The 57,671-nt window shown below is 39.0% G+C and carries 56 protein-coding genes, 1 other RNA gene and 3 other annotated features (2 of these 60 cut by a window edge); of the genes, 7 read left to right on the top strand and 50 right to left on the bottom strand.

The window, feature by feature from the left end:
* The 13 genes from AN161_RS20570 to hisS all read right to left on the bottom strand — a co-directional run.
* Positions 1–814 carry the 5' portion of a MupG family TIM beta-alpha barrel fold protein gene (locus AN161_RS20570; RefSeq protein WP_053596196.1) on the bottom strand. Its footprint begins 269 nt before the window's first position, so the window shows 814 of its 1,083 coding nt (coding positions 1–814); it begins with the start codon at positions 812–814; its stop codon lies beyond the left edge, outside the window.
* Positions 815–839: 25 nt separating this feature from the next.
* Complete coding sequence (locus tag AN161_RS20565) at positions 840–2,168, bottom strand: PTS sugar transporter subunit IIC (RefSeq protein WP_053596195.1); 1,329 nt, start codon at positions 2,166–2,168, stop codon at positions 840–842.
* Positions 2,169–2,218: 50 nt separating this feature from the next.
* Positions 2,219–2,539, bottom strand: a complete 321-nt coding sequence (locus AN161_RS20560) for a PTS lactose/cellobiose transporter subunit IIA (RefSeq protein ID WP_053596194.1) — start codon at positions 2,537–2,539, stop codon at positions 2,219–2,221.
* Between the two features lie 13 nt (positions 2,540–2,552).
* Positions 2,553–2,864, bottom strand: a complete 312-nt coding sequence (locus tag AN161_RS20555) for a PTS sugar transporter subunit IIB (protein WP_049667707.1) — start codon at positions 2,862–2,864, stop codon at positions 2,553–2,555.
* Positions 2,865–3,136: 272 nt separating this feature from the next.
* Positions 3,137–4,312: a GNAT family N-acetyltransferase gene (locus tag AN161_RS20550; RefSeq protein ID WP_053596193.1), complete on the bottom strand. Its 1,176-nt coding sequence runs from the start codon at positions 4,310–4,312 to the stop codon at positions 3,137–3,139.
* Positions 4,313–4,353: 41 nt separating this feature from the next.
* Positions 4,354–6,072, bottom strand: a complete 1,719-nt coding sequence (gene ptsP / locus AN161_RS20545; protein ID WP_053596192.1) for a phosphoenolpyruvate--protein phosphotransferase — start codon at positions 6,070–6,072, stop codon at positions 4,354–4,356.
* Positions 6,066–6,335 carry an HPr family phosphocarrier protein gene (locus tag AN161_RS20540; protein ID WP_053596191.1) on the bottom strand — a complete coding sequence of 90 codons (270 nt, stop codon included), beginning with the start codon at positions 6,333–6,335 and terminating at the stop codon, positions 6,066–6,068. The genes ptsP and AN161_RS20540 overlap by 7 nt, the downstream gene beginning before the upstream one ends.
* A 17-nt stretch (positions 6,336–6,352) precedes the next feature.
* Entirely contained in the window at positions 6,353–7,072 is a 720-nt protein-coding gene (locus AN161_RS20535) for an SIS domain-containing protein (RefSeq protein WP_053596190.1), read from the bottom strand.
* 4 nt (positions 7,073–7,076) lie between these two features.
* Positions 7,077–7,799 carry a GntR family transcriptional regulator gene (locus AN161_RS20530; RefSeq protein ID WP_053596259.1) on the bottom strand — a complete coding sequence of 241 codons (723 nt, stop codon included), beginning with the start codon at positions 7,797–7,799 and terminating at the stop codon, positions 7,077–7,079.
* Between the two features lie 25 nt (positions 7,800–7,824).
* Positions 7,825–8,988 carry an N-acetylglucosamine-6-phosphate deacetylase gene (nagA, locus tag AN161_RS20525; RefSeq protein ID WP_053596189.1) on the bottom strand — a complete coding sequence of 388 codons (1,164 nt, stop codon included), beginning with the start codon at positions 8,986–8,988 and terminating at the stop codon, positions 7,825–7,827.
* A 501-nt stretch (positions 8,989–9,489) separates the two neighbouring features.
* A non-coding RNA gene (gene ssrS, locus AN161_RS27775) (6S RNA) lies at positions 9,490–9,687 on the bottom strand.
* 139 nt (positions 9,688–9,826) lie between these two features.
* The gene (gene aspS / locus AN161_RS20515; RefSeq protein ID WP_053596187.1) at positions 9,827–11,596 is read right to left on the bottom strand and encodes an aspartate--tRNA ligase; all 1,770 of its coding nucleotides are present in this window, start codon (positions 11,594–11,596) and stop codon (positions 9,827–9,829) included.
* 462 nt (positions 11,597–12,058) lie between these two features.
* Entirely contained in the window at positions 12,059–13,324 is a 1,266-nt protein-coding gene (gene hisS / locus AN161_RS20510) for a histidine--tRNA ligase (RefSeq protein WP_053596186.1), read from the bottom strand.
* Between the two features lie 116 nt (positions 13,325–13,440).
* Positions 13,441–13,682, bottom strand: a binding site (T-box leader).
* A gap of 164 nt (positions 13,683–13,846) precedes the next feature.
* Here hisS and AN161_RS20505 point away from each other — a divergent pair.
* Positions 13,847–15,421 carry an N-acetylmuramoyl-L-alanine amidase gene (locus tag AN161_RS20505; protein ID WP_053596185.1) on the top strand — a complete coding sequence of 525 codons (1,575 nt, stop codon included), beginning with the start codon at positions 13,847–13,849 and terminating at the stop codon, positions 15,419–15,421.
* 359 nt (positions 15,422–15,780) lie between these two features.
* Here the strand turns inward: AN161_RS20505 and AN161_RS20500 are convergent, their stop codons facing one another.
* The 6 genes from AN161_RS20500 to AN161_RS20475 all read right to left on the bottom strand — a co-directional run bounded on the left by AN161_RS20500 (position 15,781) and on the right by AN161_RS20475 (position 23,042).
* Positions 15,781–15,996, bottom strand: a complete 216-nt coding sequence (locus AN161_RS20500; protein WP_053596184.1) for a DUF2642 domain-containing protein — start codon at positions 15,994–15,996, stop codon at positions 15,781–15,783.
* 72 nt (positions 15,997–16,068) lie between these two features.
* Positions 16,069–16,509 carry a D-aminoacyl-tRNA deacylase gene (gene dtd, locus AN161_RS20495; RefSeq protein ID WP_053596183.1) on the bottom strand — a complete coding sequence of 147 codons (441 nt, stop codon included), beginning with the start codon at positions 16,507–16,509 and terminating at the stop codon, positions 16,069–16,071.
* Between the two features lie 101 nt (positions 16,510–16,610).
* Positions 16,611–18,806 carry a bifunctional (p)ppGpp synthetase/guanosine-3',5'-bis(diphosphate) 3'-pyrophosphohydrolase gene (locus tag AN161_RS20490; RefSeq protein WP_053596182.1) on the bottom strand — a complete coding sequence of 732 codons (2,196 nt, stop codon included), beginning with the start codon at positions 18,804–18,806 and terminating at the stop codon, positions 16,611–16,613.
* Positions 18,807–19,048: 242 nt separating this feature from the next.
* Positions 19,049–19,963 (bottom strand): pseudouridine-5'-phosphate glycosidase, encoded by a 915-nt coding sequence (locus AN161_RS20485; protein WP_053596181.1) that lies wholly within the window; start codon positions 19,961–19,963, stop codon positions 19,049–19,051.
* Positions 19,964–19,967: 4 nt separating this feature from the next.
* Positions 19,968–21,059, bottom strand: a complete 1,092-nt coding sequence (locus AN161_RS20480; RefSeq protein ID WP_053596180.1) for a carbohydrate kinase — start codon at positions 21,057–21,059, stop codon at positions 19,968–19,970.
* 726 nt (positions 21,060–21,785) lie between these two features.
* Positions 21,786–23,042: an MFS transporter gene (locus tag AN161_RS20475; RefSeq protein ID WP_053596179.1), complete on the bottom strand. Its 1,257-nt coding sequence runs from the start codon at positions 23,040–23,042 to the stop codon at positions 21,786–21,788.
* 234 nt (positions 23,043–23,276) lie between these two features.
* Between AN161_RS20475 and AN161_RS20470 the strand changes: the two genes are divergently transcribed.
* On the top strand, positions 23,277–23,723 hold the full coding sequence (locus AN161_RS20470) for a MarR family winged helix-turn-helix transcriptional regulator (RefSeq protein WP_053596178.1): 447 nt from the start codon (positions 23,277–23,279) through the stop codon (positions 23,721–23,723).
* A 761-nt stretch (positions 23,724–24,484) separates the two neighbouring features.
* Here the strand turns inward: AN161_RS20470 and AN161_RS30710 are convergent.
* The 10 genes from AN161_RS30710 to AN161_RS20415 all read right to left on the bottom strand — a co-directional run bounded on the left by AN161_RS30710 (position 24,485) and on the right by AN161_RS20415 (position 34,877).
* Entirely contained in the window at positions 24,485–24,973 is a 489-nt protein-coding gene (locus AN161_RS30710) for a PhzF family phenazine biosynthesis isomerase (RefSeq protein ID WP_241774610.1), read from the bottom strand.
* Between the two features lie 132 nt (positions 24,974–25,105).
* Complete coding sequence (locus tag AN161_RS20455; RefSeq protein ID WP_053596176.1) at positions 25,106–25,936, bottom strand: hypothetical protein; 831 nt, start codon at positions 25,934–25,936, stop codon at positions 25,106–25,108.
* A 14-nt stretch (positions 25,937–25,950) separates the two neighbouring features.
* On the bottom strand, positions 25,951–26,463 hold the full coding sequence (locus AN161_RS20450) for an adenine phosphoribosyltransferase (RefSeq protein WP_053596175.1): 513 nt from the start codon (positions 26,461–26,463) through the stop codon (positions 25,951–25,953).
* Positions 26,464–26,496: 33 nt separating this feature from the next.
* On the bottom strand, positions 26,497–28,815 hold the full coding sequence (gene recJ, locus AN161_RS20445; RefSeq protein WP_053596174.1) for a single-stranded-DNA-specific exonuclease RecJ: 2,319 nt from the start codon (positions 28,813–28,815) through the stop codon (positions 26,497–26,499).
* Between the two features lie 259 nt (positions 28,816–29,074).
* The gene (gene trpA, locus AN161_RS20440) at positions 29,075–29,866 is read right to left on the bottom strand and encodes a tryptophan synthase subunit alpha (protein WP_053596173.1); all 792 of its coding nucleotides are present in this window, start codon (positions 29,864–29,866) and stop codon (positions 29,075–29,077) included.
* Complete coding sequence (trpB, locus tag AN161_RS20435; protein WP_053596172.1) at positions 29,866–31,074, bottom strand: tryptophan synthase subunit beta; 1,209 nt, start codon at positions 31,072–31,074, stop codon at positions 29,866–29,868. Before trpB ends, trpA begins: the two co-directional genes overlap by 1 nt.
* Positions 31,074–31,688 (bottom strand): phosphoribosylanthranilate isomerase, encoded by a 615-nt coding sequence (locus AN161_RS20430; RefSeq protein WP_053596171.1) that lies wholly within the window; start codon positions 31,686–31,688, stop codon positions 31,074–31,076. Before AN161_RS20430 ends, trpB begins: the two co-directional genes overlap by 1 nt.
* Positions 31,685–32,476 carry an indole-3-glycerol phosphate synthase TrpC gene (gene trpC / locus AN161_RS20425; protein ID WP_053596170.1) on the bottom strand — a complete coding sequence of 264 codons (792 nt, stop codon included), beginning with the start codon at positions 32,474–32,476 and terminating at the stop codon, positions 31,685–31,687. The genes AN161_RS20430 and trpC overlap by 4 nt, the downstream gene beginning before the upstream one ends.
* A complete protein-coding gene (trpD, locus tag AN161_RS20420; RefSeq protein ID WP_053596169.1) occupies positions 32,473–33,504 on the bottom strand; it encodes an anthranilate phosphoribosyltransferase in 1,032 nt (343 codons plus the stop codon). The genes trpC and trpD overlap by 4 nt, the downstream gene beginning before the upstream one ends.
* Positions 33,504–34,877 carry a chorismate-binding protein gene (locus AN161_RS20415; RefSeq protein WP_053596168.1) on the bottom strand — a complete coding sequence of 458 codons (1,374 nt, stop codon included), beginning with the start codon at positions 34,875–34,877 and terminating at the stop codon, positions 33,504–33,506. Before AN161_RS20415 ends, trpD begins: the two co-directional genes overlap by 1 nt.
* A 158-nt stretch (positions 34,878–35,035) precedes the next feature.
* Between AN161_RS20415 and AN161_RS29905 the strand changes: the two genes are divergently transcribed.
* Complete coding sequence (locus AN161_RS29905) at positions 35,036–35,206, top strand: hypothetical protein (RefSeq protein ID WP_158003077.1); 171 nt, start codon at positions 35,036–35,038, stop codon at positions 35,204–35,206.
* Positions 35,168–35,451, bottom strand: a binding site (T-box leader). Its footprint overlaps the gene before it by 39 nt.
* 321 nt (positions 35,452–35,772) lie before the next feature.
* A complete protein-coding gene (locus AN161_RS20410; RefSeq protein ID WP_053596167.1) occupies positions 35,773–37,461 on the top strand; it encodes a HAMP domain-containing methyl-accepting chemotaxis protein in 1,689 nt (562 codons plus the stop codon).
* A 119-nt stretch (positions 37,462–37,580) separates the two neighbouring features.
* Here the strand turns inward: AN161_RS20410 and secDF are convergent, their stop codons facing one another.
* Together secDF and AN161_RS20400 are read right to left on the bottom strand one after the other, a co-directional pair.
* Entirely contained in the window at positions 37,581–39,848 is a 2,268-nt protein-coding gene (secDF, locus tag AN161_RS20405; RefSeq protein ID WP_053596166.1) for a protein translocase subunit SecDF, read from the bottom strand.
* A 335-nt stretch (positions 39,849–40,183) separates the two neighbouring features.
* Positions 40,184–40,492 carry a post-transcriptional regulator gene (locus tag AN161_RS20400; RefSeq protein ID WP_053596165.1) on the bottom strand — a complete coding sequence of 103 codons (309 nt, stop codon included), beginning with the start codon at positions 40,490–40,492 and terminating at the stop codon, positions 40,184–40,186.
* A gap of 93 nt (positions 40,493–40,585) precedes the next feature.
* On the opposite strand from AN161_RS20400, the gene AN161_RS20395 reads away from it, so the two are divergent.
* Positions 40,586–42,103, top strand: a complete 1,518-nt coding sequence (locus AN161_RS20395; protein ID WP_053596164.1) for an oligosaccharide flippase family protein — start codon at positions 40,586–40,588, stop codon at positions 42,101–42,103.
* Here AN161_RS20395 and AN161_RS20390 read toward each other — a convergent pair.
* From AN161_RS20390 to AN161_RS20355, 8 genes are all read right to left on the bottom strand, one after another.
* The gene (locus AN161_RS20390) at positions 42,100–42,735 is read right to left on the bottom strand and encodes a DUF421 domain-containing protein (RefSeq protein WP_053596163.1); all 636 of its coding nucleotides are present in this window, start codon (positions 42,733–42,735) and stop codon (positions 42,100–42,102) included. The genes AN161_RS20395 and AN161_RS20390 overlap by 4 nt on opposite strands.
* 290 nt (positions 42,736–43,025) lie before the next feature.
* The gene (gene yajC, locus AN161_RS20385; RefSeq protein WP_053596162.1) at positions 43,026–43,286 is read right to left on the bottom strand and encodes a preprotein translocase subunit YajC; all 261 of its coding nucleotides are present in this window, start codon (positions 43,284–43,286) and stop codon (positions 43,026–43,028) included.
* A 351-nt stretch (positions 43,287–43,637) separates the two neighbouring features.
* Positions 43,638–44,783, bottom strand: a complete 1,146-nt coding sequence (gene tgt, locus AN161_RS20380) for a tRNA guanosine(34) transglycosylase Tgt (protein ID WP_053484805.1) — start codon at positions 44,781–44,783, stop codon at positions 43,638–43,640.
* 54 nt (positions 44,784–44,837) lie between these two features.
* Entirely contained in the window at positions 44,838–45,881 is a 1,044-nt protein-coding gene (gene queA / locus AN161_RS20375; RefSeq protein WP_053596161.1) for a tRNA preQ1(34) S-adenosylmethionine ribosyltransferase-isomerase QueA, read from the bottom strand.
* Positions 45,882–45,898: 17 nt separating this feature from the next.
* A complete protein-coding gene (ruvB, locus tag AN161_RS20370; RefSeq protein ID WP_053596160.1) occupies positions 45,899–46,903 on the bottom strand; it encodes a Holliday junction branch migration DNA helicase RuvB in 1,005 nt (334 codons plus the stop codon).
* Between the two features lie 18 nt (positions 46,904–46,921).
* Positions 46,922–47,542 carry a Holliday junction branch migration protein RuvA gene (gene ruvA / locus AN161_RS20365; protein ID WP_053596159.1) on the bottom strand — a complete coding sequence of 207 codons (621 nt, stop codon included), beginning with the start codon at positions 47,540–47,542 and terminating at the stop codon, positions 46,922–46,924.
* Positions 47,543–47,837: 295 nt separating this feature from the next.
* Complete coding sequence (locus AN161_RS20360) at positions 47,838–48,635, bottom strand: phosphotransferase (RefSeq protein ID WP_053596158.1); 798 nt, start codon at positions 48,633–48,635, stop codon at positions 47,838–47,840.
* Between the two features lie 70 nt (positions 48,636–48,705).
* On the bottom strand, positions 48,706–49,692 hold the full coding sequence (locus AN161_RS20355; protein WP_053596157.1) for a LysM domain-containing protein: 987 nt from the start codon (positions 49,690–49,692) through the stop codon (positions 48,706–48,708).
* A gap of 142 nt (positions 49,693–49,834) precedes the next feature.
* On the opposite strand from AN161_RS20355, the gene AN161_RS20350 reads away from it, so the two are divergent.
* A complete protein-coding gene (locus tag AN161_RS20350) occupies positions 49,835–50,368 on the top strand; it encodes a transcription repressor NadR (RefSeq protein ID WP_053596156.1) in 534 nt (177 codons plus the stop codon).
* A 262-nt stretch (positions 50,369–50,630) separates the two neighbouring features.
* Positions 50,631–50,774 (top strand): hypothetical protein, encoded by a 144-nt coding sequence (locus AN161_RS29900; protein WP_158003076.1) that lies wholly within the window; start codon positions 50,631–50,633, stop codon positions 50,772–50,774.
* A gap of 244 nt (positions 50,775–51,018) precedes the next feature.
* Here the strand turns inward: AN161_RS29900 and AN161_RS20345 are convergent, their stop codons facing one another.
* The 11 genes from AN161_RS20345 to AN161_RS20295 all read right to left on the bottom strand — a co-directional run.
* The gene (locus AN161_RS20345) at positions 51,019–51,408 is read right to left on the bottom strand and encodes a thiol-disulfide oxidoreductase DCC family protein (RefSeq protein ID WP_053596155.1); all 390 of its coding nucleotides are present in this window, start codon (positions 51,406–51,408) and stop codon (positions 51,019–51,021) included.
* A 24-nt stretch (positions 51,409–51,432) separates the two neighbouring features.
* Positions 51,433–52,308, bottom strand: coding sequence for a prephenate dehydratase (gene pheA / locus AN161_RS20340; protein ID WP_053596154.1), 876 nt, complete (start codon positions 52,306–52,308; stop codon positions 51,433–51,435).
* Between the two features lie 603 nt (positions 52,309–52,911).
* A complete protein-coding gene (locus AN161_RS20335) occupies positions 52,912–53,367 on the bottom strand; it encodes an ACT domain-containing protein (protein WP_053484814.1) in 456 nt (151 codons plus the stop codon).
* 23 nt (positions 53,368–53,390) lie between these two features.
* Positions 53,391–54,680 (bottom strand): GTPase ObgE, encoded by a 1,290-nt coding sequence (obgE, locus tag AN161_RS20330; protein ID WP_053596153.1) that lies wholly within the window; start codon positions 54,678–54,680, stop codon positions 53,391–53,393.
* A 5-nt stretch (positions 54,681–54,685) separates the two neighbouring features.
* On the bottom strand, positions 54,686–55,213 hold the full coding sequence (locus AN161_RS20325; RefSeq protein WP_053596152.1) for a Spo0B domain-containing protein: 528 nt from the start codon (positions 55,211–55,213) through the stop codon (positions 54,686–54,688).
* A 67-nt stretch (positions 55,214–55,280) separates the two neighbouring features.
* Complete coding sequence (locus AN161_RS20320) at positions 55,281–55,547, bottom strand: hypothetical protein (RefSeq protein WP_053596151.1); 267 nt, start codon at positions 55,545–55,547, stop codon at positions 55,281–55,283.
* A gap of 40 nt (positions 55,548–55,587) precedes the next feature.
* Positions 55,588–55,887, bottom strand: a complete 300-nt coding sequence (gene rpmA / locus AN161_RS20315; RefSeq protein ID WP_024363181.1) for a 50S ribosomal protein L27 — start codon at positions 55,885–55,887, stop codon at positions 55,588–55,590.
* The gene (locus AN161_RS20310) at positions 55,884–56,240 is read right to left on the bottom strand and encodes a ribosomal-processing cysteine protease Prp (RefSeq protein ID WP_053596150.1); all 357 of its coding nucleotides are present in this window, start codon (positions 56,238–56,240) and stop codon (positions 55,884–55,886) included. Before AN161_RS20310 ends, rpmA begins: the two co-directional genes overlap by 4 nt.
* 16 nt (positions 56,241–56,256) lie before the next feature.
* A complete protein-coding gene (gene rplU / locus AN161_RS20305) occupies positions 56,257–56,565 on the bottom strand; it encodes a 50S ribosomal protein L21 (RefSeq protein WP_053596149.1) in 309 nt (102 codons plus the stop codon).
* A 14-nt stretch (positions 56,566–56,579) separates the two neighbouring features.
* Positions 56,580–56,655, bottom strand: a sequence feature (ribosomal protein L21 leader region).
* 45 nt (positions 56,656–56,700) lie between these two features.
* A complete protein-coding gene (locus AN161_RS20300; protein WP_053596148.1) occupies positions 56,701–57,312 on the bottom strand; it encodes a stage IV sporulation protein FB in 612 nt (203 codons plus the stop codon).
* Positions 57,302–57,671, bottom strand: partial view of a M23 family metallopeptidase gene (locus AN161_RS20295; protein WP_053596147.1) — the 3' portion only. Its footprint extends 185 nt past the window's final position; only the last 370 of its 555 coding nucleotides appear in the window; the start codon falls outside the window, past its right edge; the stop codon is at positions 57,302–57,304. Before AN161_RS20295 ends, AN161_RS20300 begins: the two co-directional genes overlap by 11 nt.

The raw sequence follows: 57,671 nt of genomic DNA, 5'->3' as shown, positions 1-57,671 counted from the left end.
CACGATTAAAATGTGGCTCTTTAAAAAGTACCGCTTCTTCTAAAATAGACGTCTCAGCAAACTGCTCAATCTTCAGCTCTAGCTTATAGCGATTTAATTGGCCTAATGCACGTATTTCTTCCTCCGAAGCATACATATTGCCAATAATACAATCATCTATTAAACCAGTGTGCCATAAATCCTTAGCCTGCACAGTAATTGGCAGATGTCGATGCTCTTCTAATGTTGGCAAGCCATACTCGGTTTTCTCCCAGGGTCCAAACATGGCATGCTGCGATGAAATCATAGCTGCTGTTCGAATATGATTAGCTTTAAATTGTTGAGACGTTTGTAAAAAATGTTGACGTGAAAGACCTGTAAAACGTCTTGGATAAAAATTATGGCAGCCAATAATATTATCTCTATTCGGTTGGTAGGATAATATATTTTCTACATATTTCGTGCCGTTACTAATATTTAACTCTATTTTTAAATTACTAGCATCAAGAGACATAAACGCTTCTTCCTGGCCAGAGAAGCCCATATCTAAGCGTAATGCCGCTAAATGATAATGCTCCTTAAAGTAACTAATATCTTTATAGGTTAAGCCTAAATCTTCAAAAACAGCTGGTGCAATATCAGCTGAAATGTCAAAGCCTAGCTGCTGCGCAAATTCATTTATTTGCAGTAATTTATGTCGTTCCTGATCGTTATTTAATGACATAAGACATGTAAATATTCGATCAAAACCATTGTCATGAGCGAGCTGAACATATCGCTTCATATCTTCTAGTGTACTATGCTGAGGATATAGTGAAATCCCTAATCTTTTCAATTTAAATACCTCCGTTAGTTCACATTTACACTTCTACTTTTTGATTTTCTGACTCTGTAACACGCTTTTCGTTTTGAGTTTCTGATTCAGCAGATGACTGTTCATTCTGCTTCGCCATACGATTTGCCATTGATAAGAATGGTAAGTAGATACATACAGCTATAATAAGTAAGACAATACTAAGCACTGCCCCTCGCCAAGATGCAGTTGCTAAAAATCCATTTATAATCGGTGGCGTTGTCCATGGTGGTGCAACTGTAGCTGCCGGCACAAAGCCCCACTTCGTTGCAAAGAAAGCTATTGTTACGTTAATCATTGGTGTCAAAATAAACGGTACAAATAATACTGGGTTTAACACAATTGGAAGACCGAAAAGTAATGGTTCATTAATATTGAAAAGCCCTGGTGCTGCCGACAATTTTCCGACGGTATTATATTGCTTATTCTTTCTAGAGATAATGAATATAGCAATAATAAGTGCTATTGTCGTACCGGAACCACCCATATTGATGAAGGCATCAAAGAATGGTTTATTTACGATGTATGGTGCTACTTCACCAGATGAAATCGCTCTTACATTCGCTTCTATAGCTGGTAAATTTATTGTTTGCATAAATGGTTCGATAATGTTAGCACCATGAACACCTAATGTCCATAAAAACGTAGGAATGAATGCTAAAAGTAAAGCTGCAATCCATGAATTCGTTAAGCCCATAAACGGCTCTTGAATTGCAGAGTAGAAAGAACCGACAATATCAGGAAGATCGAAGCCTGCCGAAATGATTGTACGAACTAGAGCAAACAAACCAATTGTAATCATAGCAGGTAGTAACGCTGCAAATGATTTTGAAACAGCCGGTGGTACACCATTCGGCATTTTAATTAGTAGCTTAGGATTGCCAGCCAATCTACAAAATACTTCAGTTGAGAGCAAAGCAATAATCATGGCTATAAATAAACCACCAGTACCTGTTGTTAACCCTGTTAATCCGCCATCACCAAAGGTACCAAATGTCATATAACTTGAAAGGCCGATTACCCCGGCAGAAAGTCCATCTTTGTCGTAGCTTTTGGCAAGATTGTAAGAAATTGAAAAGGCCAATAACAGTGAGAGAATTCCGAATGTTGCTCCCCAGATACTGCCGCCCCACTGTGTCCAAGTTTCATGCTTCCAGATAGCATCGAGCGCATTTTGATAAAATTTGATCGGCAAATTATTAACAAGAATCGCGAGTGTTCCAAGAATTGTCAATGGCATGATCGTAATAAATCCATCTCGAATGGCAACTAAATGACGCTGATTCCCTACTCTTGCAGCAACTGGCACGAATTTCTCTTCTAAAAAACGGAACATTTCACACACTCCCTTTATTTTATTGTGACATCAGGCTTGATGCTATTCCCCTATTCCCCTTTGATTCGCTCATACAACTCAATCATTTCAGTTGCTAAATCACGAAACGTAATGGCATTCATTAAATGATCCTGCGCGTGAATTAACAGCATTGATACTTCTACTTTTTCTCCCCTTGCCTCTTGTGATAATAGAGCCGTCTGAGAATGATGCGCTTCAATCAATGCATCATTAGCTAATTGTATTTTTTCCTTTGCTTTCTGAATCTGTCCTTTTTTTGCTAGCTGAATAGCTTCCATACACTCACTTTTCGTATTACCACTATGCACAATCAGTCCCATAATGGATTCCATTAAAACTGTTTCTTCCATTGTCGTCGCCCCCTTAACCAATCAACTGTAACGCCTGCTTTAAAACATTTTCACCATTCATCATGCCGTAATCCGCCATATTGATGACATCAATTGGAAAATTCATTGCCTTGTATTTTTTTTCAAATGTCCCTTTTAAGTAACGGACTTGTGGACCTAGTAACAACACATCCGCCGTTTTAGCAGCTAATACTTTGTCAACCTCACCTTCAGCAATCGCATAAATATCCGCCTCAATGTTTTGTTCTTGTGCGGCTTTTTGCATCTTTGACACTAGTAAACTAGTACTCATACCCGCTACACACACTAGCATAATGTTTTTCATAAAAACACTCCTTTTCATAATTAAGTTCGTCTTTCTAACTTACTTTAATTTGGTGATTTTTTAACAATGAAATCGCTTTCTTATTTTGAGAATAGCACCTATTGGTATATACCACAATATGCTTTTTACACCATTTACTACCTAATGAAAGGACTTCAAAAATTGGGCTATATCTTTGTTATAGACAAATAAAAGGATTTGCTCAACTGGTATAGTCCAGAAAAAAATTCAAAAATTTTTTTTAGTTCATAACCCTACTAGAACGTTAGTTATTAAAAGTACTCATAGAAGGTTGGCTTATCGGCGGGTAATGCCATTTGCCATCGATTAATAATCTCATCAGCCAATTGTTTATTTGCATACAAGACTGCATCCTTTACCGAAAGATAGCCAACCATCATCGCTGAAAAAAGATTAATTGGTAATGTTAACATATGCATTTCTGGGATAGAATTTGTCTCAATTATCGAGACATCTCCATTTTTATTTATTTTATATACGTGATCATTCCAACTACAAAACGTATCTTCAATTTGAATATATAACGGCTCATGAATATCGCCCCACGGATAATGTTGCATAAACCGCAAAGCATCTACTACTCTTACCATCACATCCTGAACGACCTCTCTTGTAAACTGTGGTTCTTTAAAATAGAAGCCAAATTGATGGTCGTTAGAGGTAACTCCTTTAATGCTGCTTACACTCGCAGCATGTGACGTTATAAAACGCCAAATGGCTTGTTCTGCTAGTAAATCTTCAGCTATAAAATCATGAATCTCAAATGTTCCATCCTGAATGATATAGCGAATATAACCTGCAATTTTATCGTCCTTAAAATATGCCGCAAAATGACTATCGGGCATCCTTCTCTCTATTCTTTTCCACCAAGCATCATCTCGAAGCATACTTCCATTATTAATGAACGCTTGTGCATTATGAAAACCCTTAATCGCCTGAAAAAGATCACGATCTGGCCATTCAAAGCTCATACGTTTTACTACATCTAGTTGTTTTCCGAAAGAAGGAAACATCAATTGCGGAATGGTGTAATATAGCTTCTCAAAAAATAATTCCCAGCCAAAGTAACGATAAAAGGATACCGAAAATGGTGCTAACACAGAAATGCTTTGCCCATTCTCTTGCATGTTCTTTAGTGCCTCTGTCATAAGCTTTTTGATAATACCTTGTTGTCGATATTCAGGATAGGTTGCAACAAAACCAATTCCGCCCATCTTATAATTTTCACCATGTATCATCATATTAAGTGGCAATATTAATAACTGACCAACTACTTTATGTTCATCGTAAGCACCTAATGTTGTGCTATGCTCAACCCAATAGTGAAAATCATCGCGCCGTGCACCCGTATACTTATTTGGAAAACAATAATCTCTTAATTGATGTACCTGTAAATAATCTTTTGGTGGAATTATTTTTATTACCATATGTTAGATCACCCCTTTTCAATACTGAATTTTCGTGCAATTTAAGATAAGCTTAATAGATTATTTTTCACATATTCCTCAACCTCTGAGGCCGTGGATAACAGTAAAATACGTTCATTGTGTGGCATTAGCTGCTGTTTCGAAAGCTTGGCGATATGCGCACGAGTCTTTAGAATAGAGGAAGCACTCATGGAAAACTCGTTTAGTCCAAACCCAAGTAAAATCGGTAATGCTATTTCATCTGCTGCCATTTCACCACACATGCCTACCCATTTTCCATGGTGCTTTGCTGCATCAATGACATTTTTTATAAGTCTTAAAACAGCAGGATGGTACGGTTGGTATAAATAAGAAACATTTTCGTTCATCCGATCTGCTGCTAATGTGTACTGGATTAAATCATTTGTTCCAATTGAGAAAAAATCCACTTCCTTTGCAAATATATCTGCAATGATGGCAGCCGACGGAATTTCAATCATCATCCCTACATCAAGCGTTTCAGACACAGGATAACCGTCACTTTCCAAATTTTGTTTTTCCTCAAGCAAAATTGCCTTCGCCATTTTAAATTCATCCAATGTAGCAATCATTGGAAACATAATTTTTAAATGGCCGTAAGCGCTTGCTCTTAGTAATGCGCGAAGCTGTACACGAAATATTTCTTGTTGCGTTAAACTGATTCGAATCGCTCGATAGCCAAGAAAAGGGTTCATCTCAGTAGCAAGCTTCAAATAAGGGAGTTGCTTATCGCCACCAATATCTAATGTTCGAACAATCGTTGGCTTGCCTTGCATTTTCTCAAGTACGCTTTTATATGCTTGATACTGCTCCTCCTCTGTAGGTAGCTCCTGTCGTCCCATATATAAAAATTCCGTACGAAACAGGCCAATACCATCTCCACCAGCATTTGTGACCATATCCACATCTTCTGGCTTTCCTATATTCCCAGCAATTTCTATAGAAAATCCATCCGCACTTAAGCTTGGTAACGAACGATACTGAAGAAGTTCTTCATGCTCTTCATTGTGTAAATGTTGCTGCTGCCTATAAAAGCTAGATACTTCCGATGTAGCGTTGACAATAATCTTGCCATTCGTTCCATCTAAAATAATCGGTGCTCCATGTTGAATATCTTGCGTGGCATGTTTCGTCCCTACTACCGCTGGAATCTCTAATGTTCGTGCGAGAATAGCAGAATGAGATGTTTTGCCACCAATATCCGTTATAAAGCCCTTTACATACTTTGTATCTAGCATCGCAGTCATAGACGGTGTTAAATCTTTAGCGATGATAATAACATCAGAGGTTAAACGATTCATATCCACCATTTCAACCCCTAACAAGTGGGCTAATACTCGTGTAGAGACATCTCGAATATCGGCAACTCGCTCCTGCATATAGACATTGTCTAGCCCTTCAAACATAGCTATAAACATAGTTGATACTTCATCTAATGCAAATTCAGCATTCATCCCTGTTTGAATTTTCGCCTCAATAGCTGCCAGCATTTCAGGATCTTCTAGCACTAATAGATGTGCCGCAAAAATGGCAGCCTTTTCAGCACCAAATTTCTCCTGAGCTATTTCATAGATTTCTTGAAGTTCCACTTTCGTTTTCACTATAGCTGCCTTGAATCTTTCTAGTTCAGCATGTACATCAGTGACCTTCACCGCCTCAAAAGATAAATCTGGTTCCTTTAAACAATAAGCATTCGCAAAGGCAATGCCCTCAGACACAGCAATTCCTTGTATTTCTAACATTCCTCACCAATTCCTTTAGAAACAATTAGTTCTGTTACTGTTTGAAAAAGCTGCTCAGCATCGGGTCCCTCTGCTGAAATTTCTACAATACTTTCAGGTGCTATTCCTTGTGCCATAACGCCCATAATTGATTTTAAATTGACCGATTTCTCTTTATAGGTTAACTGAACTTCACACTCAAATGGTGTTACAGCAGTTACAAGTAACGCTGCTGGCCTAGCATGTAATCCTTCTGGCGTTGTTATTTTAAACAATTTCTTCATCGATATCCCTCCGCTTGTCATTTAAAGTTAATACGATGCTGATAATAGGCAATCATGGTCTCATTATGAGACAAATCCGAATCAACATTATTACTTTTAAAAACTGGTAATGCTTCGACAGATATTGCCATGTTCTCAATGATTTCACTGAATAATGCATTTAAAATAATAGAACCAATAACTGTAGAGGATGGTGCATACTGTATTTCATTGTGACGAAGCAAACCATCGCCTATTGGTATATGCGTATCGATAACTAGATCCACTACATCCTCTAAGCGCTGCTCACTTCGATGACGTGTCGGTTGTTCACGGTAAGCAAGAGATTGCAGAGACATAACAAGTACCCCTGATTCTTTCGCTAAAAATGCTACATCTATAGGCGCTTGATTTCTCCCAGATGTCGATATAACAATGCAAACATCATTTTCATGAAAATCAAAATGATCTTTATATTGTTCAATTATAGTCGGGTCTTTCTCGTTTGTAGATGATGTCATAGCTCCTGCATGTAATGTTAAGGGTTCAATAATTATAGGACGTACAGGTACAAGCCCTCCCGCACGATAAAATGCGTCCTGTGCTAAAAGGTGAGAATGGCCACAACCAAATAATTGGACAATCCCTCCGCGTTGAAGCCGTTGCACAATTAATTGAGCGGCTTCTGTTATTTGAGCATATTCTTGCTCCTTCACGACCTGCATTAGTTTTTGTATTTCTAGAAAATATGCATCCATAGGATCACCTTTTAATTTCACTAATGAATTTGTATCGATCAGCTCGATAAGTACTTCGCACAAGCTCAAACGGAATTCCATCTGATAAATAACTTGTACGTTTAATAATTAACACAGGTGCAGTATGATTAATTTGCAGAAATTTACTATCCTCTTTCGAAACAATTGCTGCCTCCATTTGCTGAATAGCGTTTCCAATTTTTTGATGGAATTTTGCTTCAATTAAGGCATACAATGATCCCATTATTTTCTTTTCATCTAATTCAGGATATACTTTTACCGGAATATACGTTCTTTCGATTGCCATTGGCTTGGAATCTGCACTACGAATTCGTACAACGAAGAATACCTCTTCGCCTGGCTCTAACATTAAATCTCTTGCAATATCAGCGGGTGGTACGATTTTTTCAAAGCGTAAAACTTTACTGCTTGGTTCCATTCCTCTAGCCCGCATATCCTCTGTGAAACTTGTTAATCCTTTTAGCGGTTGCTCTAATTTTGGATTAGCGACATATGTACCTCTCCCTTTTTCACGATACAGCAATCCGCTATTGACTAAATTTGTAATCGATTGACGAACAGTCATTCTACTAACATCAAACTGCATAGAAAGCTCTCGTTCAGAAGGTATATTTTCACCGATTTTGTATTCCTCTAAATAAATACGTTGTTTAATGATCTCTTCTATTTGTATATAGATAGGTATATGAGAATTTTTATCTAACAAGTCTTGCACCATCCTTATCGCATCTTTACTTACATTTCTCAAATACAACTTTACCTCGACAAATAGTTTTTTGTACATTTAAATTTTCATCTAGTAATACAAAATCTGCATCATAGCCTTCTGCAATACGACCTTTAGTTGCAAGCTGTAATTGCTTAGCAGCATTCGTAGAGGACATTGCGACAATTTCTTGCAATGAGCAATTGGTGATTGCTTTCATATTTTTTACTGCTTGTTCCATCGTTAACACACTACCAGCTAAAGCCCCATTAGATAAATGAGCTCCGTCCTTAGAAACATGAACGGTTTGACCACCTAAATCATAATCACCATAATGTAAGCCTTTTGCCCGCATCGCATCGGTAATTAAAATAATGCCCTTTGCGCCTTTCATACGATACGCTAGTTTTACAGCTTGAGGATGGCTATGCACGAAATCTACGATAATTTCGACCTTCACCTGATCCTCTAAAAGCACTGCTCCAACGACACCTGGATTGCGATGATGGAAAGGGCGCATTTGGTTATATAAATGTGTCGCCTGCCTTATTCCCAATGCTACTGCCCTATCCACCTCCTCAATTGTTGCGTCTGAATGGCCAATGGAAGCAATAATATTTAAATCCTTTAATGCTTCAATAAACGTAAAACCTCCCTCTACCTCAGGAGCAATTGTTACTTGTTTAATGCGTTGCTTACTTATTTTCTGCCAGGATGCGAATTGCTCAATAGACGGTAAAATAATGTACTCTATTGGCTGAGCGCCTGCCCGTTTTTTCGATACAAATGGCCCCTCTACATGTATACCTAATAAGCTTGCCTCATCATCATTATTTTCAAATTGGGCAACATTAGCTAAAGCGCTTTCAATTGCTTCTATAGATTGCGTCATAGTAGTAGCAAGGAAGCCTGTAACGCCTTCCTGAACTAAAGAGCGTGCCATTTGATGTAAAGCTAATTGCGTAGCATCCATCACATCATGCCCAGCAGAGCCATGTATGTGCATATCAACATAGCCGGGTAACAGTAACCAATTTTTATCTTTTCCATCTATATAGTGCTCGGCCTTATCAGATAAGTTATGACTTATTTTAACAATCCTACCATTATCAACGAATAAGTCGCCCTTAAACGGTGTTTCATCATGATTGACTATCGTAACATTAGATATTAAAAGCGTATTCTTCAATAGATCACCCCCTAAGCTTTTTTGAGGAGCTTTGCTGAAGTTAACAAGCTACCAATCTTTTTGGTATAGTTGTCTATACCAATTATATACGCTTTTACAAAAATAAAAAGTATTTTTTCGTATTTTCTAAATTTTTAGCTAAATTATCATAACGTGGAGTTGATCTCCGTTCTGGCTGAAGCGCTTTTCTGGGGGCGTCCAATGAGCCGCTTCACTCGCGATGCTCGCTCCAGGGTCTCGGGTCAACAGATGTTTTTTGCGCGAAGGCGAAGCGGCAGCGGCACCGTTGTTGGTCACGAAGGCGTTATCACAGGACGTGATGGTTGTAGCCTTCGTTCTTCTATTGCTGATCCCCAAGGAGTCTCCCAGCCTTCACTCCAATCAACAAATTTGTTCTATTTTAAGTACTGCACAAGCAGTTGTCTCTTTGTAGATAACCATTTACATGCAGTAAAAAAGGAGCTATTTCAATGCTCCTTTTGTGCTTATTAATTATGTATGACGAATCCCAATTGTGCCGTTATGCCAAGAACATTCGTTTTGAACCCGCAATTCGCAGGGGGGTGCCCGCTTTGCAGCTTTAAACGTCCCGCTCCGATGGGGCTTGTTTGCGACTACAAAATGAAGGCTCCCAATTCTATAGTGTTCGGTCAAAACTGTTAAGTAGAGTTAGCAGTAAGACAAACACATCAGGATTCGTATTACAGTTATAATAACACTATATTTCTGATAATTCAAACAATTTTCTTTTGAAACATCTAAATTCTTGCGAAAACGCAAAAAATACCTAGATTCTCAACAGTTTTTGCTAGAGAATCCAGGTATTTAGACGTATTAATTATTTTCTGAATGGTTTGATTCCTAGACTTAACTCGCTCAATTGTTCAGGAGACACTCCACTCGGTGCCTCTGTCATTAGGCAGCTAGCACTAGCTGTTTTCGGAAAGGCGATTGTGTCACGTAAATTATTGCGGCCCGCAAGTAGCATTACGAAACGGTCAAGACCAAATGCTAGACCTCCATGTGGTGGCACACCGTATTCAAATGCTTCTAATAAGAAACCAAATTGTGCCTTAGCTTCCTCTTCTGTGAAGCCAAGTAATTTAAACATTTTTTCTTGTAGATCGCGTTCATAAATACGTAATGAACCCCCACCAAGCTCATAACCGTTTAATACGATATCATATGCTTGTGCTCGGACTGCCGAAGGATCAGTATCCATTAACGGGATATCTTCATCGAATGGACGTGTGAATGGATGATGTGCTGCATAGTAACGACCATCTTCCTCAGAGTACTCAAATAATGGCCAATCCGTAATCCATAGGAATGCAAATTGTGATTCATCGATTAAGCCTAAATCTTGACCTAATTTCGTACGAAGTGCACCTAGAGATGCTGCTACAACAGACGCTTTATCAGCTACGAATACTAAAATATCGCCCACTTCAGCTTTCATATGTTCGATTAATGCAGCTGCTAATGCTTCGTCAAAGAATTTTGCAATTGGTCCGTTTAAGCCTTCTTCAGTTACTTTTAACCAAGCAAGACCTTTTGCTCCGTAAATACCAACAAATTTTGTTAGTTCGTCCATGTCTTTACGAGAGTATTTATCTGCCGCACCTTTAATGTTGATACTTTTTACTTGCTTACCTTGTGCTACTGTATCAGCAAATACTTTGAAATCGCAGCCATCAAAAATATCGTTTAATGCGACTAGTTCTAAACCGAAGCGTACGTCTGGTTTATCTGAGCCGTAACGATCCATCGCTTCCTGATATTTCATCCGTTGGAATGGAGCAGGGATATCAATACCTTTTACTTCTTTCATAACAGATTGAATTAAGCGTTCGTTCATTTCTAAAACTTCTTCTTGTGTTAAGAAGCTTGTTTCAATATCAACTTGTGTAAACTCTGGCTGACGGTCAGCTCGTAAGTCTTCATCACGGAAGCAACGTGCAATTTGGAAGTACTTCTCAAAACCAGCCACCATTAATAATTGTTTAAATAGCTGAGGTGATTGTGGTAATGCATAGAATTCACCTTCATGAACACGTGATGGTACTAAATAGTCACGAGCACCTTCAGGAGTTGATTTCGTTAAAATTGGCGTCTCTACTTCTAAAAAGCCTTCGTTTTGTAAGAAGTTTCGAATTGTACGAGTAACGTCTGAACGCATTTTAAATGTATCAAACATAGCAGGACGTCGCAGGTCGAGATAACGATATTTTAAACGTAAATCTTCAGATACGTCAGTGCGATCTTCGATTTGGAATGGTGTTGTTTTTGCCGTATTAATAACGATTAATTTTGTCGCTTCCACCTCAATTTTTCCGTTAGGTACATTGGGGTTAATTTGATCTTCTGCACGAAGAATAACTGTTCCTTCCACTTCGATTACGTACTCACTACGCACTTTATCAGCTAAAGCATGTGCCTCAGCAACATCTGGACTGAACACAACTTGTGTGATTCCAGTACGGTCACGTAAATCAATGAAAATTAAACCACCAAGGTCGCGGCGACGTTGTACCCAACCTTTTAATACGACTTTTTCGCCTTGTAATGCTTCTGAAAGCTCGTTACTAGCATGTGTTCTTGTTGCCATTTATTTAATTCCTCCAAAATTTATTTGCCTATCACCATAATTTAGGGTTGATTTACGTTCCGACTGGGAGCGTCCGATGAGCCGCTTGGGCCAAAAGGATGTTGGTCACGAAGGCGTTATCACAGGACGTGATGTCTTAACCTTCGTTCCCTTGCTGGTTCGCCCCAGGGTCTCATCTGTGACGCTAATTCCCAAGGAGTCGCCCAGTCTTCACTCCAATCAACTTATCCACATGACATACGTTTTTACAAAATGTCATCCCTAACTTTTGGTGATGGACCATTTATTTCACTTATGTAGCATACATTTCCTACTAAGTAGCGAATTGATGCCAAGGAAAATTAGATATCCGTTCATTGTTAAGGTGAATTATCTGTCCAAAATGACATAGATATTTGGATCATTTAGACAGAAAATCCTGTATTGGCATAAACGATTTATGTTTTAACAGCTTGTGTTCGTTTATTGTTTTAATAGATAGTTCACTAATTCTGAGAACATGACTTTTTGTTGTTCACCTGATTCCATATGTTTAACAGTAGCTGCTTGCTCTTCAAGCTCTGTTTCACCTAAAACGATCGTATATTTTGCACCTAAACGGTCTGCGGATTTCATCTGAGCTTTCATTTTACGATCTAAATAATCCATCTCCGTAGAAATGCCCTTTGCACGGAAGGTACTTGTTAATTCTACCGTCTTTTGCTTTGCTTCATCGCCCATAGCAATCATATAGACATCGAGTCCTGATGCGGTATCTAATTCAACACCCTCAGCTTCAAGTGCAAGCAACAAACGTTCAATACTTAATGCAAAACCGATACCAGGTACTTCTGGTCCACCAATTTCTTGAACAAGACCATTATAGCGACCTCCACCACAGAGTGTAGTAATTGCGCCAAAGCCAGAAGCCGTTGACATAATTTCAAAAGTCGTATGGTTGTAATAATCAAGACCTCTCACAAGATTTGGGTCGACCTCATACGTAATACCAAGTGTATCTAAATACGTTTTAACTTGAGCGAAATAGGCTGCTGACTCCTCTGTTAGGAAATCAGTTAACGCAGGAGCAGATTTCATTAATGGGTGCTCACGGTCTGCTTTACAGTCCAAAATACGCAGTGGATTTTTTTGCAAACGGTTTTGACAATCTGAACAAAACTCATGGATATGTGGTTCAAAGTGTTGTAGCAGGGCTGTACGGTGTGTTTCACGTGTTTCTTTGTCGCCAAGTGAATTGATGACTAATTTTAAATCTTTTAAACCTGATGATTCATAAACATCCATTGCTAGTGCTATTACTTCAGCATCAATAGCTGGGTCAGCTGAGCCAATTGCTTCTACACCGAATTGAACAAATTGACGATAGCGGCCTGCTTGTTGACGTTCATAACGGAACATTGGTCCTAAATATGAGAGCTTTACTGGTTGATCAGGTGCACCAAACATTTTATGTTCAACATAAGCACGAACTACACCAGCTGTATTCTCCGGACGCAATGTTAACGAACGGCCACCGCGATCTTCAAATGTATACATTTCCTTTTGAACAACATCTGTTGTTTCACCGACACCACGCGCAAATAAATCTGTTTGCTCAAAAATTGGTGTACGAATTTCATTGTAGCGATAGACATGACAGATATCACGGATAATCGCTTCAACCTTTTGCCATTTTTCAGATTGACCAGGCAAAATATCTTGTGTCCCTCGCGGCACTTTAAAATTCATATAAATACCTCCCTTATAGATTGCTTATGAGCAAGCTTACCTCTGGACTTCTCTCATGCTGAGCAACGTTCCCCTCAAATTTGTCCAATAAAAAAGCCCTCGCCACCTTGCATATTGCAAGGGACGAGAGCTGTATAAGCTTCCGCGGTTCCACCCTAGTTGACGCATCAAATACATGCGTCCTCCTCCTAATCGGATAACGGCCGATTCCGTTTTTTCCTACTAAGCATTACTTTTCAGAAAAAAGCCTCTCAAGTGTTGTTCACGTAATACATTTTTGTAGGAAAGATTGCAGCCTAGGTCTTTCCCTCTCTTTTCCAATAGAGGTACACGCTACTTGCTTGGTCATAAGCGGTTAATCATTTTTTGATTACCCTTTATGTTAGTCACAACGAAAGGCAATGTCAACTGTTTTTGTTTTTTTTACAATACAGTCGTTAAAATAACAAATTCCATTACCTTTTTCCCACGAATTCTATTACTAAAGCATGGTAAAATAGCACAAGGAATAGGAGGAATCTGATGAGGGCAAAATTTTTACATATTATAGTCATCTTCGCACTAGTGTTAACAATTGCGATTCCGAGTAAGAGCAATATTCAAAGTGCACTAGCCGACACCAGTGATCTAAAAGTAACTGGAACGATTCTTCATTTACGTGAGGGACCTGGACTGTCTTATCCAATCATAACAACATTAGAAGAGGGTGATCCGTTAACCTCTATTAATCGTGAGGGTGACTGGATTCAAGTAAAAACAGGTAATTATGAAGGTTGGGTAGCATCCTGGCTTACAGCTCCAACTAACGCTAAACAAACGATTGATCAAACGTTGATTTCACAGGTCGATCGTCTAAATATCCGTACTGAGCCTGATATTTCTTCAGCAGTTCTTGGACAATTATCAACAGGCAACCAAGCAAATCTTATTGAAAAAAATGGCGAATGGGCGAAAATAGATTGGAATGGACTAGTTGGTTGGGTATCCACGGACTATGTTACAATCAATGACCTACCTGAAAAAAAGGCTGAAGCTGATGAACCTAAAGTCGAAGTATCTACAAAGAATGTCAACAAAGATACAACATTTACAGTTTTAGTGGATACACTTAATGTTCGTAAAGATCCAGACTTAAATGCTAAAAAAATAGGTACTGTTTCAAAAGGACAAGCCTATAAAGTACTGGCTCAGGAGCATAACTGGGTACAAATTCAATATAACGATAAAAAAGCAGGTTGGGTGTATAGCTTTTATGGTACTTTTTCAAATAAAAAAACGACATCAAAATCTTCTTCTTCGTCAGAGCTTGAATCTGTCACAATCATTTACAATGGGACAAACCTTCGGACAGATGCAACAACAGCTGCTGATGTTGTTGAACGTGTAGATGCTGGTGAAACCTACCCTATTGTAGGTGCTAAAGATGACTTTTATGAAATACAAGTAGATGATAAAACTGCATTTGTGGCGAACTGGGTTGTTACTACTACTTCGTCAAGCAAAGCTGCTACTGCAACAAAAGAGGAAAAACCCAAACCGCGCAAGAAAGGCACTTTAAATGGACTAACTATAGTCGTAGATGCTGGGCACGGTGGTAATGATCACGGCACTACCGGACAACGTGGAACAAATGAGAAGGAAATTACTTTGAAAACAGCATCTCTCCTTGCTTCAAAGCTGAGTGCAGCTGGTGCAAATGTTATCATGACAAGAGAATCAGATGAGTATGTAGCACTCCGTAAACGTGTATCAATTGCGCACCAGTATGAAGCAGATGCTTTTATCAGTATTCATTATGATGCAACGGATGATAGCTCCATAAATGGCTTCACATCATATTATATGAACAATAATCAACAGGGCCTTGCAGAGGCAATAAATGCCGGACTTTCAAGTAAAATCGATTTAAAGGATCGTGGTACTCAACAAGGTAATTATTTAGTTCTACGAGAAAATCGTCAAAAAGCTGTCCTCATTGAGCTAGGCTTCTTAAGTAATGCCAGTGAGGAACGTTTTATTACAACCGCTAAATTCCGAGAACAAGCTTCTCTCGGCATCTATCAAGGCATTCTAAATTACTTTAACGAAAACCAATAATTTTTCACTAAAAAAGCTGCTAAGGAAAGTAGAATTGTGCTTCCCTTGCAGCTTTTTTACTATTATCAGCCAAATTTGCGGTTTTAATATGATTTCTTTCATATTATGCCCTCCTTTCTACTGCTCTTTTCTTAACTAACGCAATTTCTTTTATTTTATTATAGATTATGCTTCTACAAATATTCCCAAGAAACCTTTTATACTATGATTATTCTTAGTGTAATCATTGCGTTGGTCTCATTAATTTGGTGTAGGTAAATTTCTATCGATAAATAGGCGAATGCTTCTTACTGCTGAAATAAGTTAAAACAAAAAAGACCTCCAACTCATAGTATATGAGTATGAAGGTCCTTATGCGCTTATTTTTTGTTTGTTGCCAATGTAACCCATAAAACTTCCTCCATGCGAATGAAGAACGGCGTACGGCTAACCTCTACAACGATATCGTCAGGTAATACAGAGATTAATTTTCCTTGTTGGATATTTTTCTCGGTTTGCACTACGATTGGCTGACCAACCATCATGTTAAGAGTTTCGTATAAATATGGATTTGATATGCTTCCCATCTGCGTCATCTTCAATACACTTCCTTCCTACAAAACTAACCATACTTTTTAATGTATGAAGGAATTATAGGAAATGTACCACTATTTTGACTCAAGAAGTATTGTAATCGGACCATCATTTGTAAGTGCAACATCCATCATTGCACCAAATATCCCTGTCTCCACATGTAAACCGTGTTCACGTAAGGCATTATTAAAAGCCTCCCATAACGGTTTCGCAACTTCTGGTCTTGCCGCACTTGTAAAACTTGGGCGATTTCCTTTTTTTGCATCCCCATACAATGTAAATTGTGAGACGGATAGAATAGCTCCTCCACGCTCTAAAATGGAATGATTCATTTTTCCATCAGCATCTTCCCAAAGGCGGAGATTAGCTACTTTTTTTGCTAAATATTCAACATCCTCTTGTGTGTCCTCATGTGTAATGCCTACCAGAAGAACATAACCGCTATCAATAGCTCCCGTTACTTTTCCGTCAACAATAACAGAGGCTGCTTTACTACGTTGTAAAACTACTTTCATTCTTTAAAACCTCAATTCTGCCATTGTATGCACCAGAAGATTCAATTTTGGTACACAGTAAAGTTACTTTACCCAACTATCAATTCAGTAAAAAATATCAATTAATTAATAACACGTTGTACTGAATATATATCAGGTGTTTGTTTAATACGTTCTACCACTTTATGCAAATGCGAAATATTTGAAATCGAAATCGTTAAATGAATCGTTGCCATTTTTTCGCGATCTGCACGACCACTCACTGCTAAAATATTCGTTTTCGTTTCGCTAACAATTTGCATGATTTCATTTAAAATGCCTGGTCTGTCGAAGGCTGAAACTTCAATATCGACAGGGTATTCTTTTTTCTCAGGAGTAAGTCCGTGTTCCCATTCAACTTCTATTAAGCGCTCTTGCTCATCCTCAACTTGAATATTTGGACAATCTGCACGGTGCACTGAAACACCTCTACCTTTCGTAATGAAGCCTACAATTTCATCTCCTGGCACTGGTGTACAGCAACGTGAAAGTCGAATAAGCATATTGTCGATATCTTTTACGATAACACCCGATTCCGTACGTTTTTGCGGAATAGGATTTTTCATTTTTTGCTCAATTTTTTCGAGCGCTTCTTCCTGTTCACGCTCTTTGCGACGTTTTTCTGCTAGACGATTAACAACTTGCTGTGCTGTTATACCATTCACACCGACAGCGGCATATAAATCTTCTTCGTTTGTATAGTTAAATTTGTCGAAAATACGTTTCAAATTTTCCGCTGACATCGTTTCTTTCATGTCAAAATCTTGTGCACGGATTTCCTTTTCTATCATCTCTTTACCTTTGATGATATTTTCCTCACGAAGATGACGTTTGAAGAACTGCTTTATTTTATTTTTCGCCTGAGAGGATTGGGCTATTTTTAGCCAATCGCGGCTCGGACCAAAAGATTGCTTAGAAGTTAAAATTTCAATAATATCTCCCGTTTTTAACGGTGTATCAAGCGGTACCATTTTACCATTGATTTTCGCGCCAATTGTACGATTTCCAACTTCTGAATGCACACGGTATGCAAAGTCGATAGGTACAGAGCCTGCTGGCAATTCAATGACATCTCCTTCAGGCGTGAATACATAGACCATATCAGAGAATAAATCAAATTTTAACGATTCCATAAATTCCTCAGCATTTGAAGACTCATTTTGGAATTCTAAAATTTCTCGGAACCACGTTAATTTTTGGTCGACATTTTGTTTTTCATTATCAACTTTTTTACCTTCCTTATACGCCCAATGCGCTGCAATCCCGTACTCGGCAATTTTATGCATTTCCTTCGTACGAATTTGAACTTCTAATGGGTCACCATAAGGGCCAATTACTGTTGTATGCAGTGATTGATATAGGTTCTGTTTTGGCATCGCAATATAATCTTTAAAACGTCCAGGCATTGGCTTCCATAAAGTATGAACGATTCCAAGCACGGCATAGCAATCTTTAATACTATCGACAAGTACACGAATGGCTAATAAATCATAAATTTCGTTGAATTGTTTTTTTTGTAATACCATTTTACGATAAATACTGTAAATATGTTTAGGACGACCATAAATATCTGCTTCAATTTCAACCTCTGTAAGCTGTGACTTCATCTCAGCCATAACATTGTCTAAATATGCTTCACGCTCGTCACGTTTTTTCTTCATAAGACTGACAATGCGATAATATTGCTGTGGATTTAAATAACGAAGTGCTGTATCCTCAAGCTCCCATTTTACAGTCGAAATCCCTAGACGATGCGCAAGTGGTGCAAAAATTTCAAGCGTCTCTTTAGAAATACGGCGTTGTTTTTCTGCAGGCAAATGCTTTAACGTGCGCATATTATGTAGACGGTCAGCCAGTTTAATCAAAATGACACGAATATCCTGCGCCATTGCTACAAACATTTTTCGATGATTTTCTGCTTGTTGCGCTTCTTTAGATAAATATTTAATTTTCCCAAGCTTTGTTACACCGTCTACAAGCATTGCAACCTCTTCACCGAATTCACGAACCAAATCGTCACGCGTAAAATCTGTATCCTCTACAACGTCATGTAAAAAACCAGCCGCAACTGTTTCAGGATCCATTTGTAATTCAGCTAAAATACCAGCTACTTGCACCGGGTGAATAATATACGGTTCACCTGAGCTTCGGAATTGCTCAATATGGGCATCCCTTGCTAATTCATATGCTTTTTTCACGAATGCGACATTTTCATCATTCATGTAGGATTTGACTAACTCAAAAACGTCCTCGGGAGTCAAAATTTGCTCTTTCGCCATAACATGTCCACCTTGCTCGTCAAATTTTTCAAATTAGATATAAATTTAATTGTATAAAATATTATGGGCTATTGTAAAGTAACTGTGTCATTTTGTTTAGTTATTCTCGTGAACAATGTGAAAAATGGAAAAAATACTCTCTGAAATGAATAAAAAGACTCTTTGCGAATGTAATATTTCGCAAAGAGTCTCTCTTCTTGTAAATTGTGGATTCCTCAAAATATGTGCTTTTATATAATTGTTTAGCCTAATTTATTATAAGCTACAGCAATTTTAGCACCAACTACTGCATTATTTTTTACTAATGCAATATTGGCATCAAGGCTTTTACCTTCTGTTAATTCTTTAACTTTGCCAAGTAAGAATGGCGTCACGTTTTTACCGTGAATACCGTTTTCTCCTGCTTCTACTAGAGCTTTTTCAATGATTTCTGTAATGAATGAGTGCTCAAGTGCTTCAGACTCTGGAATTGGATTAGCAATTACAGCTCCACCTTTTAAGCCTAATTGCCATTTTGCACTTAGCATTTCTGCCACTTCCGCTGGAGTATCGAGCTTGAAGTTTACATCAAAACCGCTTTGACGTGTATAGAATGCTGGAACTTCATCTGTACCAAATCCAACAACTGGTACACCCTTTGTTTCAAGAAATTCTAAAGTTAAACCAATATCTAAAATAGACTTAGCACCCGCACAAATGACAGCTACATTTGTTTGTGCCAATTCTTCTAAGTCTGCTGAAATGTCCATTGTTGTTTCAGCACCACGGTGTACACCACCGATACCGCCTGTTACGAAAATTTCAATGCCAGCTAATTCTGCACAAATCATTGTTGCAGCTACTGTTGTCGCACCTAATTTTTTTGTTGCTAAAAGATAGCCTAGATCACGGCGAGATGTTTTAGCTACACCTTGTGCATTACCGAACATTTCAAGTTCTTCATCTGATAAACCAATTTTAATTTTACCATCGATTAATGCAATAGTTGCTGGTACTGCACCATTGTCACGAATAATTTGTTCCACTTCGCGTGCTGTTTTTACATTTTGTGGATATGGCATTCCGTGAGAAATAATTGTTGATTCTAATGCTACGATTGGTAAACCTTTTGCTTGTCCTGCTTTTACTTCTTCTGATAATACGATGAATTCTTTCATGTTGTTATTCCTCCATTTCACTTTTTAACAAATCAACTGATAGTTCAGGTCTTACTGTATATGGAGATGCTAGCGTATTTTTGGCATTCGTTAAGCCTGCATCAATACATGTTGCAATGGATTGCCCAGTAAGCCAGCTATGGATTACAGCACTGACAAAGGCGTCTCCTGCACCTGTCACATCTTCAATTTTTTCTATAGTCTTAGCAGAGAAATGACTTGGCTTCGTTGTAGTTGAAGCTGCATACACACCCTTGCTACCAGCTGTAATAATTACATGCTCAGCACCTAATTTAAGAAGTTGCTGTAAAGCTTTTTCATAATGTGCAGAGCCTTCGATTGTATGACCGACAATTGTCTCTGCTTCATCTGTGTTACAAATAAACCACGTTACACCTTGCAACGTATCTGGCAGTCGATTCATTTTTGGTGAAGATACCGGCACGATGACAAATGGAGTTTCTCGAGCAATCGCCACCTGCTGAATGTAAGCTACTGTTTCCTTTGGACAGTTTAAGTCCATAATAAAGCAGCCTGCATTCATTAGCATTGCCTCATGTTTTTTTAGCAAACTTGGCAACAAAAGGTCATATACTTCCATATTTGCTACTGCTAGTGCTAGTTCTCCCTGCTCATCCATAATCGCAGTATAGGAACCTGTCGAAGCATCAGGAAGCTGCTCCACATAACGTAAATTCATAAATGGCTCTGAAGCTTCTTGGATAACTTGCCAATCGGCATCTTTGCCGGCAGTCGTCAGTAATGTAACCTGATGATTTAATCTACCTAAGTTTTCAGCAATGTTGCGGCCAACACCACCTACACTAAATGAAGAACTAGCAGGATTGGATGTACCGAACTGGACGTTTCCCTTTACATGAAGTTTTCGGTCAAGATTTGCTCCACCGATACAAACAATTTCATTTTCCTCGGGCAAAATATACGCACGACCGACAATTTTCCCCTGCTTCGTTAAGCTCGACACTAAATTAGCAAGGACTGGACGTGACAGATTCATCTTATCTGCCATCTCTTGCTGAGACATAAACGGATTCTGGCGAATTAATGCAAGGATCGCCTGTTCTCTTTCATTCATAGCATCACCTTTTATTATATTTGTTTACATTATAAACTTTTGTTTGGTGTAAGTCAAAAATTTTTTATTATATTTTTGCAGGTGTGTTGATTAACCATTTTTTATCCATCCTAATTAATTAGAGGGCTCTGATTTCCGCTACGGGCTACTCGCTTTCCTGCGGGCGAGCGTCGAGCCGCTTCCTCCGCTACGCTCCGTGCAGGGTCTCGTCTGTCTCGCTTTCCCGCGGGAGTCGAGTAGCCCTTCGCTACAATCAGTTAAAATGGGCATACATTAGCAAAGTATCAATAAAAAAATCCTTTTATCACTCAATAATAAACCTATATTTCCCTAATCAACACGCTTGATATTTTTGAACAAAAAAGTTGAAGCCGATATGTTATTGGCTTCAACTTCATGTTTGTGGTAAACCATTGCTTCAATGAAGTATGGTTTTTCGGCATAAAGAGGGGGTTGATTTCCGTTCCGACTGAGCGCTTTGCCGCTGACGCTTCGCTTTCGCGCAGATAAAACATTGTTGCTGTTGCTTCACTTTCGCACAGAGCAGAGGTTCATGGGAGCGTCAAGAATCGCGCCCGCAGGAAAGCAAGTAGCCCAGAACGGAAATCAATCTATTTAAAGCGCCACAACATTTTTACAGATTCCCTTGACCATTTTGTTTACAACACTGTGAAGTTGAGCTCAATATATATTATCGGTTCAACTTTTTAAATTGATTTTTGATTATCAAATATTGGCTTGATGAGGTGTTTGTTTTTTCACGATGATGACAAATAAACTTGCCAATGCACAGAACATCCCTGCAAGGAAAAAGGCCCAAGTATATGAATTGAAAAACTTATAGATAAGGCCTCCACCATAAGCAGCAACTGCAGCTCCTGCTTGATGAGATGCGAAAATCCATCCATAAATAATACTACTTTTATTTGTACCAAAAATTTGTCTAGAAATACTAATCGTTGGGGGTACTGTGGCAATCCAATCTAATCCATAAAATATTGTAAAGATTGTCAATAAAGTGAATGATCCTTGCATTAATGCATATGGGAGTATAAGAAGAGACGTTCCTCTTAAAAGATAATACCAAAACAATAACCATCGATTATCAAAACGATCAGACAACCAACCTGATAAAGTGGTACCAACGAGATTAAACACTCCCATAAAAGAAAGAAAGGATGCAGCGGTTACTAAAGGAACTCCAAAGCTAATACAGTAAGAAACAAAATGAGTACCAACTAACCCACTAGTTGAAAGTCCACAAATAAAAAAACTTCCCGCTAATAACCAAAATTCTTTCACCTTTATAGCCTCAAATAAACCGCTAAAAGCAATTCTAATCGGATTTTTCTTCTGATTCTCTTGATGCAATTCTAGCTCTTCTTCCATTCCATACGGAAGAATTCCAATATCCTGTGGCTTATTTTTGATAAACAAAAAAATAGCAATGAACATAACAATGCTTAAGATGAGAATCAATCCAATCGCCCATCGCCAAGAAGAATGTTCAATAATAATTGCCAATACAGGGAGGAGAATTAACTGCCCTGTCGCTGTACTCGCCGTTAAAATCCCTACTGCCAGTCCTCTGCTTTTCACAAACCAATGATTGGCTACATAGGGACTTAACACAGTTAAAAAGAGACTCGCTCCTAAACCAATAATACCGCCCCAAATAATGATTAACTGCCATGATTGAGTCATGAAAAGCGTTAGCGTCATACCTATTAATAATGTAGCCATCGCACCTAACATCATTTTCTTTAAACCGACTATTTCTAGTAATGCCGCCATAAATGGACCTGAAAAACCATATAAAAATAAACTAACTGCAAAAGCTAATGCAATTAAAGAGCGATCCCAATTAAATTCTTTTTCAAAAGAGTCTATAAAAACCCCTGATGATGACATTGTAATACCTGCAACAATAATTGAGAAAAAGGTTACGACTAAAATAAACCAGCTATAATGAATACGCTTCATCTTGACACCTTCATTTCTTGAAAGATTTTTTGAAATACTCTTTAATGAAAAAGATTACTGTTTAATATATGTATATGCATATATTACTGGGGTAAATTCCTTTAAAAAACATGTATATACATATATAATCTTAGTAATCGCTTTTATTACTGTCAAGGAACATTTTCCAGCTTAACAAAATAAATCAATAAGGCTACTATAATATTGAACCAATTCGAAAAGGAGTACGGAGCAATGAAGAATATAGATTACACACAAATATGTGTATGTGCAAACCTTCGAAAAAAAACAAGAGTCGTGACACAATTGTATGATAAATTACTTCAGCCCACTGGCTTAAAAATTACACAATACTCCATGCTAGCAAATATTGCCCATCAACAATCAGTTTCCATAAGTCGACTAGGTGCAATATTGCTGCTCGATCAAACAACTATTACACGCAATATTAACTTGTTAAAGCAAAATGGCTATGTAGATTTAATGAGAGATCCGCAAGATGCTCGAACAAAGATCATTACACTAACTGATAAAGGGGTTGAAAAATTAAACGAGGCTGCTCCAATTTGGCAAGATATCCAAGAAAGAATTATCAATGATATTGGCATAGAGAAATACGAGGAGTTTTATGAAACATTGAAAACTATTCAAAAAATAATTAAATCTTATGATGAAGAATAAATAAACGGACCTAAACAAAAGAATCCATTTTGAAAATGATTGATCAAAATGGATTCTGCATTGTTGATTATGTCAATTATATTAAGGTGTCATTTAAGTATAGCTCTTCGGCAAAATGTGGGGTTGATTTCCGTTCCGGCTGGGCGCTTTCCTGGGGGCGTCCGATGAGCCGCTTCACTCGCGTTGCTCGCTCCAGGGTCTCATCTGTGACGCTAATCCCCAAGGAGTCGCCCAGCCTCCACTCCAATCAACTTATCCACATAGCATACATCTTCTGCCATGTTATTTGAATTTATAGTGAAAATATGTAAAAAACCGCGGCAGTAATTGCAAATATACCATCGCAGCGATGTTATAAATCTATTCTGTTCGATTATATGATGAGAAGTCATTCCTAGCATAGTTCCCCTTTTGACAAAATATTTGCTTGCCCTCCTACCATCACTCTTGGATTATCTTTATTTATTAATTTTGTAATGATGTTTGAAGGTCTACCCATACAATGCCCTTGAAGGAATAAGTACTCTTGATCAAATTCATTTAGTATGTGGTTATGAAAAAGATAATAGGTTAACGCCCCATTTGAAGTACCTGTTGCAGCTTACTCATCAATACCGTAGAGTGGCAAAAGTTTCTACTCTCTGCTATTCCTTCTTTTGTGTCGAGCGTAAATGCACGAACGCCTCCCACTTTATTGATTTTTGTATATTCAGCAAGTGCTTTAAGATCAGGATTTAAAGCATACAAAGCATCCTTTGTTTTTATTGGAAGAGTATATCCCAAAGACCTGTACTTGCAGCTTGCGGCACTATATTGAAATTTATATCTCCTATTTGGTTTTTATCAATTTTAAAAAGGGCAGCCAACTTATTATAATCATCAAATACTCTTCCTAACTGAGGTTCAGCTTGCTCCATCATGATAAATGATTGATTCACTTCAACAGCAAGTGTGCCGGCAAATGTTTTTATAAAATATGTATTATTATCTTCAATAGTACAACTGTCTAATAATGCCGTGAAGGATGCAATAGTAGCATGTCCACAAAGTTCAACCTGTGCAGTTGGTGTAAAAAACTTTATTTCAAAATTTTTATTGTCTATTTTTTTAATAAATGCTGTTTCTGAAAAACGAACTTCTGCAGCAAATTTCTGCATAAACTCTTCGTCTAAATTCTCATGGATTACTACGCCTGCTGGATTACCGCCAAATTTTGTTTCTGTAAAAGCATCGATTACATAATATGACAAAGCTAACTCGCCCTCATTTAAAGTGTCTTTATTGCTTATTTTTAATTTCTCATCTCATTTATAAATCATAAAAAAAGCGCCACAAAAATGTGACGCTTTTCTTGAGAACTTTATGCCCATGAAATCAATGTGTCATATTAAATAAAGTATGGCTCTTCGGCAAAACGAGAGATTGATTTCCGTTACGACTGGGCGCTTTGCCGCTGACGCTTCGCTTTCGCGCAGATAAAACATTTGTTGCTGTCGCTTCGCTTTCGCACAGATAAAACATTTGTTGCTGTCGCTTCGCTTTCGCACAGATAAAACATTTGTTGCTGTCGCTTCGCTTTCGCACAGATAAAACATTTGTTGCTGTCGCTTCGCTTTCGCACAGATAAAACATTTGTTGCTGTCGCTTCGCTTTCGCACAGATAAAACATTTGTTGCTGTCGCTTCGCTTTCGCACAGATAAAACATTTGTTGCTGTCGCTTCGCTTTCGCACAGATAAAACATTTGTTGCTGTCGCTTCGCTTTCGCACAGATAAAACATTTGTTGCTGTCGCTTCGCTTTCGCACAGATAAAACATTTGTTGCTGTCGCTTCGCTTTCGCACAGATAAAACATTTGTTGCTGTCGCTTCGCTTTCGCACAGATAAAACATTTGTTGCTGTCGCTTCGCTTTCGCACAGATAAAACATTTGTTGCTGTCGCTTCGCTTTCGCACAGATAAAACATTTGTTGCTGTCGCTTCGCTTTCGCACAGATAAAACATTTGTTGCTGTCGCTTCGCTTTCGCACAGATAAAACATTTGTTGCTGTCGCTTCGCTTTCGCACAGATAAAACATTTGTTGCTGTCGCTTCGCTTTCGCACAGATAAAACATTTGTTGCTGTCGCTTCGCTTTCGCACAGAGCAAAGCTTCCTTGGGGCGTCCGATGAGCCCCAAGGAGTCGCCCAGTCTCCACTCCAATCAACCAATCCATTTAGCAAGAATCCATTAATATTGAATAAGTGTTTTTATGTTTAAATCACCAATTTTTGCACGACCGTTTAGTTCTGTTAACTCGATAAGGAAGGCACAGCCAACAACCTGACCACCTAATTGTTCAACTAAACGTACTGTCGCTTCAATTGTACCACCAGTCGCAAGTAAGTCATCACAGATTAATACTTTTTGACCTGGTTTAATCGCATCCTTGTGCATTGTTAGCGTATCTTTACCATACTCAAGACCGTAGTCAGCACTTATCACTTCACGTGGTAATTTCCCTGGCTTACGAACAGGCGCAAAACCAATTTCAAGCGCATAAGCAACCGGGCATCCGATAATGAAGCCACGAGCCTCAGGACCTACCACAATTTCAGCACCTAGTTCTTTTGCGTAATTTACGATTTGATCTGTTGCATATTTGTATGCCGGACCGTTATCCATAATTGTTGTAATATCTTTGAAACTGATGCCCTCTTTCGGCCAGTTTTCAACCGTTGTTACGTATTGCTTTAAATCCATGTTGTTGTTCCTCCTACGAAACTTTTTCGTATATTAATGTAATCGTTCATCAAACCATTGTTTTAATTCTATATAAGGGGCATATACAAGCTTTTGCTCCATTTCAATCTGTTCTGAACGTTGTTTGTAAGACGGTGCCTCTGTAAGTGCTTGTTTTGGTGCATTCACGTTGACAGTCGTCAGTCCACTCTCCATTTTAACAAAATCAAGCTCAAAAAACACCTGTGTCATAAATTTTAATGCATCTAATGGCCAACCTGTATGCTTCGCTAATTCAGCCAAATGCATATTTAATGGAAAAGCAGGTCGATTTTTCAAAAATTTATAATACCAAGAGAATTGCTCACGCGTAGGCAATCCATTGAAATACTGTGAATCAGGCATGTAAAAGTGTGCATAAATACGGGAAGGTGCTGTTTTTTGTAATACATTTTCTAACAGTTGAACATTTTGTGGCAAATCTAATAATACGATATAATTGCTTTGATCTACATTCAAAAGCGTAGGATCGACTGCTAGAATCGGCACACCAATAAGAGACTGATAATAGGTCATCGTCTCTGAACGGAAGGCGATAAATGTCGCCTCCTCTTTCGGGACCGTATTTAACCAGCGTGAAGTTTGACGAATACCACGAATATCAAATAATTGCCATTCAGTCGTTTGAACATCCTCTATCATAAATTGGGCTTTTTTACGTCCCTGCCACTCGTTAATTTGTAAATCTCCTGTAAATGATACTTTTATTCCATATGTTAACTCGTCGTGTAGATGTCCTTTATTAAAACCGACACTATCCAATTTTTCATAGCCATCCGTCAATTCAATCTTTATATGATTTTCGGCTGCTCCAATTTTTCGCATGGAGGCTATTTCTACATCTTCAAGCACATAAACAGGCTTTGGAAAATCCGTACCATATGGACCAAGCGTGGAAATCTCTTCAATGGCATCAGCTGAAATTTCATCCATTTTTAGTGGTATATCAATATTGAGTACAGGTGTCAATTGCTCTTCGGATAAACAAGCTCTTGCTTGAGCATCTAAGCGGGATCTTAATTCATCAACATGTTCAATGGATAATGTCATACCGGCCGCCATAGGATGCCCACCAAAATGAGGCAATATATCTCGATTTTTCGCTAATTCGTTATATAAATGGAACCCTTCAATACTACGGGCTGAGCCTTTAGCTGTTCCTTTTTCATAGTCTAGTGAAAGTACAATTGTTGGGCGATAATAAAGTTCAACAAGACGAGACGCGACAATCCCTACTACTCCAGCATTCCAGCCTTCTCCAGCAATAACTAAAACGAGTGAATCCCCGATTTTTTTATCTGATTCAATAAGAGCAATCGCCTCATCTGTAATACTCTTTACGATATCTTTGCGCTCACTATTACACGTATTAAGCTGTTTCGCTAATGCTGTTGCCTTAGCATTATCCTCAGCCATTAATAGCTCTACACCTGGTGCCGCTTCTCCAAGTCGACCAACTGCATTTAAGCGCGGCCCAAAGTAAAAACCGATTGTTTCTTCGTTAATTTTTACTTGCTCTGCACTGGCTACTTCACACATTGCCTGTACCCAGGGGCTGAGTGAACGGCGCATTTCTTCTATTCCTCGTTTTACTAGGTAGCGATTTTCATCAACTAATGGTACTAAATCGGCTATTGTTCCAACAGCTACATATTCAATTAGATGCGTTGGCAGTTTCCCATATAGAGCATGGGCTAACTTAAACGCTACCCCCACACCTGCAAGTTCGCCAAATGGATAATGTCCTTCTGGTATACGAGGATGTAAAATAATATCGGCAGGTGGTAATTCATCGCCTGGTTCATGGTGATCTGTGACGATAACATCCATACCTAGTTCCTTCGCGACACGGATCGGGTCAATACCTGAAATACCATTATCAACTGTAATAATTAGTTGAACACCCTCGTCATGTGCTTCACGAAATAGCGCTTCATGGGGTCCATAGCCATGAATAAAACGATTCGGTATTTTAAACGATACATCGGCACCGAGATCAAGCAACACATTGAGCATGACCGTCGTGCTAGTGACACCATCGGCATCATAATCTCCATAAATTAACATTTTCTCTCCGTTTTCAAGGGCTTGCTCAATACGCGCCACAGCTTCTGCCATGCCATGCATTAAAAACGGGTCATGGATATTTGCTTCTGTCATATTTAATAAGCTCTCTGCGTCAGCAGTTGTTTCGCAGCCTCGCGCTGCTAAAATTTTCGCTGCAATCGCAGAAAGTTGTAGGTCATTTTGTAATGTTTGGACAAACTTAGCGTCTGGGTGCTCTACCTGCCATCTTTTTTTCGATAGGATCATCTTTTTCACTTCCTTACGTAGGCTATTATACAGAAAATCTAGCCTATCCGCACTATTTGTCAGAATGATAGTTTTATCCATCAGATTGTCAATTCAATCCGTCAGTTTTACTAAACTACCCGAAGGATAGAAGTCAGAGCGACGGATAGAACCGGCCAGTGATGGAAAGAGATTCAGAGTGACGGATAGAAGAGTCAAAGTCGTGGATAGAACCGTCAAAGCCTTGAATACCAGTCTCAAAAGAAAAAAGCCTACTCCGTTAAAGAGTAGACTTCTCGAGCTCACCTTTTGAAGCGGACACTAATGCCTCAACCTTCTCCAAATCACCTTCATGCAATGCTGTCACTATCGCACTGCCAACGATCACGCCATCACTAAGTGCCCCCATGCTTACTACTTGCTCTGGAGTTGAAATGCCAAAGCCTGCTAGTACTGGTATTTGGCTTACTTCACGTAAACGTGCAAAATGACCGTCTAAATCATTAGCAAAGCTTGTGCGGGCCCCTGTAATTCCATTGACTGTCACAGCATAGACAAAGCCTTGACTGGCAGCAGCAATACGTGCAATTCGCTCTGGAGGGCTTGTTAATGATACAAGCTGGACAATGTCGATACCATAAGGATTTAATTCATCATGTAAAATAGCACTTTCCTCTAGTGGTACATCAGGGACGATTAATCCTTTAACGCCCCCGGCCACACAAGCCTTAGCAAATGCCTCTAACCCATAAGCTAATACGGGATTAAAATAAGTCATGACAACTAACGGAACTTGAATTTCTTCTTTAAATGAAGCTAATGCTGCTAGCACTTTACGTAATGTTACGCCCTCTGCTAAAGCTCGTTCACCTGCCTGCTCTATTGTCGGTCCGTCTGCTACAGGATCCGAGAATGGTATGCCAACTTCAATTGCCGTTACACCTATTTGCTGCAGCTTCAGGATTGTAGGCTTCAAAGTTTCGAGACCCCCGTCACCCGCCATAATATATGGTACAAACGCTTTATTACCAGCGACCTTCATTTGTTCAATTGCCTGCTGTAGTGTTGTCATTATACATCTCCTCCTAATGCTTTACGGACAGTATGAACATCCTTATCTCCTCGGCCGGATAAGCACACAACGAGGATGTCATCTGTAGACATTGTCTTCGCGAGTTTTGCTGTATAGGCAATGGCATGAGAACTTTCTAAGGCAGGTAGTATACCTTCTGTTCTACAAAGTAACTGCAAGCCCTCGAGTGCTTCACTATCTGTAATCGAATCAAATTTAGCACGCCCAATATCATGTAAATAGCAATGCTCCGGTCCCTTCCCTGGATAATCTAGACCAGCTGAAATAGAGTGTGCTTCTTGCACAAAGCCATTTTCATCTTGTAATAAATACATGTATGCACCGTGTAACACTCCTAGCTGTCCACCTGCAATTGCTGCCGCATGCTTTCCTGTCTCAATGCCACTGCCTGCAGCCTCTACTCCGTATAGCGCCACAGTTTCGTCGTCGACAAAAGGATGAAACATACCAATTGCATTACTACCACCGCCTATACAGGCAACGACTGCATCTGGTAAACGTCCTTCCTTTTCTAAAATCTGCTTTCTAGTTTCAACACCAATGACGCGCTGGAAATCCCTTACGATTTTCGGAAATGGATGTGGTCCTAAAGCTGAGCCTAAAATATAATGAGTATCTTCAACATTTGTCACCCAGTAGCGCAGTGCTGCATTGACAGCATCCTTCAATGTTTTTGAACCGGTTTCTACAGACTCTACTTTTGTACCGAGTAGCTCCATGCGAAACACATTCAACTGTTGGCGTTTGATATCCTCTGCCCCCATAAATACAACACATTCAAGATTCAATAATGCGCATGCAGTTGCCGTTGCCACTCCATGCTGTCCCGCACCCGTTTCTGCCACTATTTTCCTTTTACCCATTCGTTTGGCAAGAAGCGCTTGACCAATCGCATTATTAATCTTATGGGCTCCAGTATGATTTAAATCTTCACGCTTTAAATAAACCTTCGCGCCACCTAGCTCTTTTGTTAAATTTTCTGCGTAGTACAACGGCGTCTCACGACCAACGTATTGTTGTAAATAATAGGCCAGCTCATCCGTAAATGTTTGATCATGCATTGCCTCATCATAAGCCGTCTCTAATTCTAACAAAGCAGTCATTAATGTTTCCGGAACAAATTGTCCACCATATTTTCCGTAACGCCCTTCCTTTGTGGGTACACTATTTGCTATTGAATTCGCCATTATGCTCTCCCCTTCTTTACTGCCTGTATAAATGCGGTTATTTTTGCTATATCTTTAACACCGTCCGTCTCCACACCACTCGATACATCTACCATAGATGGAGACACAAGTGATACCGCCTCTTCAATATTTTCAGCTTGCAAACCACCCGCTAAAATTAACTTTTCTCGCGGAATTCCTACCATCTCTAAGAGGGTCCAATCAAACGTGTGACCACTGCCACCTTTAAAATCTGTGCCTGGTGCATCAAATAAGTAGTAGTCTACATCATAGTTAGCAGCCATCTGAACATCTTCAGCACCTCTAACGGACAAAGCTTTAATGGCTGGATAACCTTGTTGACTTATAAACTCCGGAGATTCTTCCCCGTGGTATTGCACATAATCTAATGGCACTCCTTCTACCGCTGTGCGTAATTCCTCTGCGCTTGGATTAACAAACACACCAATTTTTAAAACGCCATTTGGCACATGTTTTACTAATTGCTGTGCCTGTTCAACCGTCACTCGTCGTTTACTTGGTGCAAAGACAAAACCAATTGCATCCGCTCCTATCTCTACTGCTGCCTGTACATGCTGTCGTTCCTTTAGTCCACAAATTTTTACCTTCGTCATACAAATGCCCCCACCTTATTGACCTGTAAACTTTTTAGCGCAGTACCTGCATCACCACTGCGCATTAATGACTCACCTACAAGAACGCCACTAGCTCCCATCGCTGCCACCGCTTTAGCGTCTTTTTGCGTCCAAATCCCACTTTCACTTATTAATACTTTCTCTTCTTCGAACTGAAAAGCTTGAGCAATTTCACGTGTCCGTTCTAAGCTCACCTCAAAGGTGCGTAAATCACGGTTATTAACGCCAATCAGTTTGGCACCAACTGCAATAGCACGCTCAAGCTCCTCAAGATCATGTACCTCTACTAACACCTCTAGATTTAAGCTTGTTGCATAGCTATATAGATCGCGTAATGCCTCATCTGTTAACGCGGCCACAATTAGTAAAATAATGGATGCACCTGATGCCTTTGCAAATCGAATTTGCACACGATCGATCATAAAATCCTTACAAAGAAGTGGCGTTTGAACAGCATTTGCAACTGCGGCTAAATCATCAAAGGAGCCTTTAAAAAACTCTTTATCTGTTAAAACAGAAATGGCCGCTGCCCCTGCTTCTGCATAAATTTTTGCTTGTGCCACCGGATCTGCCCCTTCTGCGATTAGCCCCTTTGAGGGGGAAGCACGCTTCATTTCAGAAATAACCTGTAATGTTTCAGCTTTTCGCAATCGCTCAAATAATGATGGACGCAGCTTTTCTGTAAAGTTCGCTAATGGGTCGGGCCGTTCAAGTAAAGCACCGACTTCTAGCTTTTTTTGTTCGAGAATTTTATTTAAGATATTCATTGTCGGACCTCCACTTCTTTAATATTCTCACTATAAGCAACGACTGCCTCTAATTTTCGTTGGGCACGCCCGCTAAAAATACTATCCTTCGCCATTTCTACACCTTCTTTAACGGTTTCAGCAATTCCATAGCTGAACAACCCAATACCAGCATTCAATAAAACTGTGTCAAAATAAGCACTTTGTTCACCAGCTAATAATTTACGCATAATAGCAGCATTTTCATCAGCATTGCCTCCACGAATAGCCTCTATTGGTGCATAGCTGAGCCCCGCATCCTCTGGAGTTAAAGAAAAAGGGATTAAGTCTCCCTTATCTACTAAGACAAAAGTATTTTGACCAGCTAATGACGCCTCATCTAAACCTAGTGGCCCCGAAACGACCATTGCACGTTCACGCCCGAGCATTTGTAATACGGAAGCATACTCCATGACAAAATTAGGACGGTTAATGCCTGTAAATTGCGTCGATAAAGGCACTGGATTCGTAAGTGGACCGACAAGATTAAAAATAGTTGGCTTGCCTAGTGCCCGACGAACCTCCCCAATCCTCTTTAATTTCGGATGCACATTTGGAGCATATAAAAAGGCAATTCCTTCTTTCTCTAACAGATCAACAGTTTGTTCAATGGAAATATTCGTATGAATACCGAGTGCCTCCAAAACATCAGAGCTGCCTGATGCCGAAGAAATTTTACGATTGCCGTGCTTCGTCATTTTGACACCTGCCCCTGCCAATACAAAGGCGCAAGTTGTACTTATATTAAATGTATTAAGACCATCGCCACCAGTACCGCAATTATCCATATAGACACCTGCTTTTGCTGGTACGTCTAGTGCAAAGGAACGCATAATTGTAGCTAATGCCGCTACTTCATGTGCTGTTTCACCTTTGGCAGATAATGCCGTTAAAAAGCTACCGATTTGTTCCTTCGGTGTGTCATCTTGGAACATCCATTTTGCTGCCTGTAGCATTTCCTCATACATTAAATGCTCTCGTTGTTGTACTTTTTGACGAATACCTTCCATTAGTGTTGACCTCCTTCTTTTTCAAGTAGTTGCAAAAATTCCTGTTCGTCCTTTTCTACTTGTTTTAATACTTCTTTGACGTTTGTGTATTTGGTTACCGTTACAGTTGATTGCATATGCATCGTTTCATTTTCTATAACAATGGATTTTCCTGTTAAAGCAAAATCAAGATGACCGTTAAAACCAATAAATCCAAGAGCTCCTCCAAATACCCCAGCAGTTTGACTAGATTTTTCTAAATAGTCCTTTGCCTGATCCTTTGGAATACCTGTTGATGCAAAGGATGGTAACGTCGCAGCTAAGACATCAAGTGCATGAAGCATCGGTAATATTTGACCCTCGACTCTCGATGTCATATGTAATGCATGCTTTGAACGCTCAATTCTCATCGCCTCAATGACTTGAATGGAATCTCGGAAGCACACAGACTGTAGCTCTTGTTGTACCGCAGAAACAAGTGCTTCATGTGACTTCCTAATATCTGTGTTTTCATATAGCTTTCGTTCATATTCTAAATCTTCACCTTTTGTGGAACCTCTAGGAAATGTCCCCTCTGTTGGTGTCATAATCACACGCTCACCTTTTACTCGAATTAGGCTTTCCGGAGAAGTTCCCAAGACAATATGATCCTCAAATTCTACATAATACATATAAGGAGCAGGATCCTTTTTACGCAACTGGCGATATAATGCGAAAGAATCTCCTTGGAACTTTGCTAAAAAACGCTTTGACAGCACGACCCTTGTAATATCTTCATCTAAATTAGCTTTGATAGATGTCAGGGATGTTACAAATTGTTCATTCGTAGTCGATTCAAAAGCTTCATAGCTACAAGTTGTATCCTCATCTTCCCTACCCTTTAACAGCTGCTCTGCCAGCTCCTCTAAATTTGGTTCTTTTTTTTCTGCATCAATATTTGTATGAATCAATGTAACCTCATCTGTTACATGATCAAATACAATGACTGTCTCATACACATGGAAATGCACATCTGGTAGCTGCACTTTATCCTGACTAGTCGATAATGTCGTTGTTGCAGCATGACCAACATAGCCAACAGCTCCGCCTGAAAACGGGAATTGTGTCGTATTGGATATACGTGGCATTAATCTTTTCAGTAACACAAAAAGATCGCCCTTATGTGTATATGTGTTTCCAGTCTTATATGAATATTCCTGAATCTCATCTCCAAAGCCTTTATACGTTTTTCTTGGATTTGCACCGATAAAAGAAAAACGTCCTGCTCCCTCATGCTGTGCTGAACTCTCAAGCAAAAATTTATGCTTCCCTTGTAGGCGTCTAAAAATTAAAATCGGCGTTAAAGAATCAGCATTAATGGTTTTCATTTTTGTTCTTGAACTCGTCGATAGCATTGTTACCAAACTCCTTTTTTAAATTTTCCCTATCTAACGTAAGACTTACAAATGTTTAGCTGCTGAATCGGTTTTTGTTGAAAAAAGGATCCTCATCATAGCGTAGGGTTGATTTCCGTTCCGACTGGGTGCTTTCCTAGGGACGTAGGGGCAACAAATTGTTTTCTGTGCGAAAGCGTAGTGCTAACGTAGCGACAGCAACAATTGTTTTCTGTGCGAAAGCGAAGTCTTCATCCCCTGCAAATAAAAACAATAAAAAAAGTCCCCTGCAAAAAGGATTTTTCCTAATTGCAGAGGACGATCATGACCGCGTTGCCACCTCATATTAGAGCATATTTGCTCTCCCTTATGTGCTCAGCTTAGTTCGTCAGTAAAATCGCCATATCTTTTGAGTTAATGACGAAAAGATTTGTTTTATCTAAGTCAAAGCACCCCCTTTAACGTGGGGAATCCGTTCGCTATTATAATTAGCGACTCTCATAAGTCCATTCACATAAGCTACAAATCAGTTTGCACCATCCACTGACTCTCTAAATTGCACACTTATGCTACTACTCTTATTCAACAATTTCTCAGCTATTCTCATCTAAACTCAGCTCATCTGTTCTAAGGTTGACCTCGCTCCCGAGATCATCTACCTTGTATCGAACAAAAAAGTTAGCCTTATTCTATGCCAAACTACGGAAATTGTCAATCAATTCAGAGAAAAAGAAAAAATGTTGAAAGAAATTTTGAAATTATATACAAAGGAAAAAGTCCCTCTATATATACCATAAAAAGGAACCTTAACTACCTACTTTTGAGTGTTTTTCAAGTATTGACCTCGTAAAAATATCAAGTTATAGTAATTCCAGAACATTTATTCTCTAATAAATAAAAGAAAGTAGGAACGAATATGTCCGTTCGTAAAAAACTAAATATCGGTTTTATTTCACTCACTTGTTTACTTTTATTATCAAGTATTATTTCATTTATTCAATTTAAGTCAGTAGAAGGAGACATTGTAGAGGTACTTGATCATAGAATCTTGCAAATCCAATTAACAGAGAATATACAGCAGGAGCTTGCCTCACAAGGACTCTTTTTACGCTCTTATATTCTAAATAATAAGGATGAGACTACAAAGTCAAATTTAGAGCGTTATGAAAAACTACTACCAGAGACGATTCAGGAGCTTTCCAACATTGTTCGCTCCGATTACACAAAAAATATTATGAAGCAAGTAACCAAATTACAGCAAGATTTACTAACAAGTTCTGAAAAAGCTGTACAAGCATTTAATAGTGGAAATACAGATTTAGCACTATCATACATAAATGGGGAAGTTACAAAAAGTAATAAAGAAATTTACTCTCTAACAAGTGATTTATTAAATTATCATGATGAACAGCTTGATAAAGTTAAGACAAGTGTTGTCCAAACAGTTGCACTAGCTATTATTATTTCAATTATCTTACTTGTTTTAAGTGCAATTGTTGGTTTATATTTTATGCATTTTGTAAAAAGCTACATTACTCAACCACTTCGTAAAGTGATTAACGCAGCCGATACATTAGCACAAGGCGATTTAACGATTGCTCAGCTTGAACATCACTCAAAAGATGAGATTGGTACACTTGCCACAGCAGTGAATGCATTAAAACAGAATTTATCTGTACTGCTTAAAAATGTTCAGGATAATGCTACACAATTATCTGCTGCTTCTGAAGAACTTTCCGCAAGCACTGTAGAAGTGACAACAACATCAAGCGACATTTCACATCGAGTACAAGACACGTCAAACCATTTATCTTCATCTGCTAGTGCCTCTCAACAAAGTGCTCTAGCTATGGACGAGACAGCTGCTGGTGTACAACGAATTGCTGAGGCTACTCAAAATTTGCATCACAATGCCATGAATATGACGCAGCTTGCCAATATGGGTGGTAAAACAATTACAACTGCCAAAGAGCAGATGGATACAATTTCTGAAGCTACTACACGAATTGCCGATTTAACGCAAAAGCTAAGTAAACAATCTGAGGAAATCGGTCAAATTACAAAAGTAATTACTACTATAACTGAACAAACAAATTTACTGGCACTCAATGCGGCTATCGAAGCAGCACGAGCTGGTGAGCACGGGAAAGGCTTCGCGGTTGTAGCAGATGAAGTACGAAAACTTGCTGAAGAATCCAATCAATCTGCTGGCCAAATTGTCGCCATTACAAATGAAATTCAAACCGATACAAGAAATGTAGCAGTTGCTGTGAATGAAGGCTTAGCATCTGTCCAGGATGGCGTAGCGAAAATTCATGAAGCCGGTGATGCATTCGATTCCATTACAAAATCTGTGCAAGCATTTACCGACCAAATTGAAGATATTTCAGCTACTTCAGAACAGATTTCAGCAAGTGCTGAAGAAGTAGCTGCCTCTGTAACAGAAATTGCAAATGGCGCGAACATTTCAGCGGGCAACTCACAAATGATCACTGAAGCAGTAGAGGAACAAGCTGCAACAATGCAGCAGGTGAATGAAGTAGCTGAGGAATTAAGCGACAACGCTCAGCAACTGCAGTCTTTACTACAACAATTTAAACTTTAATGGACGAAACAAAAAGAATCTGCTGCTTCCCCAAGAGAAAGCAAGCAGATTCTTTTTGTTACCATCTAAAAAAACAGGGAAAGAAAAGTTCCTTCCCTGTTTCGTATTAAGGTCTTTTGTTAAACAACTGGCTCATCAGTTCCCCATTGTTTTTTCTCTTTTTTGTGAATCTGACCATCTGATTTTTTCATTTCACGAATTTTTAATGAATACCAGATTTGTGCAGCAATACAAATTGAAGAATACATACCTGTTATTAAACCAATTAATAAAGCGATGGAGAAGTTTTGAATCGATGGTGCACCGAAAATAAGAAGTGCCACTACAACGATAATAACGGTTAACACTGTGTTAACAGATCGACCCATCGTTTGACGTAGTGATTTGTTGACGATATCCGCTAACACTTCACGGTCCTTAATCGTATCATATCGTCCTAAGTTTTCACGCATTCGGTCAAATGTAACTATCGTATCATTAATGGAGTAGCCGACAATCGTCAGAACAGCAGCAATGAACGTAATATCGACTTCTAAGCGCATAAAGCTGAAAACAGCAACAATCAAGAATACGTCATGTAGTAACGAGACAATTGCCCCAACACCCATGCGCCACTCGAAACGAATTGCTACATAGATAATGATACCGATAGCCGCAAGTGATAATGCTTTAATCGCATTTTTCACAAGCTCTTTACCGATAGTTGGAGACACTGTACTTATCCCAGGCTCATGACCATATTTTTCGCCTGCTTCTTTTTTGAATTTTAAAATTTCTGCTTGAGATAGATCATGTTTATAACGGATTACCGCAGAGCTACTCTTCTCACCTGTCAAAACGATATCTTCAGATGGGAAACCGATACTATCTACATATTTAGATACTTCCTCTTTAATCAACGTTTGATCTGCTTCAATTTGCACGCGAGTACCACTTGAGAAATCAATACCAAGGTTTAAGCGGAAAATACCAAGAACTACTAAACCAGCCACTAAAATAGCTAATGAGAATGTATAGAATTTCTTACGGTTGTGTACAAAGTCAAAGCGATCAAATTTTGTTGATAAATCTAATGTACCGATATTTTCATCCAAGCTATGTTGTGTAGATTTCGCGATACCAAACCATGCTGGATTGTTGAAATACCCACTGTTGACAAGTAAACCTAATAGTACACGAGAACCCCAAACAGCTGTTAGGAAGCTTAGTAAAATACTAATAATTAAAGTTGTTGCAAACCCTTTAACAGAGCTTGTCCCCCATTGGAATAATACAGCAGCTGCTAATAATGTAGTTAGCTGTGCATCGACAATTGCTGATAAAGACTGCTTCGAGCCAATTTGGAATGCTTGTTTAACCGAATGACCTACTCGTAGCTCTTCACGAATACGCTCTGCTGCTAAAATATTCGCATCAACGGCCATCCCTATACCGAGCACGATAGCTGCAATACCCGGAAGTGTTAACACTGCATTAATCCAGTCGAACACAACTAGTACTAGGAAAGTGAAAACGGCAAGTGTAATGATGGAAATAAGGCCAGGCAAACGGTAGTAGAATAGCATAAATAAGAAAATAATAACTACGCCCACCACACCAGCGAAAATTGTACTTTTCAGTGCTTGGTCACCGAATTGTGCACCAACTGAAGTAGAATAAATTTCGTTAAGTTTTACAGGAAGTGCCCCAGCATTTAAAATATCTGATAAATTTTTTGTTTCTTCAACAGAAAAGTTACCGCTAATCATTACATCTGTTGTATTTAATGTTTGGCTAACTGTTGCAGCAGATGCATAACGAGGCTTCGCTTTTTGTGATTCAGCTTTATATGAATCAACACCCTCTTCAAAGTCTAACCAAACAACAAGTAAATTTTGACCTGCAGGTTTAGCGGCAATTTTACTTGTAATATCGGCAAATTTTTTCGCATCCTTTAATGTTAGCGAAACAATTGGACGATTTTGCTGGTCAAAGGAATCATTAGCGCCACCTGGCTTTAAGTCATCACCATCTAAAAGCAAATTATCGTCAACATCACGGAATGTTAAATTTGCAGATGTAGACAATAATTTACGTGCTGATTCTTGGTCTTCGACACCAGCTAATTGCACACGAATACGGTTTTTGTCTTCAACCTGTATGCTTGGTTCACTTACCCCGATAGCATTGACACGTTCACCAAGAGCAGTTGCTGTTGCCGTCACAACATCCGGTGTAATTTTTTGTCCCTCTTTTAATTCTTTAACCTCATAAAGAACCTCAAACCCGCCCTGTAAGTCAAGACCAAGCTTAATGTCCTTTAAGACGCCGCCTGCAGTCGTACTAATGGTTGCTGTAAAAATCACCAAAAGTAGTACGAATGCAACTATACGACTTTTTAGTTTCATTTAAAAATCCTCCTCGAATTGGTGTAAGGCAATTCCTTACACTACAAACAAGTATAATAGCAAGTCCTTTTGAAACGTTTATTCCTCCTTTTCCTTTAGAATAATGTAGCCTGTGCTTCAAAAAGGTTGCTCTACTTATTTCAATCGTTCATAACGCGCAAATTTATCCCTGTTAAGCCTCCAAATTCAGATAAGAACTATAAGGAGGTTTGTCAGTAAAAATATTTATACAAATAAAAAAAGCGCAACATATTCATTATGAAACACGTTGCGCTTGGTGTCAATTCAACACTTTTAGTATTCTTTTATTATTTGACAAATTTCACACAGTCTTCTTAAGTTTTAACCGGACCAAGTAGCATTTTCAACTCTTCCGTATTCAATTCTGTAAACCAATCATTACTTTGTAAAAATTCTACTTGATTAAACGATACGATATCGGACGGTGATACCGCAAAGATAGTGGCGATGATTTCATATAAACGTAATTGTTCAATATTTTTTTTGCGCCATTTTTTTTCTACACAATAGCGCCATAGTTCTTCTGCTGTAATCGCATCGTATTGATAATGTTTAAACTCTTCCATCTTACTATCAATTGCCGGACGAATTTTTTCAAATAGTTGCTCATGTTGCATACTCATTTTGAATCATCTCCAATCAAAGTTGTATCGTAAGACATGTTTGCATACAAATAGTGTAAATGAATTTTTGTGGCTTGAGAAGGGACGGATGGCATGAGTTCTTTTGTACGAGGTACACTATTTTTAATGTTCGTGATTTTTTTATCGAAACTCTTTGGCTTCTTTTATAGAATGCAATTTATGCGTATCGCTGGTGAAGAGGCAGTCGGCATTTATATGACCGTCTATCCTGCGTTCATTTTCTTCATCTCACTCATTCAACTTGGACTACCTATCGCTGTGGCAAAAATTGTAGCAGAGTTACTAGCAAAAAACAAACGTGATAGCATCTTTGGTGTTATGCGTACGGCTATTCTTTGGTCATTTATTGGAATGATCATCTTTATGCCGATTGTTGCACTTACAATACCATATATCTCGACTACGCTTTTACATAATGAACATACGACATTTACGCTTTGGATTGCACTCTTTACTGTGCCAGTGGCAGTTGGCTCTGGGTTATTGCGTGCTTATTTACAGGGCATTGCGAAAATTACGCCAACAGCTTGGGCTCAAATGATTGAGCAAATTATCCGCATTAGCTTCATCACATTTACGATTCCTTTTGTGGCTGCCTATAATAATGCTGCTGTTACAGCAGCCTCTGCTATGGGTATTACGTTACTAGCTGAGGTCGTTGCTTTCTTGTATTTGTGGATGCATTATATTGTCTCAAAGAAAAAATTATCGGCACGAAAAAACAAAATTGAAGCTTATCCAGCTGCCCCGATGTTACGAATTGCCCTTCCTTCTGCTGGAAGCAAGCTGTTCGGATCATTTACTTGGTTTTTAGAGCCTATAATTTTTTTAAAGGCTTTAACGATGGCTGGATTGACAGCTTCAGCAGCAACAATTTTATATGGGGTTATTTCGGGTGTATTAGTCCCTCTATTATTATTCCCAGCTTTTGTATCTGCTGCACTTTCGATTGTCCTTATACCGGCTGTTAGCGACGCCGTTGCACGTCAGCATATACCGCTCCTACAGGAACGTATTTCTGTATCATTGCGACTATCTTCCTTGGTAGGCTGTGTTGCCGCCACGTACTTTTTCGTTCATGGCGACGAATTAGCTATGAAGCTCTTTCACTTACAAGAAAATCGTGGTTATGTGAAAATATTAGCTCCTATTTTTTATTTTTATTATATTCAAAGTCCATTGCATTCTATATTACAAGCAATTGGTGAGGCTCGTGCAGCAATGATGAACTCCATTTACGGAGGACTTGGTAAGCTCTTTGTCATGTTCGTACTTGCTTCTCAGCCTGGTATACAGGAAAAAGGTGCCGTTGTAGCAATTGGCTTTGGCGTTTTACTAACTTCTTTTTTGCATATTGCAACAGTAAGACAGCGTAAGAATTTACGTGCTGGCTTTAGAATGTTTGTTGTTCCTTATAGCTGCTTTATTGCCGTTTGTGTTACCCAGTATTTCCTGATGCAAATAATGCCACTCCCATTAATTTTGAGTAGCTGTGTAACCTTGTTTTTACTATTTACATTCTTGCTACTTTCCAATCAGTTACGCATAACAGATTTACGCTATCTTCGTAAGTTGGCCAAGAAAGTTTAAGTTTCTTTCAACTGGATATGTAGCCGATTATCCTCCCATATACAAAAAAATACAGCGCTACTATCCTGAATATTATTTTTAGCAAGCTCTGCCATTAACCAATCAACATCTTTATGCAATATCTTTAAATGCCTATCCTGAATATCACCGTCGATAATCAGTGGATAAACAAATGTCTTTTCATCTTTTTTGTAAACGGAAAGATTGCCAGAAGGCTCTAAATAGGCATAAGCTATATCTGTGACAGAAGCTATACCATTTTCACGTAATTGCTGGCATAAATCATCTAAATTATAGCGGTGCTTCCGCATTTCACTCTCTAGAATAATGCCGTCTCTCACAAGCAATGCCGGATCACCATCAACTAAGTCACGTATTCTTTTAAATTTAAGCGATAAAAAGGCACTACCGATTTGAATAATTAGCAAGATGATGATTGGCAAAATGGCATTAAATAAAGGATTTTCATAATCATCTAACGCAAAGGCAGCAACCTCTGCAATTAATACAAATACCACTAAATCGATAACAGATAATTCACCAACTTCACGCTTACCCATCAAGCGAAAAACGATGAGTATAAACACATATAAGAAACATGTTCTAAAAATAATCGTTAAATATTCTTCCATAACAGTCACCCCCTTATAATAAGGTGACCTTGCAAGTTATTTTTTATACAAAAAAGCCTTGTCAAAAATGAATTCTTACATTTTGACAAAGCTATTCATATTATGTAAGGCGTTGTCCACATATATGTTGGACAACGCCTTTAAGATCAATTTCGCCTTGGCGTAATTACGTTCGGATTTGAATTGTGTTCGCACAATTCATTCCTTTGAAAATCCGTGACATCCGCCGGAAGCTTTATCTTTATTCAGTAGGTGATGTGGAAATTTTCTACTGAATGAAGATAAAAATTTTAGTCATTTACAATACGCCCGATTGCTTGACGGTCAAATTTCACGCGAACATTTTCTGCAATTTTTAATGTTACAGCTGCGTCCTCAATTGAGTCAATTACACCATGTAAGCCACCGATAGTAATTACTTTATCTCCACGTTGCAAATTACCTTGCATATTTTGTGTTTCCTGTTGTCTTTTTTTAGCAGGACGGATTAAGATAAACCACATTGCAACGAACATTAATAGTATTGGTGCTAATCCTAGTAGTTGGTCCATAATTCTTGCCCCCTTTCCAATTCTCACTTGTTTAGTATAGACTATTTCACCCTAAAAAAGCGATGGACAAGCCCAAATTTTTTCTATATTACTAATATTTTTTCTATGATAGACAATAATTTGCTAGAAATTTTCACAATTCACTCAGAACTGCATGTGTTTTTTACTAAATTATACAAATGATTGAGCACATTCTGTTATAGGCACACACTTTCTAAGGTTGAATGCCGACTGTTTGTTGTAACACGATAAGTTCAAAGATCGATTCTATTCGCTTTATCGACTCACCGTGTTCTCATCAACAAACCCTATTGTAAATGTCTCAACTTACGGTGAAGATCACTTTTTTGACTAGAAGTTTTTCGCATTTGGTCCATTAAAGCCGTATTTCTCGAAAAATTCTTCTCGGAAATCGCCAAGACGATCTTCACGGATTGCCTCACGTACTTGCTCCATTAGTTTCAATAGGAAGTGTAAGTTATGGTAAGTCGTTAAACGGATGCCAAATGTTTCTTCCGTACGTATTAGATGACGGATATACGCGCGTGAATAGTTTTTACATGTATAGCAATCACAGTTCGGATCAATTGGCCCGAAATCACGTGCATATTTTGCATTTTTAACAACTAAACGACCTTCTGATGTCATTAATGTGCCATTACGGGCAATACGTGTTGGTAATACACAGTCAAACATATCAATGCCTCGAATAGCACCATCAATTAATGAGTCTGGTGACCCTACACCCATTAAATAACGTGGTTTATTAGTTGGCATTAATGGTGTTGTAAACTCTAATACTCGGTTCATGACGTCCTTAGGCTCACCAACAGATAACCCTCCAATTGCATAGCCAGGGAAATCTAATTCAACTAGTGCTTCTGCAGAACGACGGCGTAAATCCTCGTATTCTCCCCCTTGAATAATACCGAATAAACCTTGTTCTTCTGGACGATTATGTGCCTCTTTACAACGTTTAGCCCAACGCGTAGTACGGTCTACTGATTGTAGCATATAGTCATATGTCGCTGGGTAAGGTGGACATTCATCAAATGCCATCATAATATCTGAACCTAAATCATTTTGAATTTCCATCGCCTTTTCTGGACTTAAAAACAATTTATCTCCATTCAAATGATTGCGGAAGTGAACCCCTTCTTCTTCGATTTTACGGAATTGGCTAAGTGAGAACACTTGAAATCCACCTGAATCTGTTAAAATTGGGCGATCCCAGTTCATAAATTTATGCAAGCCCCCTGCTTCCTTCACAATATCATTACCTGGTCGGAGCCATAAATGATACGTATTTGACAGAATAATACCTGCATTCATTTCTTTTAATTCCTCAGGTGACATTGTTTTAACAGTTGCTTGTGTACCAACAGGCATAAATGCTGGCGTTTCAAAAGAGCCATGCGGCGTATGCACGATGCCAAGGCGTGCTCCTGTTTGCTTACAAGTATGAAGTAGCTCATAACGAATTGCTGGTTGTGTCATATTATAAAAAATTCCTCTCTTATCTAAAGTAAAAACAGTACTCCGATTTTTTCTTTATTCTCCTTTTGGACGAATAAACATAGCATCACCAAAGCTAAAGAAGCGATATTTTTCTTCTACAGCTTGTTGATAAGCACTTAAAATTGTTTCTCTTGTCGCAAATGTACTAACAAGCATTACAAGGGTCGATTTTGGTAAATGGAAGTTTGTGATTAAACCATCCACAACCGTAAATTCATATCCCGGATAAATGAAAATAGACGTCCAACCTTGTTCTGCTCGCACTTCACCTTCATATTTAGAGCCGATAGTTTCTAATGTACGTGTAGAGGTTGTACCAACTGCAATCACTTTTCCACCGTTACTCTTTACTCGGTTTATGATAGATGCGGCTTCTTCCGTTACACTATAAAATTCGGCATGCATTGCGTGATTTTCAATTGAATCTACACTTACAGGACGGAAAGTTCCAAGTCCCACATGTAACGTGATAAATACAACTTCGACCCCTTTTGCTTTTACTTGCTCTAGTAATTCTTCTGTAAAATGCAGGCCTGCAGTTGGTGCTGCAGCTGAGCCACGCTCTTTTGCATAAACGGTTTGGTAACGATCCTTGTCCTCTAATTTTTCACGGATATATGGAGGTAGTGGCATCTCACCAAGTCGCTCTAAAATTTCATAAAAAATCCCATTATATTTAAACTCAAATGTACGTCCACCATGATCAAGCTCTCCTGTACAAGTAGCTGTCAGTAAGCCATCTCCAAATGTTACAACTGTGCCGACTTTTACACGTTTAGCTGGTTTAACAAGTGTTTCCCATTCATCCGTACCTGCCATTTGCTTTAATAGCAGTACCTCTATATGAGCACCAGTTTCCTCTTTAACGCCCATTAAACGCGCTGGTAAGACTCTTGTATCATTTAACACAAGGCAGTCTCCAGCTTGTAGCTCATCTAAAATATGAGCAAAATGATGATGCTCAACATTTTGCGAGCCTGGCGTCACGACCATTAAACGACTAGCTGTACGGTCCAAAAGTGGTGTTTGTGCAATAAGCTCTTCTGGCAATTCAAAATCAAAATCTTCTACACGCATGAAAATACTTCCTTCTTCTAGGTTTGTTGGGGATATTCATATCCAAAATGTTCGTAGGCTAAATGTGTTGCCACACGTCCACGTGGCGTCCGTTGTATAAAGCCAATTTGCATCAAATATGGCTCGTACACATCCTCTATCGTTACGCGTTCCTCGCCAATAGATGCTGCCAACGTATCTAAGCCTACAGGGCCACCACGGAAGCGCTCAATCATATTGGTCACAAGTTTATGGTCAATATGGTCAAGCCCTCTAGGATCGACTTGTAATAGCTCAAGCCCTTGCTTAGCAAGTCCTTCCGTTATCATACCATCTCCAAGCACCTGTGCATAATCTCGCACTCGTTTAAGCAAACGGTTAGCGATACGGGGTGTACCACGCGAGCGTGTCGCCATTTCAAGAGCTGCTACTTGCTCAATATCAACATCAAATAAATGCGCACTACGTACGACAATTTCTGCAAGTGAAGTATGATCATAATACTCCAATCTTAATAATACGCCAAAGCGATCCCTTAATGGTGCAGATAATGCGCCTGCCCTTGTTGTTGCACCAACGAGTGTAAATGGCGGTAAATCAAGTCGTACAGAACGCGCTTCTGGGCCTTTACCAACGACAATATCTAAACAAAAATCCTCCATAGCAGGATAAAGAACCTCTTCTATTGCACGAGGTAGGCGATGTATTTCATCGATAAATAGCACATCCCCTGGCTCCAGTGAGCTTAAAATAGCTGCTAAATCTCCAGGACGTTCGATCGCAGGGCCGCTAGTCATGCGCACATTGACATTCATTTCATTAGCAATGACAGCAGCTAAGGTAGTTTTACCAAGTCCAGGCGGTCCATATAACAGCACATGATCTAAACTTTCCTGACGAAGCTTTGCCGCTTCAATGAAAATTTGTAAATTTTCCTTTACCTTATGTTGACCAATGTATTGTGCTAACCTTTGTGGTCGTAAAGATAATTCAAACTGTTCATCATAGTTACCTGCCTCACTAGCCATCATACGTTCAGACATGTACTTTCCCCCCTTTCACTATTTTAACTTTAATAGCAATTGTAATGCTTGTTTCATAAATGCATCTGTTGTTTCGAGTTTGTCATTTTCTTCAAGCTGTGGACGTATTTTTTCAAGTTCTTTTTCAGAATAACCAAGTGCCATTAAGGCAAGAATGGCTTCTTCGAGCTCATGTTTATATGGATTCACCCCAAATAACGGTAGCTCATCTTCTGTACTCGGTAGCTCAATAGTCTCCAACAATCCGCCAAGTTTACCCTTTAAATCTAGAATCATTTGACGTGCCGTTTTCTTACCCACACCAGGAAACTTTACTAAAAACGATTCATCTTCTCGTTCAATGGCACTGATAACCTGTTGCGGATTCCCAGTAGCTAAAATAGCAAGTGCACCCTTCGGTCCAATTCCTGACACTAAAATAAGTTTACGAAACAGCTCTCGTTGGTCTAAATTTGGAAAGCCATATAACACTTGTGCATCCTCACGTACATGCAAGTGAACAAAAATTTGTTGTTCAAGTGCCGATGTCCTGAACGCAAATGGATTTGGTGTATTCAGCTGCCAGCCAATCCCTTGCTGTTCAAGGACGATATACTCAGGAGTTATACGCTTTACTTGTCCTTTTAAATAATCATACATTCTATAATCCCTCACAATCATCGTCTTCGATTATAGCATATAGCGAACGAATGCTCGACTATAACAAATGCGCTAAAGCGCTCGTTTACATCCGACAAGCGCTGGAGAGCCCGAAGCAAAAGTAAGCGATCCACCACTTTTGCCCGAGGGATCGAAGCGACCTCGAGGATATAGCGCTTTAGCCTAGACGAATACTATGCTCTAGGTTATCCATAAATAAAAACCTATAATTTCCTTAACATTTAGAAATAGCAAAAGTAGTCGTTCACACACAAAAATGACCGCCTAAAGACGGTCATTTCTTCATCATTCTATCAATATCGTACCACAGTTTTGGCCAATATGTGAGGGCTCGTTTTGTAAACGGCACTAAATAATCTAAAAATATCAGCTGTTGATCTAATGGTAAATCCACTGCAAAAAGCCATTCACGCAATAGCTCATTTGGATATTTTAAACGATGTAGCTTTCTTTTATCTAAGCGTTTCAGTTCTGGTAGTTCTGCAAATATTTTACCAAGGTCATAATCTATAGCGGGCAGTACACGATGTAACCATAAAATATATTCATCATCCGCTTCTCCAAGGTGAGCCAAATCAAAATCAATTAAACGCAATTTCCCATCTGAGCACCATAAAAAATTATGATGAACAACATCTCCATGTAAAAGCGTTATTTCTTTTTCGGATATATCCTCCAGAGCGATTAGCTGTAGCGACTTCTCACTATAGTGTAAAATTTGGTCGATCTCTTCTTTCGTTAAAAATGCCCGAAATTCATTTCGTCTACTTTTAAAACGCATATGACGCATTTGCCATTTTAAAAGCTGTGAATAGGTGTGCAAGCCAGGCATCCGCTGCCAAGTAGTTTTTTTATGTGTTTCATGTAAGGTATTTAATAACTTAAGCGATTCCTTCCGGTCTTTTTCATGTGCAAAATTAGCACTATGACTCCCTTCTTGCCAAACTTGCACGATTAAATACTCATCATCACTTTTCATTAAAGGTAAGATCAGCGATGGCTCAAGACGTCCTAGCTGTCGATGAATCCCCCTCACCTTTTCTGCTATTTCTAACTGCTTTGCACGTTTCACAAAATAATTATTTGATTGATATTTATACTTCCAAATATTCGGCTTTACTTCTTCAACGATATACGCTTTTTTACCATCGATAAGGCGTCATCCCGCCTGGGAAAAAGTGCGGTGTCATCCATGGTCCTACCGACGAATACGGCATTGGGCAATGTGATGGACATGGCATTGGACATGGCGGTGGGCACGGTGGTGGACAGTGACATGGATCCATTTGCCAATTTGGCATCATGACTGGTTGTGATTGACAACCACAGGACTGCTCCATTTCCATCTCTGGCATAGGCTCAAATTCAGGCTTCATTGGGAAGAATGGAGATGTACTAGATTCTAAGAAATTCTCCATCCCAGCAACTTGACCGCTTGGCATTTCACATGTTGTTGGTTGCTCCGGCATCGTATAAGCCTCTACTTGCGATTCCATTGGCATTTGCATTGGCATTGGCCACCACATATGATGATGTACTGGCTGATGGCAGCTTGCACAATGTGGTACTGCCGGCATTTGTGGCATGATAAAAATCGGTTGCGGCATTGGTGCTGGTGGTGGCGGTAGTTCCGGTTGTGCTATAGGCTGTGGTGGTGGTTGAATTTGAATTGGTGATACAGTTTGATTTTGCTCTACGTGTGGCATGACAACTTGTTGATTCCAGCTAAGCTCAACAGGCGCTTGCTGAGGCATCGGCATCGGCATTGGATAAGGAATTGGGATCATCTGTGGTTCTGGCATCGGTGGTGGTGGTACAACAACCGGTGGAGGCATCGGTCTCTGAATCTCTTTTTCTTTAACGTGCTTTATAGGTGACTCCTTATGCATATGTTCCTTGTGCCCTTCTCTATGTCCCCCCTCTCTATGCATTCCCCAATCTGTTTCTCGATGCGGTTCTCTATGCGGTTCTTTGTTTATTTTTTCAGGTAGGATAATTTCCATGCCCGGTACAATATAATCTGGATTAGCAAGATGAGCATTGAGCCGTTTTAAATCTTCAAACGAAACGCCATACTCTTTCGCAATCTTCCACAACGTATCTCCCTTTTGAACAATATGAATACGCAATTTTTTCCTCCCTTCTTCTCTACGTATCATATGTTCAATGTTTCATTTGGATACAAAAAATTCACGCATGTAGGAAATGCTTCATGGTACACTAGGTTTTAAGGAAAACGGCTTCCTTTATTACAGGCAGAGGTGATCTCTTATGAAAAAAATGTTAGGCGAAGAACGCCGACTGCAACTTCTTACACAGCTAAAAAAAAGTACAGCACCTATAACAGGGACGGACTTAGCTAAATTCGCTAATGTTTCAAGGCAAGTCATTGTCAATGATATGACATTATTAAAGGCTAGAAATGAACCTATTATTGCAACTAGCCAAGGATATCTTTATATGCATCAGGAACAATTACATCAAACTGTTGAGCGTACAATTCCTTGCTTCCACACCTCAGAGGATGCAGAAGACGAACTTATGACAATAGTTGATTGCGGTGGTACAGTAAAAAATGTTATTGTTGAACATCCTATTTATGGCGAAATTACCGCTTCTATTATGGTCGCTAACCGACATGAGGTAAAAAAATTTATTCAACGTGTTAACGAAACAAAGGCAAGTTACTTATCTGAGCTAACGGGTGGTACACATCTTCATGTTATTTCTGCACATTCTGTTGAAACTTTAGATTTAATTGAGCTAACTTTACAAAAAAAAGGGTATTTAGTTGTAGATCAATAATTCAACAAACTTTGCTTCAAGAACGTGTAAAATCAAATAATTGATTAATAGCAGCTAGCCTTTACGGAGACTAGCTGCTTTCTGTTTATATGTACCATAAAATTATCTTTTAATAATTATGAAGCTTATTAAAAAGAGCTATCCGCTTTATAAATTGGATGGCTCTTTTTGTTGAAAAACTATATGTCAATGGAATTAAGATATTAAATAAAGTATAGCTCTTCAGCAAATCAACCACTGCACATAGCATGTATCTTCTAGCATGTCACAAACAATGTATTATATATGCGAAAGCGAAGCGACAGCCATTTGTTTATCTGCGCGAAAGCGGAGTGTTAACGAAGCGGCAGCGGCAACAACAAATGCTTTTCTATACGAAACTGCAGTATCAACAGATTTACAGTAGCGTCACTGTTATAAGCCTATTCCGTTTGATTATGGTAAGTAGCCATAGCATTCATTTTTGAAATGCATAAAATTTATAAAACTTATATGCTATCGCTGATTGGAGTAGAAGTCTACTCGGCGCTCACCAACAGGAAAGCGAGTAGCTTGGAACAGAAATCCCCCTCATTTAAAGCGTCACAGCATTCTCAAAATTTCGTTTTCCAACACTATGAGCTATCCACTTAAACTGGATAGCTTCAGAGTTAGAGAAATCTTTTTCGCTGTGAAGGTGTTGGCAATAAGCATACTTCTTTTCGTCCAAAAAGACGATACCTATTTTTTGCAAATAATCGATACATTTTATTTCGTATAGATGGAGGAATCGTGATAAAAATATAACAAACAGGCCAAAAACTATCTAATCTCCTACAGATTTTAAGTGCTGCTGTGGATTCAAAATATGCCTTTCCATGCTCAATTAATATGACACTATCTATATTTTTTGGTACTTCGTATTGTGCAAGTAATGCCTGCCCTGCATCACTTTGGATGGATGCAAATTTAAAATATGCTGCTTCATCATGTTTGATAATAAATTGCACACTGCTATCACAAAAATTGCACACTCCGTCAAACAAAATAATGCCACCCACAACGATTCCTCCTAGCCACTTTTATTACTCGTCCGATGTTAGATAAGTAAAGTATGTACCAAGTGACTTCACCTTGCAACCAAGTGCAGCTAGTTCTTCCATCGCCCCACGCATCATAGGCTCCTTTTCATCTGCTAATACATCAATCATAAAGAAATAATCACCTAAGCCCGTTTTTAATGGTCGTGATTCGATTTTACTTAAATTTAGCTGTCGCCAGGCAAATACTGATAGTACTTGATGTAATGCCCCTGAACGGTCCATTGGCAATGTAATCATAAAAGTTGTTTTTGCCTGTCCTTCTGATAATTCCTGTGGTAATCGTATATTTTGCTTAGATAAAACGAAGAAACGTGTATGGTTAAAATGGAAATCATGAATATTTGGTTGAACAATTTCTAAGCCATATTTTTCTGCTGCCGCTGCATTACCAACTGCTGCAATGCACTCACTTGGATTTTCGGATACATATTTTGCCGCTGCTGCTGTAGATGTTGTTTGATGTAGCGGTACATGGCTGAAACGATAAAATAAGTATTTATGACATTGGGCTAGCGCATGTGGGTGCGAATAAACTCCCTCAATCGATTCCCAACTTTCCTTCTGCGCTTTATTGACCATTAAATGCTGCTGTATTTTCAACTGAAGCTCACCGGTAACATATAGTGTCGCCTCATGGAATAAATAATCGAGCGTTAACGATACTGAGCCTTCTAAAGCATTTTCTAGTGGTACAACAGCTAAATCTACCTTCCCCTCTGCTACTGCCTCGATACATTCTGGAATTGTAGTACAAGGGACAAGCCACTCATTCGGAAAGGTTGCTTTTGTTGCTAAGTATGTAAATGATGCTTCTGGTCCTAAATATCCAATTCGTTTTTCCCATTGTTGCTCTGTCATTACATTTACCTCCTTCACTACAACTTGTAGCTTTTAATTTTATATTAAAATGGCTCATTACAAAACGTAATGTTGATTTCCATTCCGACTGGGCGTTTTGGTCGCTGCCGCTTCGCTTGCGCTCCAGGGTCTCGGGCCAACAGATGTTTTTGCGCGAAAGCGAAGCGGCGGCAGCACCGGTGTTGGTCACGAAGGCGTTATCACAGGACGTGATGCTTTTAGCCTTCGTTCCTCTATCGATGATCCCCAAGGAGCCACCCAGTCTACACTCCAATCAACTTATGTAAATGACATACGTTTTAACAAATGTCACCATAACTCTTAGTAACAAGTCACTAAAATGCAAAGATTTAGAATTTTTATTTCCCAAAAATACTTTATATTTTTACATCAAATGATGTGCTGAGGCATAATGTGAAGCTTCCTAAACATTCCGGCGGTTGCCTCTCCTCTTAAATGATATTATAGAACTTTTTGTGATAGCTTTTATCTATTGTTATAGAATAAGGAGCTGTCCCATGAAGCGATATTATTACATCACATGGGACTGCTCCTTTTGAGCTTATTTACATTCTGTCAAAAATTCAAGCTTGCTTTCAGTCACTACAATGCACCAGAACTAATTACTTCTGCTGACTCTACAAAATCTAAACGTTTGAGTTGCTGTATTAAATCATCAAGTTCGCATGTCATACTAGTTACATCTAATGACAATGTAACATTAGCACGTCCTTGAATCGGTATTGTTTGATGGATAGTCAGTACATTGCAATGCGTAATTGTCACTGTTTCTAAAAGCTTTGCAAGTGTTCCTTTACGGTCCTGAAGCTGTAAAAAGACTGTTAAAATGCGTTCCTGCACAATTGAGTGAAAAGGAAATACAGCATCACGATATTTGTAAAACGCACTACGCGATAAATCCACCTGCTTTACCGCATCCCAAATGGAAGATACCGAACCACTTGAAAGTAAGTGTTTCGCCTCCAAAGTTTTTTGCATAGCATCCGTTAAAACATCTTCACGAACTAAATAATATCGCTGATTTGCAACATTCTTCATACGCTTCCCCCTAAAACCTATTCTTAGTCGACAAATTCAAATTCGAATTCCAATAAGCGTACAATATCTCCATTTTGTGCACCACGTTCACGTAATGCTTCATCGACACCCATACCACGTAATTGACGTGCAAAACGACGTACACCGTCCTCGCGGCTGAAGTCTGTCATTTTGAAGATACGCTCAATCGCATATCCTCCAAGAATGAATGTACCATCAGGATCACGAGAGATTTCGATTGAATCTGCTTCAGATTGGTGTTTGTAAAGTACCGTTGCATCTGATTCTTCATCTAGATCATCGAATAATGGGAATTCAGGAGTCACTTCCAGTAAGTCGGCAATTTCAAATAATACCGGCTTTAAACCTTGGCGAGAAACCGCTGATACTGGGAAGATTTTCGCATCTCCGCCCACTTTTTCACGGAAAATTTCTAAGTTTTCCTCTGCATCTGGCATGTCCATTTTATTTGCCACAATAATTTGTGGACGTTCTGTTAAACGAAGATTATATTGTTTTAGCTCGTCATTGATTGTTAAGTAATCTTCATAAGGATCGCGCCCTTCCATACCCGACATATCAATTACATGTACGATAACACGTGTACGTTCAATATGACGGAGGAATTGGTGACCTAGACCAACACCTTCGTGCGCACCTTCGATTAAACCTGGTAAATCGGCCATTGCAAAGCTACGATGATCATCTGTTTCAACCATTCCTAAGTTCGGTACGATTGTAGTGAAATGATAAGCACCTATTTTTGGCTTTGCCGCAGAAACAACAGATAATAATGTTGATTTACCTACACTTGGGAAGCCAACTAATCCTACATCTGCTAGTACTTTCAACTCTAATATAACATTTAATTCTTGTCCTGGCTCACCTTTTTCAGAAAGTTCTGGAGCAGGATTGGCTGGTGTTGCAAAGCGAGAATTCCCTCGGCCACCACGGCCAGATTTTGCGATAATCGCTTGTTGACCATGCTCGACTAAATCGGCAATAACAACGCCTGTTTCTTCGTTCATTACGACTGTGCCTGGTGGTACTTTAACGATTAAATCGTCTGCACGTTTACCATGCATTCCTTTACTCATACCATGCTCACCACGGTCAGCCTTGAAGTGGCGTTTGTAGCGGAAATCCATTAACGTACGCAGACCCTCTTCAACTTGAAACACAACATTCCCACCGTGACCGCCATCGCCACCAGCGGGACCACCATTCGGTACAAATTTTTCACGACGGAAGGCGACCATTCCATCCCCACCGTCGCCACCTTTTACATAAATCTTGACGTGATCGACAAACATTTAATTCACTCCCTATTTGCATTCAATACATATTGCCAGCAAGTATTCGTCTGTTCAATTGTTTGAATATCTAATTGTTTCAAACCTTTTTCGGTGAATGCATCAGCACTCCATAGCCCATTTAGCGTGAATGTCACGGCAAATGTATGATCGTCAACACGTACATCGAGCGCTAAGCTCTGTTCTGTAAATGGATCTAATGTATCATAAACATGCATAACTGTTTTGTTTAAGTAATCTACAACTTCCGTATCAATATTATTTGTGACAGTCTTTTTTATCTCACCGCTAAGCTTCATTGGTAATGAAGGATAGCGCCAGCCTGCTGTTTGCAGCCACTCGATTGTTTGCGGTAATTGTAGACGATTAAGGATAGAAAGTACTTGTAATTGTTCCGAATAATTTTGAATAAGTTTTTTTGATTCATCAATTCTACCTAAATCTAAATTCATGCGAATAAGCTGAAGCTGGTTCACATAATCATGATTTGCAAAACGTATTACTTCACTAATGGTTAGTGATTGATTGTTCATCCCATTCACTCCAATAAAGTTATCTTTACTAGTATAACAAGTTTTGCTGTATTTTTCCCTTAATTCTTCAATCAATTATGCCTCGGCATAATTGCGTCCGGAGGCTTTGGGCCAACAGATGTTTTTTGCGCGAAAGCGTAGCGTCAGCAGCATGATGTTGGTCACTCAGTCTTGCTGTCGCTTCGCTTTCGCACAGATAAATTGCCACAGGACGTGGCGTTCTTAGACTGAGTTCCTCTATTTCAGCAGATGTCTTTTGTGCCGAAAGCGTAGCGACAAGTACAAAAGACATCTGCTGAAAGAAGTTGAAATTTAGCCAAAAAAAGGACTGCAATAAATGCAGTCCTACGCTTTATGTTTAACTTTTTTGAAGATTACGCTTCTTGTGTTGCTGGGTATACAGATACTTGTTTGCGATCGCGACCTAAGCGTTCGAATTTAACAACGCCGTCAACTTTAGCAAATAGTGTATCGTCACCACCACGACCTACGTTTGTACCTGGGTAAATTTTTGTACCGCGTTGACGGTAAAGAATTGAACCACCAGTTACGAATTGGCCATCAGCACGTTTAGCACCAAGACGTTTTGACTCAGAGTCACGTCCGTTTTTAGTAGAACCTACCCCTTTTTTAGATGCGAAAAGTTGAAGGTCTAATGCTAATAGTAATTTCATAGAGTTCCACCTCCTACTTGGTTGTAGTTGATTTGGATGTATTGTCCATAATTTTGCACCATTGAATACACTTGGGCAGTCATTACTTGGACAATTAACTGTAGTTTCGCATCAATCTCAGGCTCTATATCTGACGGTAAATCTACCTTAAGATAGCCTCCACCTTCAGCAGCTTGTTCGATTTCTGGCTGTAATTGTAATAGTGCATAAATAGCATTCACCGTACCTATGGCAATGGTAGATGCTCCTGCACATACTAAATCCTTACCAGATTCATCGTATTCAGCATGTCCTGAAAATTCAAATGCTGACACATGTCTATTTTCATCATGATGAATCGTAACTTGTATCATTCGCTACACCTCACAATTAAGCGTTGATAGTTTCAACAACTAATTTTGTGTAAGGTTGACGGTGACCTTGTTTACGACGGTAGTTCTTTTTAGCTTTCAATTTGAAAACAACGATTTTCTTCGCACGGCCTTCTTTCACAGCTTTAGCTGTTACAGTAGCGCCTTCTACGAATGGAGCGCCAACTTTAACGTTTTCGCCACCAACGAATAAAACTTTATCAAAAGTTACAACCTCGTCAGCTTCTACACCTAATTTTTCAACATAGATTTCTTGACCAGCTTCTACTTTGATTTGTTTACCACCAGTTTCAATAATTGCGTACATTTTACTGCACCTCCTCATAGACTCAGACTCGCCTGTATATAAAGGTGATCTTACGATACTTAAACCTTTCCAGTGCGGTTGCAGTAGCACAGGTGCTACAAACAATAACATTAAAATATTACCACACGATTTTTTTTAAGTCAATCTATTCATTACATATTTCTCAAATGCTAAACGATATTTTCGATAATTCCATTCTTTTAACGCTTGAAGCCATATAAATAAACATAGAATTGCTAAAAAAATAGTTTGTGGGAGGTAACATAAAGTTATCATAAGTAGTATAGACGCAATTGTAAGGGAAAGCCAGTAGTAATATTCAAATGCACGAACGCTTGGATAGCATAAAAATAAATACGCTAAAAATATTCTCCCACCGTCCAACGGAATAATCGGAAATATATTGATTGCTAATAGCACAAGTTGCACATTAATGAGCTTAGTAGCAAGTAATTCTGGCATAAAAAAAGCGAGGCCAATCCCTAATATAGTAGCGATTGGTCCCCCTAAGGCAATCCATAGGAGTGACGTTGCTGGCACAACCGCTGGATTTTCAAATTCTATTTCCCCTCCGTAAGGTGTAATAACGCATGATTTTATCCTAACACCACAAAGCATTGCTGCTAACAGATGACCTGCTTCATGCCATAATAACGAAGATAAAATAATAGCGTAATAAGCAATTTGACCACTAAAAATCATTAAAAATACGAGAGGGATACATAGAAGATGCAGTTTAATCTTCATCGGACGCCGCTTTTTCAAGCCACTGTACAATCTGCTCTAAACTATAATGTGTCTTATCTTTTTCAATCGAAATATAGAGTTGTCCCGCCTCTTTCATGCCGATTAAATCATTTGCCTGCACTGTTGTATATGGCAGTTGTGCTAAACTATCAAGCATACCATAGGAAACTGTTGTGCCATCATCATAGCCAATCGTCATTGTTTTACCAGTGTATTTAGTATGACCAGTGAAAACGACAAGACCATTCTGTCCAGCATAAACCGGTAGGCCCATATCATATTGCAGTAAAAAACCTTCCTTAAAAACTTGCGCATTAGCAAATGTTAATAATTCAGTTTGTCCAACATCACTCGATACC

The organism is Lysinibacillus sp. FJAT-14222 (genome assembly GCF_001278875.1).
Taxonomy (GTDB): domain Bacteria; phylum Bacillota; class Bacilli; order Bacillales_A; family Planococcaceae; genus Lysinibacillus; species Lysinibacillus agricola.
The sequence above is the reverse complement of the archived record's forward strand: the minus strand, read 5'-3'. Positions and strand labels throughout refer to the sequence as shown.

Coding starts and splice junctions, on each gene's coding strand:
- AN161_RS20565 (WP_053596195.1), bottom strand. CDS start 2,168: ATGTTCCGTTTTTTAGAAGAGAAATTCGTGCCAGTTGCTGCAAGAGTA.
- AN161_RS20560 (WP_053596194.1), bottom strand. CDS start 2,539: ATGGAAGAAACAGTTTTAATGGAATCCATTATGGGACTGATTGTGCAT.
- AN161_RS20555 (WP_049667707.1), bottom strand. CDS start 2,864: ATGAAAAACATTATGCTAGTGTGTGTAGCGGGTATGAGTACTAGTTTA.
- AN161_RS20550 (WP_053596193.1), bottom strand. CDS start 4,312: ATGGTAATAAAAATAATTCCACCAAAAGATTATTTACAGGTACATCAA.
- ptsP (WP_053596192.1), bottom strand. CDS start 6,072: ATGTTAGAAATACAAGGAATTGCTGTGTCTGAGGGCATTGCCTTTGCG.
- AN161_RS20540 (WP_053596191.1), bottom strand. CDS start 6,335: ATGAAGAAATTGTTTAAAATAACAACGCCAGAAGGATTACATGCTAGG.
- AN161_RS20535 (WP_053596190.1), bottom strand. CDS start 7,072: ATGGATGCATATTTTCTAGAAATACAAAAACTAATGCAGGTCGTGAAG.
- aspS (WP_053596187.1), bottom strand. CDS start 11,596: ATGGCAACAAGAACACATGCTAGTAACGAGCTTTCAGAAGCATTACAA.
- hisS (WP_053596186.1), bottom strand. CDS start 13,324: ATGAATTTTAAAGTGCCGCGAGGGACACAAGATATTTTGCCTGGTCAA.
- AN161_RS20505 (WP_053596185.1), top strand. CDS start 13,847: ATGAGGGCAAAATTTTTACATATTATAGTCATCTTCGCACTAGTGTTA.
- AN161_RS20500 (WP_053596184.1), bottom strand. CDS start 15,996: ATGACGCAGATGGGAAGCATATCAAATCCATATTTATACGAAACTCTT.
- dtd (WP_053596183.1), bottom strand. CDS start 16,509: ATGAAAGTAGTTTTACAACGTAGTAAAGCAGCCTCTGTTATTGTTGAC.
- AN161_RS20490 (WP_053596182.1), bottom strand. CDS start 18,806: ATGGCGAAAGAGCAAATTTTGACTCCCGAGGACGTTTTTGAGTTAGTC.
- AN161_RS20485 (WP_053596181.1), bottom strand. CDS start 19,963: ATGAAAGAATTCATCGTATTATCAGAAGAAGTAAAAGCAGGACAAGCA.
- AN161_RS20480 (WP_053596180.1), bottom strand. CDS start 21,059: ATGAATGAAAGAGAACAGGCGATCCTTGCATTAATTCGCCAGAATCCG.
- AN161_RS20475 (WP_053596179.1), bottom strand. CDS start 23,042: ATGAAGCGTATTCATTATAGCTGGTTTATTTTAGTCGTAACCTTTTTC.
- AN161_RS20470 (WP_053596178.1), top strand. CDS start 23,277: ATGAAGAATATAGATTACACACAAATATGTGTATGTGCAAACCTTCGA.
- AN161_RS20455 (WP_053596176.1), bottom strand. CDS start 25,936: ATGGATTGGTTGATTGGAGTGGAGACTGGGCGACTCCTTGGGGCTCAT.
- AN161_RS20450 (WP_053596175.1), bottom strand. CDS start 26,463: ATGGATTTAAAGCAATACGTAACAACGGTTGAAAACTGGCCGAAAGAG.
- recJ (WP_053596174.1), bottom strand. CDS start 28,815: ATGATCCTATCGAAAAAAAGATGGCAGGTAGAGCACCCAGACGCTAAG.
- trpA (WP_053596173.1), bottom strand. CDS start 29,866: ATGACAACACTACAGCAGGCAATTGAACAAATGAAGGTCGCTGGTAAT.
- trpB (WP_053596172.1), bottom strand. CDS start 31,074: ATGGCGAATTCAATAGCAAATAGTGTACCCACAAAGGAAGGGCGTTAC.
- AN161_RS20430 (WP_053596171.1), bottom strand. CDS start 31,688: ATGACGAAGGTAAAAATTTGTGGACTAAAGGAACGACAGCATGTACAG.
- trpC (WP_053596170.1), bottom strand. CDS start 32,476: ATGAATATCTTAAATAAAATTCTCGAACAAAAAAAGCTAGAAGTCGGT.
- trpD (WP_053596169.1), bottom strand. CDS start 33,504: ATGGAAGGTATTCGTCAAAAAGTACAACAACGAGAGCATTTAATGTAT.
- AN161_RS20415 (WP_053596168.1), bottom strand. CDS start 34,877: ATGCTATCGACGAGTTCAAGAACAAAAATGAAAACCATTAATGCTGAT.
- AN161_RS20410 (WP_053596167.1), top strand. CDS start 35,773: ATGTCCGTTCGTAAAAAACTAAATATCGGTTTTATTTCACTCACTTGT.
- secDF (WP_053596166.1), bottom strand. CDS start 39,848: ATGAAACTAAAAAGTCGTATAGTTGCATTCGTACTACTTTTGGTGATT.
- AN161_RS20400 (WP_053596165.1), bottom strand. CDS start 40,492: ATGAGTATGCAACATGAGCAACTATTTGAAAAAATTCGTCCGGCAATT.
- AN161_RS20395 (WP_053596164.1), top strand. CDS start 40,586: ATGAGTTCTTTTGTACGAGGTACACTATTTTTAATGTTCGTGATTTTT.
- AN161_RS20390 (WP_053596163.1), bottom strand. CDS start 42,735: ATGGAAGAATATTTAACGATTATTTTTAGAACATGTTTCTTATATGTG.
- yajC (WP_053596162.1), bottom strand. CDS start 43,286: ATGGACCAACTACTAGGATTAGCACCAATACTATTAATGTTCGTTGCA.
- tgt (WP_053484805.1), bottom strand. CDS start 44,783: ATGACACAACCAGCAATTCGTTATGAGCTACTTCATACTTGTAAGCAA.
- queA (WP_053596161.1), bottom strand. CDS start 45,881: ATGCGTGTAGAAGATTTTGATTTTGAATTGCCAGAAGAGCTTATTGCA.
- ruvB (WP_053596160.1), bottom strand. CDS start 46,903: ATGTCTGAACGTATGATGGCTAGTGAGGCAGGTAACTATGATGAACAG.
- ruvA (WP_053596159.1), bottom strand. CDS start 47,542: ATGTATGATTATTTAAAAGGACAAGTAAAGCGTATAACTCCTGAGTAT.
- AN161_RS20350 (WP_053596156.1), top strand. CDS start 49,835: ATGAAAAAAATGTTAGGCGAAGAACGCCGACTGCAACTTCTTACACAG.
- AN161_RS29900 (WP_158003076.1), top strand. CDS start 50,631: ATGTCACAAACAATGTATTATATATGCGAAAGCGAAGCGACAGCCATT.
- pheA (WP_053596154.1), bottom strand. CDS start 52,308: ATGACAGAGCAACAATGGGAAAAACGAATTGGATATTTAGGACCAGAA.
- AN161_RS20335 (WP_053484814.1), bottom strand. CDS start 53,367: ATGAAGAATGTTGCAAATCAGCGATATTATTTAGTTCGTGAAGATGTT.
- obgE (WP_053596153.1), bottom strand. CDS start 54,680: ATGTTTGTCGATCACGTCAAGATTTATGTAAAAGGTGGCGACGGTGGG.
- AN161_RS20325 (WP_053596152.1), bottom strand. CDS start 55,213: ATGAACAATCAATCACTAACCATTAGTGAAGTAATACGTTTTGCAAAT.
- rpmA (WP_024363181.1), bottom strand. CDS start 55,887: ATGAAATTACTATTAGCATTAGACCTTCAACTTTTCGCATCTAAAAAA.
- AN161_RS20310 (WP_053596150.1), bottom strand. CDS start 56,240: ATGATACAAGTTACGATTCATCATGATGAAAATAGACATGTGTCAGCA.
- rplU (WP_053596149.1), bottom strand. CDS start 56,565: ATGTACGCAATTATTGAAACTGGTGGTAAACAAATCAAAGTAGAAGCT.
- AN161_RS20300 (WP_053596148.1), bottom strand. CDS start 57,312: ATGAAGATTAAACTGCATCTTCTATGTATCCCTCTCGTATTTTTAATG.